Origin of the sequence: Streptomyces sp. NPDC000151, assembly GCF_040301705.1 — a bacterium.
Classification (GTDB): Bacteria; Actinomycetota; Actinomycetes; order Streptomycetales; family Streptomycetaceae; genus Streptomyces.
Map to the genome: position 1 here is coordinate 1 of NZ_JBEPFC010000047.1, position 44,971 is coordinate 44,971.

Sequence of the window (44,971 nt, forward strand, 5' to 3'; positions counted from 1 at the left end):
CGCTTCCCTTCGGTCTTGCGTTTCCGACTCTATCAGATCCTTGCGGGCCCGATTTTCGCCGGTGCGTTTCGGCCTTTCGGCTTCTTCGCGGTTCCGATCTTACCAGATCCTTTTCAGTGATCCGGCCCCCTGTCGGAGCGGGGTTGCTTTCCGGTCCGGCCCTTTCGGGCTTTCCCTTCCGGCGAGTCCGACTCTATCAGATCCTCATTCTTTCCGTGCTTCTCGAAAGTCGCAGTCGGTCCGAATTCGTTTCCGATCCCCGTCGGCGGGGTTTTTCGCGCCTTCCGGCGTGTCCACTACTTTAGCGGTTTTCGCTGCCGGTTCATAATCGAGCCGGTCGGTCGAATTTCGGCATGCCGAAATTGTTCCCGAAGGAAGGCCGTGCAGTAATGGGTTGCCGCCGGTGCGGCGCGAGTGGCTGCCAGGAGTCGGTGACCCCGTGGCAACTCGGAGGACACTACACGAGGCCCTGGGTTCGTTCAAACCCGCTCCTGGAGGCGGTCCGGGGCGTAGCGTAGGGGCCATGCATACGCGTGCGCTCGTACAGCAGTGGTGGCCCGCCTGACGGCGGCCGACCACAGCGCATGCATGATCACGGCCGCCGCCTCCGGCGGCCGTTCGCGTTTCTCCCTCCCGCAGCCGGCCGGTCGGTTCGGTGCGGCGGTCTCCATAGAAGCGAGCGACTGACAGGTCGCGAGCGACCGAGCAGGTAAGGGGACCGGAAATGACGCGGATCTTCAGTGGTGTGCAGCCGACGGGGCACCTGACGCTGGGCAATTACCTCGGCGCGATGCGGCGCTGGGCGGCGGAGGACCAGTACCGGGCGGACGCGCTGTTCTGCGTGGTCGACCTGCACGCGCTGACCGTCGACCACGATCCGGCACGGGTGCGGCGGCTCAGCCGGCAGGCGGCGACGTTGCTGCTGGCCACCGGGCTGGATCCGGAGCGGTGCACGGTGTTCGTGCAGAGCCAGGTCGATGAGCACACGCGGCTGGCGTACCTGATGGAGTGCACGGCCACGGACGGCGAGATGCGGCGCATGATCCAGTACAAGGAGAAGGCGGCACGGGAGCGTGAGCGGGGCGGGAGCGTGCGGCTGTCGCTGCTGACGTACCCGACGCTGATGGCCGCGGACATCCTGGCGTACGGGACGGATGAGGTGCCTGTGGGTGAGGACCAGGCACAGCACGTGGAGCTCACGCGGGATCTGGCAGTCCGGTTCAACCAGCGGTACGGGCAGACGTTCGTGGTGCCGAGGACGACGCTGCCGGCGGTGGCGGCGCGGGTGATGGATCTGCAGGAGCCGACGAAGAAGATGGGGAAGTCGCAGGCCCGTACGGCGGGGATCGTCTATCTGCTCGATGAGCCGGAGGCGGTGCGCAAGAAGGTGATGCGGGCCGTCACGGACGCGGGCAGCGATGTCGTGTACGACCGGGAGGAGCGGCCCGGGGTCGCGAATCTGCTGGATGTGCTGGCGGCGTGTACGGGTGGGGAGCCGCGGCGGCTGGCGGAGGAGTACGACTCGTACGGGGCGTTGAAGAAGGACACCGCGGAGGCGGTGGTGGAGACGCTGCGGCCGGTGCGGGAGCGGCATGCGGAGCTGGCGGCGGATGCGTCTTATGTGGACGGGGTGCTGCGGGACGGGGCCGAGCGGGCGCGGGGGATGGCTCGGCCTCGCGTCGATGCCGCGTATCGGGCGGTGGGGTTGCTGGCGTAGCCGTGGGGCGGCACCCCGCCGTGGGGTGCCGCCGGATGCTCAGCCGTTGCCCGAGGCCAGTTCGCGGCTGCGGTCTCGGGCCGCTTCGAGGGCGGCGATGAGGGCGGCGCGTACGCCGTGGTTCTCCAGCTCGCGGATGGCGTTGATGGTGGTGCCGGCCGGCGAGGTGACGTTCTCGCGCAGCTTGACCGGGTGCTCGCCGCTGTCGCGGAGCATCACGGCGGCGCCGATGGCGGCCTGCACGATCAGGTCGTGCGCCTTGTCGCGCGGCAGGCCGAGGAGGATGCCGGCGTCGGTCATGGCCTCGACGAGGAAGTAGAAGTAGGCCGGGCCCGAGCCGGAGAGGGCGGTGGCCGCGTCCTGCTGGGACTCGGGGACGCGGAGCGTCTTGCCGACGCCGCCGAAGATCTCCTCGGCGTGCACGAGGTGCTCGTCGGTGGCGTGCGTACCGGCGGAGATGACGGACATGGCCTCGTCGACGAGGGCGGGGGTGTTCGTCATGACCCGGACCACCGGCGTGTTCGCGGCCAGCCGCTCCTCGAAGAAGGAGGTCGGGATGCCGGCGGCGCCGCTGATGACCAGGCGGTCGGCGGGGACGTGCGGGGCGAGCTCGTCCAGGAGCGTGCCCATGTCCTGCGGCTTGACCGTGAGGATGAGCGTGTCGGCGCCCTTGGCGGCCTCGGCGTTGCTGACGGCCTCGACCCCGTACTTCTCGCGGAGCTGGGCGGCGCGCTCGGGGCGTCGGGCGGTGACCAGGAGGTCGGACGGGGACCAGCCACCGCGGATCATGCCGCTGAGGAGGGCTTCGCCGATCTTTCCTGTACCGAGTACTGCGACCTTCTGGGTCATGGTGCGGTTCACCTCTACGCTGCGCCGGGCCTGGGCCTTGTCCGTACGGTCATCGTCGCATCGGGCGGGGCGGGCGTGCGGGGGTGTTCCACGTTGTGGGCGAGTGGCCGGCCGGCGAAGGAGCCGTGGTTACGGGGAGCGGGCCTCGGTGATGCGGAAGAGCTGGTTCTTTTTGGGGGCGCAGGGGGTGAGTACGGCTTCGGCGTCCGGCGCGGCTTCGGCGTCCGGCGCGGCTTCCGCGGCTCCGGGCGCGGCGGGGACATTGGCGGTGGGGACGTTGATGGTCAGGCAGCGGTGGGTGGCCTCCGCGCGGAAGCGGACGGCGTGGGTGGTGCTGTCCTGGGGCGGGGCGGGCTCGATGTGGAGGCGGGTGGCCGCGGCGCAGTCGTTCTGGGGTTCGAGCAGGCCGGCGGCGAGGCCTTCGGAGCGCGCTGCGAGGCAGCCCTTGCCCTGTTCGGGGCGGAACCATTCGATCCGGTACAGCCCGTCGCCCGCCGGGATCAGCCTGGTCCGCTGCGCTGCCGCCTTGTCGCACGTTCGCTGCACGGCCACGAGGGAGTCGTACCGGCCGTCCGGGACGTGCCCGTCGGTCAGGCACAGGTCCGGTGCGCTCAGTGGGTGGACGCGTACGGGGCCGGTGGGGAGGGGCGGGGCGGCGTGCGGGGAGCGCTCGGCCGAGGGCGAGGCCGACAACCAGACGGCGGCGGCGATGGCGGCGGTCAGCAGGGCCGCGAGAGTCAGGAGGGCGGGGGTTCTTCGTGCTCCGCGCCACGCGGTGAGGCGACGGGGTCTCGGGGACGGTGGCTCCGGTGGGGACGGCGGTTCCGGTGGGCGTGGCGAGCCGGTCCGGGAGCGCTCGGCGAGCAGGGCTCGGGCCCGGGTCCACTCCGCGGCCCGGTCGCCTTCCCCGCAGGCCCGGACGAAGGCGGCCAGCAGTTCGGGGCGCGGCAGGGAACGGCCGGTCAGCGCGTTGGCCAGGGTGCTGCGCGGCAGCAGTTCGCCCTGGCCCGCGGCCTTCTCCTCCAGCTGGCGGTAGGTCAGGCCGGACCGTTCCTTCAGGCGCCGCATCGCCTCGATGAACTCGGCCGCGTCCTGCGCCTCGTACGGCGCTGAGCCCTCCCCATTCCCCATGGCGTCATAGTGCCCGGCAGATGACGACTGGCCAATGGTTACGTCTGGTCCCTCTTGTTCCGTCGGCCTCTCCGGGTCGCTCCGTCGCTGATCCTGCCGGGGCCGGTCCCGGCGCGTACGCGGGTCCCCGGCCCACTGGGGGGGGAGGTGGGCCGGGGATCAGCGCGTCCGGCGGCGGAGGGTGGCGGCGCCCAGGGAGAGCACCAGGAGGGCGCAGCCGGTGACGATCGCGGCGTCGCGGAAGAAGGCGGTGGTGGCGTCGGAATGGCGGAGTACTTCATTCATGGCGTCGACCGCGTACGACATCGGGAGAGCGTCGGAAAGGCCGGAGAGCACCGGCTGCATTTCGTCTCGTGGGGTGAAGAGGCCGCACAGCAGGATTTGCGGCATCAACACCGCCGGCATGAATTGGACGGCCTGGAATTCGGAGGCGGCGAAGGCCGAGACGAAGAGGCCGAGGGCGGTACCGAGGAGGGCGTCCAGGACGGCCACCAGGAGCAGGAGCCAGGGGGAGCCGGTGACGTCCAGGTCCAGCAGCCATACGGACAGGGCAGTGGCGAGCGCCGACTGGACGACGGCGAGCAGGCCGAAGGCGAGGGCGTAACCGGCGATCAGGTCGGTCTTGCCGAGCGGCATGGCGAGGAGGCGTTCGAGCGTGCCCGAGGTGCGTTCGCGCAGGGTGGCGATGGAGGTCACCAGAAACATCGTGATCATCGGGAAGATGCCGAGGAGCGAGGCGCCGGTGGCGTCGAACGTGCGGGGGCTGCCGTCGAAGACGTAGCGGAGCAGGGTGATCATCGCGCACGGGACGACGAGCATGAGGGCGATGGTGCGGGGGTCGTGGCGGAGCTGGCGGAGGACGCGGGTGGTGGTGGGCGTTGGCGCGGGGCGGGGGCGGTGTGCTGCGCGGTCGGGGTGCGCTGCGGGGGCGGGGCGTGCTGCGCCGTCGGGGTGCGGGTGGGTGGGGTCGGCGTCCCGCCGTGGGGGTGCCGCTGTGCCCACCCGTGCCGCCCTGGCGGCACGATTGCCCACAGCTGGGTGGGTGGGAGAGGCGGAGGTGGCGCGATTGCCCACAGCTGGGTGGGTGGGAAAGGCGGAGGCGGCACGGTTGCCCACAGCGGGGGCAGGGTGGGTGGGAGCGTCGCTGCCCACAGCTAGGGCTGAGTCGACCAGGTGCAGGAACGCCGCCTCGACTGTTGGGGTCTGGGTGCGGGTGGTCAGTTCGTCCGGAGTGCCATCCGCCAGGATGTGGCCCTCGCGCATGAGGAGGAGGCGGTCGCAGCGTTCGGCCTCGTCCATGACGTGGGACGAGACGAGGAGCGTCACGCCGCGGTCGGCGGCGAGCGTGTGGAAGAGGCGCCACAGGTCGCGGCGGAGCACGGGGTCGAGGCCGACGGTCGGCTCGTCCAGTACCAGCAGTTCCGGGTCGCCGAGGAGCGCGACCGCGAGGGAGACGCGGCTGCGCTGACCGCCGGAGAGGTTCCCGGCGAGTACGTCGGCGTGTGAGGCCAGCGCCACGTCGTCGATGGCGCGGTCGACGGCCGCCCGGCGCGCCGCGCGGGCGGTCCGCCCGGGGTGCAGGATCTCGGCGAAGTACGCGAGGTTCTGCCGGACGGTGAGGTCGTCGTACACGGACGGGGACTGGGTCACGTAACCGATCCGGGGCCGCAGCGACGCCTCGCCCGCGGGCCGGCCGAGGACGTCGAGCGCGCCGGTGACGTGTGCCTGGGTGCCGGCGATGGCGCGCATGAGCGTGGACTTGCCGCAGCCGGAGGGGCCCAGGAGGCCGGTGACCTGGCCGCGCGGGACATCGAAGGCGAGCGCGTCCAGGACCGTCCGGCCGCCGCGGACCACCGAGAGTCCGCGGGCGCGTACAGCGGGGGGAGCCGGGACGCCGGTCTCCCCGGCCTCGGCGGCCTCCCTCGCCTTACCGGTCTCACCGGACGCGTAATTCATCATGTGTTGAATATGCGTCCGGCCGGAACTAGGCGTCAAGCCCCCATCCGAAGGGAACCTGCCGTGCGAGGTGGGCGTTCGATAAAGGTGCACGTTGTGTCACGAGGCGGTGCCGCCGGGTGTCCGGAGGGCCCGGCGTGTGGCGGTTCGGGGCGTGCTCCCGGCGGTCGCCGGAGCGAACGGAGGAGATCGTTCCCCTCCGATAACTCGGCGTTAACCTGACGGTTACACGCCGACTTGCCCCGGGGCAGCCGCCTTTGGACACAATGGAATCGACTGTCCACGGGCGCCGGAGGAGGCGACGATGGGGAAGCCGGGTACCGCGATACGCCCTGCCCTGGCGATACTCATTGCCGCACTGCTGGCCCTGCTGACCACGGCCGGCTTCGCGTTCGCCGAGCCCGCCCAGAGCGGCGGGACGCACGCGGCCTCGCCCGCGAACGGCGGCTCCCTGCCCGCCGCGCCCCCCACCCCCGCCGCCGAGCCCGAGCACACCGCCATGAAGGGCGGCGGCGAGGGCGAGATAGGTCCCGAGACCGCTCACCTCCGGCGGGCCGTCCGCATCTCTGCCGGACCGCCCACTCCCCCCGATCCGCGTGCCCTGTGCGTGTGCTGCCGCACGGCCCCGGTGGACGATCACGAGCCGACCGTTCCGCTCACCCGCGCGCACGCCAAATCACTGCAGAGAACCGGTCAAATACCCCTCACTCTCTGCGTTTTCCGCTGCTGAGAGATGTCCACGGGCTTTCCCCCTGCCCGCGCACCGCACCACACGGGCGTACGTCGCCACGCAACGGCCGACCGGAACCGACTGCTGTCCGAAACCGACTGCTGACCGGAACCGGCTGCTGACCGCTACCGGTACCGGCCGCTGACCGGCGTACGCACGCCCGCTCGTACGGATCCAGCCATCCATCCGCAACAGCTCCCGCCGGCAGTACGCGCTGCCGCCGGGTACCAGCTGGAGGCATCCTCATGCGCAGTTTCGTCGAACGGATCTTCAACTCCCGTCTCGGTCCCCCGGGCGCCGCCGCGCCGCCGGGCTCCCCCGAGGCCCCGCGCCGCACCTTCCGCGCGGACTTCACCGCCTCGATCGTCGTCTTCCTCGTCGCCGTACCGCTCTGCGTCGGCGTCGCCGTGGCCTCCGGTGTACCCGCCGAACTCGGCCTGGTCACCGGCATCGTGGGCGGTCTGCTCACCGGCTTCCTGCCCGGCAGCAGCCTCCAGGTCAGCGGCCCGGCCGCAGGCCTGACCGTGCTCGTCTACGAGGCGGTGAAGGAGTACGGCGTCGGCGCGCTCGGCATCCTCGTCCTCGTCGCCGGCCTGCTCCAACTGGCCATGGGCGCGCTCAAGCTCGGCCGGTGGTTCCGCGCGATCTCCGTCGCGGTGGTGCAGGGCATGCTCGCCGGCATCGGCCTGGTGCTGATCGCGGGTCAGGTGTACGCCCTCGCGGACGCGAAGGCACCCGGCAGCGGCCTCGCCAACCTGGGCGGACTGCCCGACCTGTTCATCGACACGGTCGGCTCGAACTCGGCCCTGGCCGCGCTGGCAATCGGCGTCGGCACGATCGCCATCCTCGTCCTGTGGCCCCGCTGGAAGAAGGGCGCGAAGATTCTGCCCGCGCCGCTCGCCGCGGTCGCCCTCGCCACGCTCGCGGTCTTCGCGTTCGACCTGCCGGTCGCCCGCGTCGAGGTACAGGGGCTGCTGGACGCCATCCAGCCGCCGGGCGCCGACGACTTCGCGCGCGTCGCGGAGTTCGGCGTCATCGGTACGGTGCTCGCCTTCACGCTCATCGCGTCCGCCGAGTCGCTGTTCAGCGCGGCGGCCGTGGACCGGCTGCACGACGGGCCGAAGACGGACTACGACAAGGAGCTGATGGCCCAGGGCGCGGGCAACGCGGTCTGCGGTGTGCTCGGCGCGCTGCCGATGACCGCGGTCATCGTGCGCAGCTCCGCCAATGTGTCGGCCGGCGCGAAGACCAAGCTCTCCCGCATCCTGCACGGCGTCTGGCTGCTGGTGTTCGCGGCGGCCTTCCCGGCCGCGCTGGGCGTCATCCCGGTGGCGGCGCTGGCCGGTGTCCTGGTGCACGCGGGCTGGAAGCTGATGCCGCTGAAGGAGATCCGCCCGCTGTGGCGCGAACACCGTGGCGAGGCCGTCGTGCTCGCGACGACCGCCATCGCCATCGTGGTCACCAACATGTTCGAAGGCGTCCTGATCGGTCTCCTCATGGCGGTCGCGAAGACCGCCTGGGAAACCTCGCATGTGCACCTGGAGGTGTCCGGCGACGGCGTCGACGAGGGTCCCGGCAGCCAGACCCACAGCCTCGTGGTGGCCAAGTCGGTGCAGGGCGGCAGTTCCGTCGCCGCCCCGGTACTCGACGAAGCGGAGCCCGCGACCGCCACCGCGGCGGGACCGGTCCGCGTACGCGCCGTCGGCAACGCCACCTTCCTGCGGCTGCCGCGCCTCCTCGACCAGTTGGAGGCGCTGCCCGCCGACCGCGAGATCCAGCTCGACCTCTCGGGTCTGCGCCACCTCGACCACGCCTGCGAGGCGGCGCTCCTCGGCTGGGCCGAGCAGCGTCGCCGTGAGCTCACCGAACCGGCCGGTGTGAGCATCGACCATATGCCGGTGCGCGGGGCCGTCTCCTGACCCGCCACCGCTGAAGCAGGGCCCTCGACGGCCCTCGTCCTGGGCACATCCCCCTGGTGGCGGAACAGCTTCCCGTCCCCAGGGGGATACAGGAATCCGTATGACCCCATAAGGTCAGCGCGATCTCTCCTGTCCCCCACACCCCCCAGGACTCCCCGTGAAACGCCGGCCCCTGCGCGCCTGTGGCGCGACCGCCGCACTGTCCGTGGCCCTTCTGCTGTCCGCCTGCACCCACGACCTCGCGGCCGGCCCGGCGGGCACCTCGGCCGTGGACGGCCGGGACACCCTCGGCGACCCGCTCTTCCCCGCCCTCGGCAACGGCGGCTACGACGTACGCCATTACGCGCTCGGCCTGGACTACGACGTCCGGCAGGGCAGCCTCGACGCCACGGCTCGCCTCACCGCGACGGCACGGCAGCGGCTGGCCTCCTTCTCCCTCGACCTGCACGGCCTGAAGGTGAAGAGCGTTCAAGTCAACGGCAAGCGGGCGAAGTTCTCCCGCCGTGGCGACAAGCTGCGGGTCCGGCCGGCGAGCGCGCTGCCGAAGGGACGTACCTTCCGCACGGCGATCGCGTACGAGGGGCACCCGACGGACTTCGCCGACCCCGACGGGTCGAAGGAGGGCTGGGTGCGCACGGCGGACGGGGCGTTCGTCGTGGGCGAGCCGGCCGGGTCGCAGACCTGGTTCCCCGGCAATCACCACCCGAGCGACAAGGCCACGTACGACATCGCGGTCACCGTCCCCAAGGGCTACACCGCCGTCGCCAACGGCGAGTTGAAGGACAGCGAGGAGACGGAGGACGGGGCGAGGACCTTCCGCTGGCACAGCGGGGAGCCGATGGCGTCCTACCTCGCGACCGCCACCGTCGGGAAGTTCCGCGTGCAGACCGGCCGTACGAAGCAGGGCGTGCCGCTGTACGTGGCGGTGGACCCGAAGGAGGCGAAGAAGAGCGCCGGGCCGCTCGCACGCCTGCCGGAGATCGTGACCTGGGAGAGCAAGGTCTTCGGGCCCTACCCCTTCTCCTCCGTCGGGGCCATCGTCGACCACCCGCCCCGGAGCATCGACTACGCCCTGGAGACGCAGACCAAGCCGATCTACTCCGGCGCCCCCGACGAGGCGACCGTGGTGCACGAGACGGCGCACCAGTGGTTCGGCGACTCGGTGACGCCGAAGACCTGGCAGGACATCTGGCTCAACGAGGGCTTCGCGACCTACGCGGAGTGGCTGTGGGCCGAGCGGACCGGCGGCAGGACGCCGCAGGAGCAGTTCGACGCGCACTACCGGCTGCCCGCGGGCGATCCGCTGTGGGACTTCCCGCCCGGCCGCCCGGGCAAGGCCGCGAACGTGATGGACACGCCGGTGTACGAGCGCGGCGCGATGGTCCTCCAGCAGCTGCGGAACGCGGTGGGCGACCGGACGTTCTTCCGCATCCTGAAGGGGTGGCCCGCCGCGCACCGGCACGGCAACGCCGGCTCGAAGGACTTCATCGCCTTCTGCGAGCAGCACGCGCACAAGGATCTGACGGGACTGTTCGACGCCTGGCTGTACGGGGAGGGGAAGCCGGGCCGGACGTACTGACGCCGGCCGGTCAGCGGCGCTTCTTCCCCTTGCCGCCGGCCTTGGTCCCGCCCTTCGCGCCGCCCTTGCGGGCCGCGGGGTTGCCCGTACGGGCGGTGCGCCGGCGGGCGTGCCGCTCGCGGGCCGCCTCGTACTCCGCGCGGTGCAGCTTCTCGCCGGGCGCCTCGACGAGCGCGCGGCAGAAGTACGCCAGCAGCGAGCCGATGAAACCGATCAGCATCAGGCTCTGCGCGGACTTCTCGGCGCCCGAAATGTCACGGCCGGCCGCCCGGTCGGCGGCCGGTTCGCGGCGCCGGACGAACCCCTCCCACGTGCGGCGGAAGGCGAGCACGCTGCACACCGCGAAGCAGACCACGATCAGGACGTTCACCAGCGAGCCGACCTCGGCGACGGCCAGGCCCTCGAACGCGAAGCGCAGGACGAAGGCGCCGAGCGCGGCGAGCACGAGCGCGCCGAGGGCCACGCCCGCGCGGCGCAGCGCGTAGCCGCCGTCGTGGTGGACCCAGGTCGTGCCGAAGAACCGGATGGCGACCGGCTCGGGACCGGCCGGCTCGACGGCCGCGCGCGTGTGCTCCTCGCTCATGCCGTCGATTATCCCCGGCAGCCCCTCGGGCGGGCCCGCGCCCCGTCCGGCGGTCAGCTCGCGCAGCGCTGTGCGACGAAGCCGTCGCTCCCGGTCTTCACGTACGCGTCCGAGACGTACTCGCCGCTGCCGATGCAGTCCCAGATGTCGCTGCTGCCGTACGGGCCGCTGACCTGCTCGCCGTGGCGCTGGCAGCGGATGGGGACCGAGGAGTCGGCCGGGAGGGTGCGGACGACCGCGGCGTTGGTGCTCGGGCCGCTGCGGACGTTGAGGCGGTAGCCCGGCGCGACGGGATAGCTGCGGTAGGCCGCGACGGTGCCGGCCGCTTCGGCCGCGCTGTCGGCGGTGTTCTCCTGTGTGCTCATGGCGCACTCCCCCGTGGAATGTCGTGTGAATGTCCGCGGCCGGCGGCCGGGGCCGATTTCCGGCCTTCCGCGCCGCACCGCGCGACGGCTCGAACGAGGTTCAGGCTAGCAAGCCGCGCCGGGCCGTAACCGGCGTCCGCCGGGCATCCACTAGGCTCCGAGCATCGCATCTGCGGCCGATTGCGCGGCCGAATACACGGGGGTGGGGAGATGCCGCCGCTGCGGAGTTCCGGCGCCGGACCGGAAGCGGAACATCCGGAATACGCGGGGAACTACCGGCTGGAAATGCCGCTCGGTGCCGGCGGTATGGGCGTGGTGCACCTGGCGCGTTCGGCGTCCGGGCTGCGGCTCGCGGTGAAGGTCGTGCACGCGGAATTCGCCCAGGACCCGGAGTTCCGGGGCCGGTTCCGGCAGGAGGTGGCGGCCGCGCGGCGGGTCAGCGGGGCTTTCACGGCGCCGGTCGTGGACGCCGATCCCGACAGTGAGCGGCCCTGGATGGCGACGCTCTACATTCCCGGCCCCACGCTTTCCGCGCATGTGAAGCGGAAGGGCCCGCTGCCCCTGGACGAGGTACGGAAACTGGGCGCCGGACTGGCGGAAGCACTGCGCGACATCCACCGCGCCGGCGTGGTGCACCGCGATCTGAAGCCGAGCAATGTCCTGCTGGCGGCGGACGGCCCGAAAGTCATCGATTTCGGTATTTCGCGACCGTCCGACAGCGAAATGCGGACGGAAACCGGCAAATTGATCGGGACGCCGCCTTTCATGGCGCCCGAACAGTTCCAGCGGCCCCGGGAAGTCGGCCCGGCGGCGGATGTCTTCGCGCTGGGTTCGGTACTGGTGCACGCGGCGACCGGGAGCGGCCCTTTCGATTCGGAGAGCCCGTACCTCGTCGCGTACCAGGTCGTCCACGACGAGGCGGACCTCGCGGGCGTGCCGGAGGAGCTGGCGCCGCTGCTGCGCAGCTGCCTCGCGAAGGACCCGGCGGACCGCCCGACGCCGAGCCAGCTGATGGCCCGGCTCCGCGTCGACCTCCCGACGGAGCTGTACCTGGAGCCGCTGTACGAGCCGATGGCGGCCGCGCGCGCGGCGCCCGCCACCGAGGCCGGACCTGGCGCCGGGCCCGCCACGGACCCGTCCTTCGGGCCGGACTCGCTCCTGGAGCCGGACTCGACCCTCGACGCGCCGGAGTCGCGGGTGTCCCCGGCCCCGTCGTCTGCCGCGTCCCCCGCCCTGCCCGCGCCGTACATACCGCTCCAGCGCGGGCCCGCCGAGGCCGTGCCCACCCACGTCCGGGTCCACGTACCGGCCGGGCCGTCGGCGCCCGCGGGCCCGGCGAAGGCTCCCGCGCCCCGCCGCGCGCGCCGTTGGGCGGTCTGGGCGGCGGTCGCGGCGGTCCTCGTCGCCGGGGGCGGCTTCCTGGGCGTACGGGCGCTGCTCCCGGAGGACGGTCCGGTGCGGCACTCCGGCGGTACGGAGGCGGCGGAGCCCTTCCACCCCTGGCGCACCGCCCTGCTCGAACGTTCCGCCGACCACCCGGCCGAGATGCCGTTCTGCTCCTTCGCGCCGCGCACCGCGCCGTCGGCCGCGGCCCCCGCGCCCGCCCTCTTCTGTGCCCAGCGCGGCGTGCGGGCCGCGCGCGTGGACCCCGAGCACGGCGCCGTGCAGTGGCGGCTGCCCGCCGGGCCCGCGACCGGCGCCGACCTGCCACCGGCCGCGCCCGTGTTCTCCGGCGGCCTGCTGTACGCGCTGTCCGCCGACGGCCGGCGGCTGGACGCCTTCGACCCGGCGGCGGACGGCAAGGGCGCCCGGCGCTGGAGCCGGGACGTCTCCGCGTACCACGGGCAGGTCGCCGTCGTGGGCGACGCCGTGCTGCTCACGGCGGCGGACGGCACGGTCACCGCGCTGGACAGCCGGACGCACGAGCAGCGGTGGCGCCGCGCGTTCCCGGGACACGCGCTGCCCCGCTTCCAGGCGTACGGGACGGGCGGCGGCACCGCGTACGCGGCCACCGTGCAGGACGGCGGTCGCACCCTCGTCACGGCGATCGGCCTCGCGCACGGCACCGTGCGGTGGGAGCGGCGGCTGCCCGGGACGCTCACCCCGGTGGGCCTGGGCAGCGGCGGCGCGCTCTTCCTGACCTCGGCCGCGCAGGACTCCCGTACGAAGGCGGTGGTGCGGTACGCCCCCGGCAGCGGCGCGGTGCGTACGTACCGGCTGGCGGCGCCGCTGGACGACGCGCTCGCGGCGGTCCGGGGCGACACGGTCTACCTGCTCGCCTATGGGGGCACGCTGCAGGCCGTCGGCGCGCGGACGTGGCAGGTCGAGACGTCGGTCAGCCGCGGCTCGCAGCCGGTGGTGGCCGGCGACCGGCTGTACTTCAGCGCGGCCGACGGGCGGCTGCTGGCCGTGGACACCCGGCACGGGGCGATGCTGGGGCAGACGAAGCCGCGGCTGGCCACGGGGCGCGGCGGCTTCCTGGAAACGCTGCCGACGCCGGCGGTGGACCCGGCCGGGCGGCGGGTCTTCGCCGCGGCGCCGGACGGCACGGTCTTCGGAGTGGACGCGGAGGACCCCGGCCGCTGGTAGCGGGCCGGGGTCCTCGTCGTCGCTGTGAGAGCGGTGGTCAGCCGCTGCGGGAGCGGTGTCAGCCGAGCTTGCTGATGTCGCGGACCGCGCCCTTGTCGGCGCTGGTGGCCATCGCCGCGTAGGCGCGCAGCGCCTGCGAGACCTTGCGCTCGCGGTTCTTCGGCGCGTACACGCCGCCCAGCGCCTCGCGGCGGGCGGCCAGCTCCTCGTCACCGACCAGCAGCTCGATCGAGCGGCCCGGGATGTCGATGCGGATCCGGTCGCCGTTCTCGACCAGCGCGATCGTGCCGCCGCCGGCCGCCTCGGGCGAGGCGTGGCCGATGGAGAGACCGGACGTACCGCCGGAGAAGCGGCCGTCGGTGATCAGCGCGCAGGTCTTCCCCAGGCCCCGGCCCTTGAGGTACGAGGTCGGGTAGAGCATCTCCTGCATGCCGGGGCCGCCCTTGGGGCCCTCGTAGCGGATGACGACCACGTCGCCGTCCGTGATCTCCTTCATCAGGATCTTCTGGACGGCCTCTTCCTGGGACTCGCAGACCACGGCCGGGCCCTCGAACTTCCAGATGGACTCGTCCACGCCCGCGGTCTTCACGACACAGCCGTCGACCGCCAGATTGCCCTTGAGGACCGCGAGCCCGCCGTCCTTGGAGTACGCGTGCTCGGCCGAGCGGATGCAGCCGCCCTCGGCGTCCTCGTCCAGCGCCGCCCAGCGCTCGGACTGGGAGAACGCCTCGGCGGAGCGGACGCAGCCGGGGGCCGCGTGCCACAGCTCGATGGCCTCCGGGGAGGGCGAACCGCCGCGCACGTCCCAGGTCTTGAGCCAGTCGGCGAGCGACGGGCTGTGCACGGAGTGCACGCCCTCGTTGAGCAGACCGGCGCGGTGCAGCTCGCCGAGGAGGGCCGGGATGCCGCCTGCGCGGTGCACGTCCTCCATGTAGTACGTGCGGTCCTTCGCGACGTTCGGCGCGACCTTGGCCAGGCACGGGACGCGGCGCGAGACGGCGTCGATCGCCTCCAGGCCGAAGGGGACGTCCCCCTCCTGGGCGGCGGCCAGCAGGTGCAGGATGGTGTTCGTCGAGCCGCCCATGGCGATGTCGAGGGCCATGGCGTTCTCGAAGGCGTCGAACGTGGCGATGTTGCGCGGCAGGACCGACTCGTCGCCGCCCTCGTAGTACCGCTTGGCGATCTCCACGACCGTACGGCCGGCGTTCTCGTACAGCGCCTTGCGGGCGGTGTGCGTGGCCAGCACCGAGCCGTTGCCGGGCAGCGAGAGGCCGATGGCCTCGGTCAGGCAGTTCATCGAGTTGGCGGTGAACATGCCGGAGCAGGAGCCGCAGGTCGGGCAGGCGTTCTCCTCGATACGGAGCATGTCCGCGTCGGAGATCTTCTCGTTGACGGCGTCCGACATCGCGTCGACCAGGTCGAGGGTGCGGACCGTGCCGTCGACGAGGGTCGCGCGGCCGGACTCCATCGGGCCGCCGGAGACGAAGACGGTCGGGATGTTGAGCCGCAGGGCGGCGTTCAGCATGCCCGGGGTGATCTTGTCGCAGTTGGAGATGCAGATCAGGGCGTCGGCGCAGTGGGCCTCGACCATGTACTCCACGGAGTCCGCGATCAGGTCGCGGGACGGGAGGGAGTACAGCATGCCGCCGTGGCCCATCGCGATGCCGTCGTCGACCGCGATGGTGTTGAACTCGCGCGGGACCGCCCCCGCCGCCTTGATGGCCTCGCTCACGATCCGGCCGACCGGCTGGAGGTGGGTGTGGCCCGGCACGAACTCGGTGAAGGAGTTGGCGACCGCGATGATCGGCTTGCCGATGTCCTCGCTCGCTACGCCCGACGCCCGCATAAGGGCACGGGCGCCCGCCATGTTGCGGCCGTGGGTAACGGTGCGGGACCTCAGCTCAGGCACGATGGTCACTCCCTTGGGATCGTCTGCGGCACGCGGCTGCGGACGCATTCCGCGCCACGTATCACCTGATCCCGAGATTACGCTGTCGATCCAAGATCCGGACAGCGCCTCCAGATTATGAGACATCTGCCCGCACTACGGACGCACGCGCTCACGCCTCCGCGAGGTACCGCTGGAGCGTCGGCGCGACCATCCGGACGATGTCCTCGGGATCGGCCGAGGCCAGCGGCTCGACCTGGACGACGTACCGCAGCATCGCGATGCCGACCAGATGGGAGGCGGCCAGCTCGGCCCGGAAGCGCGGCTCCGGCACCGCCAGCTCCGCCGCCACCCGCTCCAGCATCCGCCGCAGCACGAAGCCGCGCAGCACCTTCGCGGCGGTCTCGTGGGTCATCGCCGAGCGGATGACGGCGAGCAGCGGGGCGCGGGTGGCGGGGTTCTCCCAGATGCCGAGGAAGTACCGCGCGAACCGCTCGCCGATGCCGTCGGCGCCCGGCGCGAGCAGATCGGGCAGGTGCAGCGCGGGCTGCTCCATGGTGATCTCGATGGCCGCGCCGAAGACCTGCTCCTTCGTACCGAAGTAGTGGTGCACCAGCGCCGGGTCCACCTGCGCCGCCTTGGCGATGCCGCGGATGGACGTCTTGTCGTAGCCGCGTTCGGCGAATTCCGTACGGGCCGCGGCGAGAATCCGCTCCCGCGCGCCGGGTCCCGCGGTGCCCTCCGTACGGGCGGGGCGGCCACGCCGCCTCGGAGCAGCCCCGGAACCTTCCGTCCCGGGCGCGCTCACGACCCGTACACCCGGTTCGGCGAGGCGAGGTGCAGGCGCGTGAAGGCGAGGGCCTCGGCGAGGTCGGCCTCGCGTTCGGCGGCGGACATCGCCCGGCGGGTGTTGACCTCGATGACGATGTGCCCGTCGTAGCCGGTGGCGGCCAGCCGCTCCAGCAGCTCGGCGCACGGCTGCTTGCCGCGCCCCGGGACCAGGTGCTCGTCCTTGTTGGAGCCGTTGCCGTCGGCGAGGTGGATGTGGGCGAGCCGGTCGCCCATCCGGTCCACCATGTGCAGGGCGTCGCTCCGGGCGGTCGAGGTGTGCGACAGGTCGACCGTGAAGTGCCGGTAGTCGTCCTTGGTGGGGTCCCAGTCCGGCGCGTACGCCAGCATCTCGCGGTCGCGGTACCGCCAGGGGTACATGTTCTCGACGGCGAACTTCACGTCCGTCTCGCCCTCCATGCGCCAGATTCCGCGCACGAAGTCCCGGGCGTAGTTGCGCTGCCATCGGAACGGCGGATGCACCACGACCGTGGAGGCGCCGAGCTTCTCGGCGGCGTTGCGGGCGCGCTGGAGCTTGGTCCACGGGTCGGTGGACCACACGCGCTGCGTGATCAGCAGACACGGCGCGTGGATGGCCAGCACCGGCACGCCGTGGTAGTCGGACAGCCGGCGCAGCGCCTCGATGTCCTGGCTGACCGGATCGGTCCAGACCATGACTTCGATTCCGTCGTACCCCAGGCGCGCGGCGATCTCGAAGGCCGTCGCGGTCGACTCCGGATACACCGATGCCGTGGACAGGGCGACCTTCGCATCCGGGATGCGCACCACTGGCTCCGTCACGAGGGACAGGGTACGGGGCCGCGCGGGGCGCGGGGGAGCGGGCCGCCATTGGGGGTGCCCCTGTCGCAGCGTGGGCGGCCGCGGCGCCGTCCTGGTTGCTCGCGCAGTTCCCCGCGCCCCTGACGGGATCGCCCTTCGGGCTCACCCTCAGGCCGCGTCGCCCCCCGACTCACCGTTCGGCAAATGGTCCAGCCGTCGCAGGATGACGCCCTCGCGCAGCGCCCACGGGCAGATCTCCAGCTCGTCCACGCCGAAGAGGTCCATCGCCGCCTCCGCGACCAGGGCACCGGCCAGCAGCTGGCGGGACCGGCCCTCGGAGACCCCGGGCAGCTCGGCGCGCTTCTCCGCCGTCATCGTGGCCAGCTGCGGCACCCACTCCTCCAGCGCCTTCCGGCTCAGCCCGCGCTGCACGTACAGGCCCTCCGCCGAGCGGGCCGCGCCCGCCAGCCTGGCCAGCTGCTTGAACGTCTTGGACGAGGCCACCACGTGGTCCGGCGTACCGAAGCGTGTGAAGTCGCTCACCACGCGCCCGATGTCGGCCCGTACGCGGCGGCGCAGCGCCCGTACGTCCTCCGGGTCCGGCGGGTCGCCGGGCAGGTCGGTGTTGGTCAGCCGGCCGGCGCCGAGCGGCAGCGAGACCGCCGCGTCCGGGTCCTCGTCCAGGCCGTACGCGATCTCCAGCGAGCCGCCGCCGATGTCCAGGAGCAGCAGCCGCCCGGCGGACCAGCCGAACCAGCGGCGGGCCGCGAGGAAGGTGAGCCGCGCCTCGTCCTCGCCGGAGAGGACCCGCAGCGTGACGCCGGTCTCCTCGGCGACGCGGGCCAGCACGTCCTCGCCGTTGGGTGCCTCACGTATGGCCGAGGTCGCGAACGGCAGCACGTCCTCGACGCCCTTGTCCTCCGCGACCCGCACCGCCTCACGGACCGTCGCGACGAGCCGGTCGACGCCCGGACCTGCGACGTTCCCGTCCTCGTCGAGGAGTTCGGCCAGCCGCAGTTCCGCCTTGTGGGAGTAGGCGGGCAGCGGGCGCGCGCCGGGGTGCGCGTCCACCACCAGTAGGTGGACCGTATTCGAACCCACATCGAGGACACCGAGTCTCATACTCAGAAAGCTACTGCGGCCACGCCGCGCCTTTACGCTGGGGAGGTGGCGAAGACGAAAAAGGCGAAGCAGGAAAAGGCCCGCAAAAAGATGGAAAAGCAACAAGCGCGCGGGGCGGCGTCCGACGAGGTGACCGACGAGGTCGGCCTCGACTTCGCCCGCGCCTGGGTCACGTTCCCCGACCCGGCCGACGACGAGCAGATCTTCCGGTGCGACCTGACCTGGCTCACCTCCCGCTGGAACTGTGTGTTCGGCGGCGGCTGCCAGGGCATCGAGGCGGGCCGCGCCGACGACGGCTGCTGCACGCTCGGCGCGCACTTCTCCGACGAGGAGGACGAGCAGCGGGTCGCCGAGCACGTGGCGCGGCTCACGCCGGACATCTGGCAGTTCCACGACGTGGGCACGACGACCGGCTGGGTCGAGGAGGACGAGGACGACGGCGAGCGCCAGACGCGCCGCTGGAAGGGCTCCTGCATCTTCCAGAACCGCCCCGGCTTCGCCGGCGGCGCCGGCTGCTCCCTGCACATCCTGGCCCTCCAGGACGGCCGCGAGCCCCTCGAAACCAAGCCGGACGTCTGCTGGCAGCTGCCGGTCCGCCGCACGTACGACTGGATCGACCGCCCCGACGACACCCGCGTGCTCCAGATCACCATCGGCGAGTACGACCGCCGCGGCTGGGGCCCCGGCGGCCACGACCTGAACTGGTGGTGCACATCGGCGACGTCCGCGCATGGCGCGTCCCGCGCCGTGTATCAGTCGTACGCGCCGGAGCTCATCGAGCTGATGGGCAAGGAGGGGTACGACCGCCTCGCAGAACTCTGCGAGGAACGCCTGGCAACGGAGACCCCGATGGCCCCGCACCCGGCGGACCCGGTACTGCTGCCGATGCCGGTGGTACGCGACAGCTCCAGCCAGTCCTGAGGCCCCACCCCAGCCCGTCCTGAGCCCCACCCAGCCCGTCCGGCGTTTGAGGACCGGGGGTCCGGGGGCAGCGCCCCCGGCACTCAGCCTGTCGGGGTACCCGATTCCGAGGGGGTCGGGGTCTCCGACGGCGGCTCGCTCGGCGACGGTTCGGACGCCGTAGGCGTAGGCGTCGGGGACGGCGGCGGGTCACTCGGCGAAGGGTCGGAGGGCGACGGCGTAGGCGTAGGTGTCGGGGAGCTCGGCGGAGCCGTAGGCGCGCCCCGGCCCTCGATCGTGATCACCGCGCCCGCCGGCTCCACGGCGACCCGCGCCCGCCAGTACCCGGCCGGCTCCCGGTCGTGGTCGACGTACACCCTGATCGTCGTCGTCCCGCCCGGCTGCAGCACCCCGGCGGTCGTACTGAACTGCAGCCACGGCGCCCCGGTGTGCGCCGCCCAGTGCACCGCCGTCCCGCCGGACGCGGCCAGCGTGATGACCGTGAGGTCGCCGCTCGGCTGCGCCGCGACGGTCAGCCGCCCCGGCCCGGAGCGGGACCGCGAAGGGCTCGGCGCGGCCTCCCGCAGCCGCTCCCCCCGCGCCCCGATCACCTCCACCGACACGTCCGGCGTGTGCGTGCCCTGCCGCAACTGCGGTCCGGGCGTCGTCTGCGCGCTGCCGGCCTTCTCGTACGGGCGGCCGCCGATCCGGTCCCCCGCGCTGTCGCCCGCGGTGACGGCCGTGCCGTCGGTCTCGCCGGTCAGCGGCGCACCCCGGTACGCCGCCCAGAGCGCGAGCACGGGCGCCGCGAGGACGGTGGCCACCACGGTCGTGGTGAGCGCGCGGCTGCGCAGCCGCGCGTTGCGGGCCGCCCGGTCCTTGGGCCCGAGCGGGAACCCGCTGCGGTCGTAGCGGGGTGCAGAACCGTTTACGCCGACCGCTCGTTTCGTGCGCCCCTGCGCCCCCTTCTCCGGCTGCTCCACCGCCCGCCCCGTACGCGACCGCAGCGCCGCCCGCATCGCCACACGGGCCGCCGCACGGGGCGCGGTGACCAGCGGGAGCGGCCCCCGTGCCACCGGCTCCGTGCCGGGCCAGGGCCCGTCCGCCGTCGCCCGCTCGGCCGTCCGGCGGCACTCGTCGCAGGCGTCGACGTGCCGCACCAGCTCCCGGAGCAGGGCCGTGCTCAGCAGCATCCGGCCGTCCCCGGCCGGGCGCGCCACCTCGGGGCAGCGGCCGGTCTCGGCCACGGCGAGCGCCGCGCGGGTGCGCTCCACCTCGCAGGCGGCGGTGGACAGCAGCGCGCGGGCCGCGACCGGCTCCATGCCCAGTACGGCGGCCAGCTCCCGGGAGCCCAGCCCGTGCCGGACGGACAGCTCCAGGGCCTCGCGCTGCTCGGGCGTGGCGCCGGCGGCCTCCGGCCAGGCCAGCGCGGACAGTTCGCGCCGCCGGTCGGACTCCTCGGCGACCGCGGGCCCCTGGGGCGCGCCGGGGTCCGCGAGCCTGCGCAGACAGGCCCAGCGGGCCAGCGCGTACAGCCAGGGGCGGTACAGGCCGGGGTCGGACGGGCGGCGCCCGTGCTGCCGCTCGGCGAGCGCGAGCACCTCGCCGAGCACCTCGGTCGCCGCGTCGTGCTCGCACAGCACGGAGAGGCAGTACGTGAACAGCCCGTCGATGTAGGGCTCGTAGCGCTCGGGGGACGGGTCGTGGCGGTCGGGCCCGGCGGTCCGGCCGGCCCGGCCCGCCCGCTGTGACCGCTCCGCCCGGCCGACGGGGGGCGGTGCGGTGGTGGTGTGCGTGGGGTGTCCGGGCCTGCTGCTCATCACCCGGCGACGGTAGACACATGCCGCGGACCGGTCAGGGGCGCTCGGCCGGTTTTAATTCTTTCGGGTGACGATCTCCCTCAAAAGGGGACAGGAGTCCGAGCCGCCCCTCCCCCACACGCGTACCTGCCGTCCCGGGCGCCCGTGTCCCGTCTCCCGTCCCGCGCCCCAGGGATGCCTCCCCCGTCCGCCGCCCGGCCGCGTTGTCGTACCCCACGGCTACGGTGGCTTCCATGGCAACCCGTAAATCCCCGGCGAAGGACCGCCCGTCGTACCGCTGCACGGAGTGCGGCTGGACCACCGCGAAGTGGCTCGGCCGCTGCCCCGAGTGCCAGGCGTGGGGCACGGTCGAGGAGGCCGGCGGCAGCCCGGCCGTGCGGACGACCGCGCCGGGCCGGGTCACGACCGCTGCGCTGCCGATCGGCCAGGTCGACGGCCGGCAGGCGACGGCCCGCTCCACGGGCGTGGCCGAGCTGGACCGCGTGCTGGGCGGCGGCCTCGTCCCCGGCGCCGTCGTGCTGCTCGCCGGCGAGCCCGGCGTCGGCAAGTCCACGCTGCTGCTGGACGTCGCGGCGAAGGCCGCGAGCGAGGACCACCGCACGCTGTACGTCACGGGCGAGGAGTCCGCGAGCCAGGTGCGGCTGCGCGCCGACCGCATCGGCGCCCTCCACGACGATCTGTACCTCGCCGCCGAGACCGACCTCTCCGCCGTCCTCGGCCACCTGGACACGGTCAAGCCCTCCCTGCTGATCCTGGACTCCGTGCAGACCGTCGCCTCGCCGGAGATCGACGGCGCGCCCGGCGGCATGGCCCAGGTCCGTGAGGTCGCCGGGGCACTCATCCGCGCCTCCAAGGAGCGCGGCATGTCCACCCTCCTGGTCGGCCACGTCACCAAGGACGGGAACATCGCGGGTCCCCGCCTCCTGGAGCACCTCGTCGACGTCGTGCTCAGCTTCGAGGGCGACCGGCACGCCCGCCTCCGCCTGGTACGCGGCGTCAAGAACCGCTACGGCGCGACGGACGAGGTCGGCTGCTTCGAGCTGCACGACGAGGGGATCACGGGCCTGGCCGACCCCTCGGGCCTCTTCCTGACCCGCCGCGACGAGCCCGTGCCGGGCACCTGCCTGACCGTCACCCTGGAGGGCCGCCGCCCGCTGGTCGCCGAGGTCCAGGCGCTCACGGTGGAGTCCCAGATCCCCTCCCCGCGGCGGACGACCTCCGGCCTGGAGACCTCCCGGGTCTCGATGATGCTGGCCGTACTGGAGCAGCGCGGCCGGATCGCCGCCCTCGGCAAGCGGGACATCTACAGCGCGACGGTCGGCGGCGTGAAGCTCTCCGAGCCGGCCGCCGACCTCGCCATAGCGCTCGCCCTCGCCAGCGCCGCCTCCGACACGCCCCTGCCGAAGAACCTCGTCGCCATCGGCGAGGTCGGGCTCGCCGGCGAGGTCCGCCGCGTCACGGGCGTGCAGCGCCGGCTCTCCGAAGCGGCGCGGCTGGGCTTCACGCACGCGCTGGTGCCGACCGATCCGGGCAGGATTCCGGCCGGAATGCGGGTCCTGGAGGTGGCGGACGTCGGCGAGGCGCTGCGCGTGCTCCCCCGCCGCCCGCGCCGCGAGTCGCCGCGGAAGGAGGCCGCCGCCGAAGAGACATCCGGGTCCCCGCTGAGCGGCCGCTGAGCCCCGGAGGCTGCCTCCGGTGTGCCGCCCCGCGCCGTCCGTGCAGGACTCCCCTAGGTAAACGGCGCGTCGCCGGTAGACTTTGCCCTGGTCTCGCCCGTCAACGCAGTCCAGCCGCAGATCGCGTCCGCGACGTATGTACGCGGCCAAGGCAACTCCGGGCGGGCTGCGGCACCGACAGACCTTGCGACGGAGGAGTGCAGTGGCAGCCAACGACCGGGCGTCGTCCCCCGGAAGGTCCGGCGGTAGCTCCGGCGGTGACGGTCTGATGCGCGCCTCGCTCAGCGCGGTCGCGCCGGGCACGGCACTGCGCGACGGACTCGAACGCATCCTCCGCGGCAACACCGGCGGTCTCATCGTCCTCGGCTTCGACAAGACCGTGGAATCGATGTGCACCGGCGGCTTCGTCCTCGACGTCGAGTTCAGCGCCACCCGCCTGCGTGAGCTGTGCAAGCTCGACGGCGCGCTGGTCCTCGACAAGGACATCACCAAGATCATGCGGGCGGGCGTCCAGCTCGTCCCGGACGCCTCGATCCCCACCGAGGAGACCGGCACCCGCCACCGCACGGCGCAGCGGGTGTCCATCCAGGCCGGTTTCCCGGTCGTCTCGGTCAGCCAGTCGATGCGGCTGATCGCCCTGTACGTGGACGGCGAGCGCCGCGTCCTGGAGGAGTCCGCCGCGATCCTCTCCCGCGCCAATCAGGCGCTCGCCACCCTGGAGCGGTACAAGCTCCGCCTGGACGAGGTCGCCGGCACGCTCTCCGCGCTGGAGATCGAGGACCTGGTGACGGTCCGCGACGTCTCCGCCGTGGCCCAGCGGCTGGAGATGGTCCGCCGGATCGCCACCGAGATCGCCGAGTACGTCGTCGAGCTCGGCACGGACGGCCGGCTGCTCTCCCTGCAGCTGGACGAGCTGATCGCGGGCGTCGAGCCGGAGCGCGAGCTGGTTGCCCGGGACTACGTCCCCGAGCCGACGGCCAAGCGCTCCCGTACGGTCTCCGAGGCGCTCTCCGAGCTGGACGCGCTCTCCCACACCGAGCTGCTGGAACTCCCGATCGTGGCGCGCGCCCTCGGCTACAGCGGCTCCCCCGAGACCCTGGACTCGGCGGTCTCCCCGCGCGGCTTCCGCCTGCTGGCCAAGGTGCCCCGCCTCCCCGGCGCCGTCATCGACCGCCTCGTCGACCACTTCGGCGGCCTGCAGAAGCTCCTGGCGGCCAGTGTCGACGACCTCCAGACGGTCGACGGCGTCGGCGAGGCCCGGGCCCGCTCCGTCCGCGAGGGCCTCAGCCGCCTCGCGGAGTCCTCCATCCTGGAACGCTACGTCTGACCGTTCCGGTCGCCGCCCCGCCCCTCAGTCCTTCGCGAGGACGAAGGACGTGCTGTCCGGCTTCAGGCCCGGGACCGTGGCCTCGGCGAGGTAGGTGCCGGGCTTGGCGGACTTGGCGGCGGGGGTGGCGCACTCGGCGGCCGTGGGCTTGCGGTCCCATTCGACGGTGCGGGTGACAGCGGACTGGGCGGGGACCTTCACCAGGGCGCTGCCGGTGTTCGGCGGGCAGTCGTCGGAGGCGTACACATGGGCGTCGCTGTCGGTGTGACTGATCGTCAGTACCGCGGCCTTGCGGCCGAGGTCCACCTTGCAGTCCGCGTCCGAGGTGTTCTTGACGGTCAGCTCGAAGCGCGGCTTCGCGTCCGGGCCGTAGGAGTTCTTGACGCTGCGCAGGGTCAGCCGCGTCCCGGAGCCGGTGCAGTCGGCGAGCGCCGATCCGCCCGGTACGAGCACGCCGCCGGCGCTGCCCGCCCCCGCGCCGGAGCCCGTACCGCCTTCGCCGATCGGCGTGCCGGAGCCGGAGCCGCCCGAGCCGCCGCTGCCCGCGCCGCCGGAGCCCGCGTCGGCGCCACCGGCACCGCCGCCGTCGCCCGACTCGTCGCGGCCGCCCGGCTTCTGGCTGATGCCGGAGTCGGTGGCGTTGGGTCCCGGGGTGATGGACGTGGCGGGACCGCCGGCCGAGCCCTTGCTGTTCGAGCTGCCGTCACCGCTGGTCCCGCCCATGGTGACGGTCCATACGACCAGCAGCACGAGGAGCGCGAGGATCGCGAGCGCGACCGCCCTCCGTCGCCAGTAGATGGAGGAGGGAAGCGGCCCGATCGGATTGCGCAGAGATCCCACGCGGAAACTGTACGAGAGATCAGCCCGGATGCCAGCCAGTACCCGCCGACGGGCCACCGGCTTTTCCCATCATCTGCCCGGTTCTTCCTGGTCAGGAAGGAGAATTGGCCCGGATGAGCGACCCCCGTGCGTCAACCGCCCATCAGTTCCCGCCACTTCACGCGGTCCACTCCTCCTTGTGGCCGAAGCCGCGGGCGTTGTCGATCAGGCGGAGCCACGTGGGGCGGAGTTCCCAGAAGGCCGTGTGGTCCATGGCGGCGCGGAGCTTGGGGCTGAGCGCCACGTAGGGGAAGCGGTCGGCGTACGCGCGCCAGGCGCGTCTGCGCTCACCGCCGTCCAGCCGGCGGCACACGCCGCGCCCCTGTACGCCCGTCAGGCCGCTCCAGTCCTGGCCGTCACGCTGGGCAGTGAACGCGACCGGGGCCGCCGGCCGCGCGGCGGACAGGGCACTGCCGTGGCGGGTGGACTCGGAGGTGACGAAGAGGAGGGCGGGGGCCGGGTCCTCGGTCAGGGCGTACAGGACGGCGCACGCCTGGGGTCCGTCGCCGTCCGTATAGGCGAGCGTCATGGTGGTGTGGTCGGCGAGGGCCCGCAGGATGCCGGGCGGGGGCGTGCTGTCGGTCATGACAGCATCCTCGCGCGCCCACCGGACGCGCGGAGCGCCGCCCCGCGCACGCCCCGTTGCAGCAGTGCGGGTACCACGTGCAGGTGCACAACGGGCGGCTCGGGCCCGGCGCGTTTCACCGTCGCGGGGCCCCGTGTCAGGATCGGCGGTGCCATGACTTCCACTCCTGCCACCGCCCAGTCCGCCGGCGACGCCGCCGTGGAGCCCGGCACCGGACGCCCCGCCGGGACCCCGGCGCCGCGCCCCGCCGACTCCGCCGCCGCCTCCGCCCCTGCTGCCGCATCCGTCACCGGCAACGCCACGGCCGCCACCGACGCCGTCGACGTGGCCGGCCGGCGGCTGCACGCCCCGGTCAACGACTGGTTCGACGAGCACGCCCGCGATCTGCCGTGGCGCCGCCCCGAGGCGGGTGCCTGGGGCGTGATGGTCAGCGAGTTCATGCTGCAGCAGACGCCCGTCAACCGTGTACTGCCGGTCTACGAGCAGTGGCTGGCCCGCTGGCCCCGCCCGGCCGACCTGGCCGCCGAGCCGTCCGGCGAGGCGGTGCGCGCCTGGGGCCGGCTCGGCTACCCGCGGCGCGCCCTGCGGCTGCACGCCGCCGCCTCCGCGATAAGGGAGCGGCACGGCGGCGACGTGCCGCGCGAGCACGCCCAGCTGCTGGCGCTGCCCGGCGTCGGCGAGTACACCGCCGCCGCCGTGGCCTCCTTCGCGTACGGCCAACGGCACGCGGTCCTCGACACGAACGTCCGCCGGGTCTTCGCCCGCGCGGTCACCGGCCGCCAGTACCCGCCGAACGCCACCACCGCCGCCGAGCGCAAGCTCGCCCGCGCGCTGCTGCCCGAGGACGAGGGGACGGCCTCGAAGTGGGCCGCCGCCACGATGGAGCTGGGCGCGCTGGTGTGCACGGCGCGCAGCCCGGAGTGCGTGCGCTGCCCGATCGCCGCGCAGTGCGCCTGGCGGCTGGCCGGTTCCCCCGAGCACGAGGGCCCGCCGCGGCGCGTCCAGACGTACGCGGGCACCGACCGCCAGGTGCGCGGCAAGCTGCTGGCCGTGCTGCGCGAGGCCGTCGCGCCGGTGCCGCAGGCGAAGCTGGACGCGGTGTGGCACGAGCCCGTCCAGCGGGCCAGGGCCCTGGACGGCCTGGTCGCCGACGGTCTGGTGGAGCCGCTGGCGGACGGCCTGTACCGGCTCCCGCTGACCTGACCGGCTTCCCGCCGGCCCGATCCCCGGCGGGCCCCCCGTACGGAGGGCCCGTCCTCCCCCTGGAGGAGGACCCCGCCGCCGCTCCCGTCCCCCGCGAGGAGGAGCGCCGCGCCGCTGTTACACAACCGACGGATTTCCGTGCATCCGCTGTGCGGCGGCCGCGCATGACGCCGCAACACCCCCTCCGTAGCTTCGTCTTCGTGCTGGAGACGGACCGTGCGCCGACACCCTCGGCGAGGTCCCACGACCACCGGCACGGACAACGTGGGGAACGCAGGCGGAGATCGGAGGCGTCGGTATGGCGACCAGCGGCGGCAAGGTACTGGACTTCGAGGAATACGTGCGCACCCGGCAGGACGCCCTGCTGCGGAGCGCCCGGCGTCTGGTGCCCGACCCGGTCGACGCGCAGGACCTGCTGCAGACGGCCCTGGTCCGCACGTACGGGCGCTGGGACGGCATCGCCGACAAGTCGCTCGCCGACGCCTACCTGCGCCGCGTCATGATCAACACGCGGACCGAGTGGTGGCGGGCGCGCAAGCTCGAGGAGGTGCCGACCGAGCAGCTCCCGGACGCGAGCGTGGACGACGGCGCCGAGCAGCGCGCCGACCGCGCCCTGCTGATGGACATCCTCTCGGTACTGGCTCCCAAGCAGCGCAGCGTCGTCGTCCTGCGACACTGGGAGCAGATGAGTACGGAGGAGACCGCGGCGGCGCTGGGCATGTCCACGGGGACGGTCAAGAGCACGCTGCACCGGGCGCTGGCCCGGCTGCGCCAGGAGCTGGTGAACCGCGAGGTCGACGCGCGCGTACTGGAGCGTGACGACCAGGAGCGGGAGCGGTGCGCGGCCTGACCGGCCGCGGAGCCGCCGGTCCACGGGCCGGCGACGGGTGACAGGCATGGTGAGCAGGAGCGGTGTGACCAGAGGCGGCGGAGCCGACGGCGGACCGGCCGGGGGGCGGCCGGGCGCCTTCTCGCGCCTGCCCGGGGGCTGGTGGCGCGCGGCCGGTACGGCCCTCGCGGGGACCGCGGCGGTGGCGCTGCTGATGGCCGGGTGCGACACGACCGGTGACGGGGTCCGGTCGGAGGGCTCGGCGAGCGGCACCCCCGTGCCCTCCCGCGCCCGCAGCGCGACGCCGACGCCGTCCCCCTCGTCCTCCGTGGCGTACAAGAAGGTCGACGCGCGGGCGCTGCTGCGCAAGGACCCCAAGGTCGGCGCCGAGGTGAAGAAGACCCTGGCCAAGCCGTGCACGGCCGACGAGTACCCGATAGACGTCACGTACGCCTCGCTGACCGGCGGCAGGACGGCCGACGTCATCATCAACGTGATGACGTGCGCGGACTCCGTCGGGATCGGCTCGTATGTGTACCGCAAGGACGCCAAGGGCTATGAGAACGTCTTCAGCAACGAGCAGCCGCCGGTCTACGCCGGGGTGAGCAAGGGCGAGCTGGAGATCACCAAGCAGACGTACGACACCGGTGACGCGGTGTGCTGCCCCACCGGCGAGGATGTGATGACGTACCGCTGGTCGAAGCGGCACTTCAGCGAGTACTCCCGCTATCACACCGACTACAGCAAGACCGTGGACGGCGCCGAATCCAGCGCGACACCTTCGGAGGACTGAGAACCGGCATGGCCGAGACCCATGTGCTCTTCGTCGAGGACGACGACGTCATCCGGGAAGCCACCCAGCTCGCGCTGGAGCGCGACGGCTTCCGGGTGACGGCGATGCCCGACGGGCTGTCGGGCCTGGAAGCCTTCCGCGCGACCCGGCCCGACATCGCGCTGCTGGACGTGATGGTGCCGGGCCTGGACGGCGTCAGCCTGTGCCGGCGCATCCGGGACGAGTCGACGGTTCCGGTGATCATGCTGTCCGCGCGGGCCGACTCCATCGACGTGGTGCTCGGCCTGGAGGCGGGCGCCGACGACTACGTCACCAAGCCGTTCGACGGCGCGGTGCTGGTGGCGCGCATACGGGCGGTGCTGCGCCGCTTCGGGCACGCGAGCGGCCCGGACAGCCGCGGTGGCGCGGGCAAGGAGGCCGCGGCGCCGGTGGCCGACGGGCCGCTGCGCTTCGGTGACCTGGAGGTCGACACCGAGGGCATGGAGGTCCGCAAGGGCGGCGAGCCGGTGGCGCTGACGCCGACCGAGATGCGGCTGCTGCTGGAGTTCTCCGACGCGCCCGGCACGGTGCTCTCCCGCGACCGGCTGCTGGAGCGGGTGTGGGACTACGGCTGGGGCGGCGACACCCGGGTCGTGGACGTCCACGTGCAGCGGCTGCGCGGCAAGATCGGCCAGGACCGGATCGAGACGGTCCGCGGCTTCGGCTACAAGCTGAGAGGCTGACCCGCCGGTGGTCGGCCTCGCCCTGCGTACGGGACTGCGCTGGAAGCTCAGCGCGGCGATCGCGCTCGTCGGCGCGCTGGTCGCGATCGCGCTGAGTCTCGTCGTGCACAACGCCGCCCGCGTCTCCATGCTCGACAACAGCCGCGACGTGCAGATCGAGCGGCTGAACTTCACCCAGCGGATCTACGAGACCACCAGCCGGCTCCAGTTCGGCGCCCGCATCGACGACCCGAAGCTGCCCGCGGCGCTGCGCGCCGAGGTCTCCGAGGGCCGGCGCGCCACCTACCTGGAGGACAACGGGGAGGACGTGCCGGAGGTGTGGGCCGCCGCGCCGCTGGACGACGGCCGGGTGCTCTCCCTCCACAACGACTACCCGGACCGCTTCACCGTCCTGGACGACCTGGACCAGGCACTGTTCATCGGGTCCATCGCGGTCGTCGCGGCGGGCTGCGCGCTGGGCGTACTGGTCGGCGGGCGGCTCTCGCAGCGGCTGCGGAAGGCGGCCGGGGCGGCCCGCAAGCTCGCCGAGGGCGACACGTCCGTACGGGTACGGGACGAGATCGGCGGCCGGGTGCGCGACGAGACCGATGAGCTGGCGCGGGCCGTGGACGCCATGTCGGACGCGCTGCAGACCCGTATCGAGGCCGAGCGGCGGGTCACCGCCGACATCGCGCACGAGCTGCGCACGCCGGTCACCGGGCTGCTCACGGCGGCCGAGCTGCTGCCCCCGGGCCGCCCGACCGAGCTCGTACGGGACCGGGCGCAGGCCATGCGGACGCTGGTGGAGGACGTACTGGAGGTGGCCCGGCTGGACGGCTACGCCGAGCGGGCCGAGCTGCAGGACGTGGACCTCGGGGAGTTCGTCCGGCGGCGGGTGCGCGCGCTGGGGCCCGACATCACGGTCGAGATCGTGCGGGACGCGGAGGTCAGCACCGACCCGCGCCGCCTGGAGCGCATCCTCGGCAACCTCATCGCCAACGCCTCCCGGCACGGCAGGCCGCCGGTCGAGGTCACGGTCGAGGGCCGGGTGATCCGGGTCCGCGACCACGGCCCCGGCTTCCCCGAGGCGCTGCTGCGCGAGGGCCCGAGCCGCTTCCGCACCGGCAGCAGCGACCGGGCGGGGCGTGGCCACGGCCTGGGCCTGACCATCGCGGCGGGCCAGGCGCGGGTGCTGGGCGCGCGGCTGACCTTCCGCAACGCGGAGCCCGCCGTCGACGGCACGACCGGCGCCGTCGCCGTCCTCTGGCTCCCGGAGAACGCCCCGACGGCGACGGGCAGCTTCCCGGTGATCCAGCTGCCGGGCCCGCCGGACTGACCGGCGGGCCCGGCGGGGGCGTCAGACGCCCTGCGGGAGCTTCTCCACGGCGTCCGGCGCGGAGTCCTGCGGCGCGTCCGCCGGCTTCGCCGGGCCGCCGCGCAGCGGGACCTCCTTGAGGAACCAGGCAGCGGCGAAACCGATGACGCTGATGGCCGCGCCGCACAGGAAGACCAGGTGGGTGCCGTCGGCGACCGCGTGCAGGTACGCGTCCTTGATCGGGGCCGGGAGCTGCGCCAGGCCCTTGGGGTCGAGCTGCGCACCGCCCGCGATGGCCTTGCCGGCGGCCGCGCCGCCCCGCTCGGTCATGGTGTTCTGCATCTGGTGACTGAAGAGCGCGCCGAAGATCGCCACACCGAAGGAGCCGCCGATCGTGCGGAAGAGCGTGGCGGAGGACGAGCCGACGCCCATGTCCTTCATCTCGACGCTGTTCTGCGCGATGAGCATGGTCGTCTGCATCAGGAAGCCCATGCCGGCGCCGAGGACGGCCATGTACGCGCCCGAGGTGAAGCGGGTGGTGCCGGTGTCCATCAGGGACAGCAGGAAGAGGCCCGCGGTGATCAGCGCGCCGCCGCCCACCACGAACATCTTGTACCGGCCGCTCGTCGTGGTGACCCGGCCCGCGACCAGCGAGACCGCCATCATCGCCAGCAGCATGGGCAGGAGCAGCAGCCCGGAGTTGGTGGCCGAGGCGCCCTGGACGCTCTGCTGGAAGAGCGGCAGGAAGGTCATCGACCCGAACATCACGAAGCCGACCAGGAACCCGATCAGGGTGACGAGCGAGAAGTTCCCGTTGCGGAAGATGTGCAGCGGCACGACCGGCTCGCTGACCTTGCGCTCCACGAGGACGAAGGCGGCGAGGGAGACCACGCCGAGCGCGCCGAGACCGATGATCTGGGCCGAGTCCCAGTCGTACTCCGTACCGCCCCAGGTGGTGATCAGGACGAGCGCGGTGATGCCGATGGTGAGCAGCGCGGCGCCCACGTAGTCGATGCGCGCCTGAGTGCGCTTCTTCGGCAGGTGCAGCACGGCGGTGACCATGGCCAGGGCTATCGCGCCGAGCGGCAGGTTGATGTAGAAGCTCCAGCGCCAGCCGAGGTGGTCGGTGATGGTGCCGCCGACCAGCGGGCCGCCGATCATGGCGACGGCCATGACGCCGGCCATCATGCCCTGGTACTTGCCGCGCTCACGGGGCGGTATCAGGTCGCCGATGATCGCCATGACGCCGACCATCAGGCCACCGGCGCCCAGGCCCTGCACCGCGCGGAAGGCGATGAGCTGGCCCATGTCCTGGGCCATGCCGGAGAGCGCCGAGCCGATCAGGAACAGCACGATGGACGCCAGGAAGACGCCCTTGCGGCCGTACATGTCGCCGAGCTTGCCCCAGATCGGGGTGGAGGCGGCGGTGGCGAGGGTGTAGGCGGTGACCACCCAGGAGAGGTGGTCGAGGCCGCCGAGCTCGCCGACGATCGTCGGCATCGCGGTGCCCACGATCATGTTGTCGAGCATCGCGAGCAGCATCGCGATCATCAAGGCGAAGAGCACCACACGCACGCTCGCGGGCTGTTTCCCGCCGCGCTCCGTCGGTGCGGTGGCCTGGGTGGCGGCCATCGTTCCCCCGTTTCCTGTACTTACTTGCCGCCCGGCAAGTTTGGATTACAGTGAGGACGGTAAGCGGTAACTAGCCGGTCGTCAAGTAAGTTAAGGTCCGGGCCGCCTGACCAGGGATAGCCTGCGAGAGCGCCAGTACCGACGAAGTAGGAGAGCACCATGGGCACAGCACACGCGCGCAGGGGCAACACCCGGCAGCGCATTCAGGACGTGGCCCTGGACCTCTTCGCGCAGCAGGGGTACGAGAAGACGTCGCTGCGGGAGATCGCCGAGCACCTGGACGTGACGAAGGCGGCGCTGTACTACCACTTCAAGACCAAGGAAGACATCGTCATCAGCCTCTTCGAGGACCTGGCCAGGCCCTGCGACGAGCTGATCGCGTGGGCCGCCGACCGGCCGCGCACGCTGGACACGAAGACCGAGGTCGTCCGCCGCTACAGCGAGGCGCTGCGCGACGCCGCACCGCTCTTCCGCTTCATGCAGGAGAACCAGGCCGCCGTCCGCGACCTGAGCATCGGCGAGTCGTTCAAGGAGCGGATGCTCACGATGGTCGGGCTCCTCAAGGAGCCGGACGCCGAGCTGACGGACCAGGCCCGCTGCGTCACCGCGCTGGTGTCGCTGCACGCGGGGATGTTCGCCATGGGAAACATCGAAGGCGACCCCGAGGACAAGCGCAGGGCCATCCTCGAAGTCGCCTTGGAATTGGTCACCGCGGCGAATACGCCGGGCGAACCTCAACAGTGATTCACCGCACTCGGGCAGAAGTGATTCACCGCACTTCGGCTCACACGTGCAGGTGCTCGCCGCGCAGGAACTTCACCGGCTCGATACCGGTGCCGTAGTCCGGGCCGGTACGGACCTCGAAGTGCAGGTGCGGGCCGGTGGAATTACCGGTGCTGCCGGAAAGCGCGATCTGCTGACCCGCGGACACCTTCTGGCCCACCTGGACCTCGATCTTCGAAAGGTGCGCGTACTGGGTGTACGTGTGGCCGCCGTGCTTGATCACAATGGCATTGCCGTACGCGGGGCCGTCACCGCCGCCGTTCGGACCCGCCTTCACGACGGTGCCCTCGTGCGCGGCCTTCACGTGCGTACCGGTGGGCACCACGAAGTCCTGGCCACTGTGGCGATGCGACCAGTGGCTGCCGGCCAGGCCGAACTTCTCGCCGAGGCCGTACTTGTCCACCGGCTTCTCCCAGCCGTCGGTCTTGGCCAGCTGCCGCTCGGCACGCTCGTGCCGGTCGGCGGCGGCCTTGGCGCGGTCGGCCGCGGCCTTCTTCTCCGCGTCGATCGACTTCTTCTGCGCGTCGGCCTGCGCGCTCACCGTGCTGCCCACGTCCGTGGAAAGGCCCTGGAGCGATACCGCGCCGCCGTCCATCGCCGAAGCAGCACCGGCACCCAGCGCGAGGGAGGCGCCCATTCCGGCCACCAGAACAGTGGCGCGGGTACGCAGGGCGGGCTTCTTCGAATACCGGGTGAGGGAGAACTTCGACATACGGGGATTACCTCCGAAAGAATTGGCTCCCGGCCGGGACCAACCGGGATCGCTATTCATTGGTAACCGCCGCTCGCGGGCCTGCCAAGAAGCCTTTCTACTATCGCACCCCGTATTGAAAGCCACGGGAATCAGCCCCTTGCGCTACCCGGCTCCGCCGCTCCAAAACATCCCGGTCCGACCGGAACGAAAGCCGATCTCTCGGCCGCGATTACGCTCCCACCAGCCATTCCCTTGATCCGCGACTTCTCGGGCGCAGGTCCCTCCCACCCCCCTGCCGAAAGTCCCGGCCCACCGGGGAAACGGGTCCCGCGGCACCGTCCGGCGCCTTTCCTATGGCCTTTAGTAGGCACGAAATGCGCTGTGCGGCATGTCACCGAACCCCCCGATCCGCCCGCTTTGCGCGAGGCCCTTGGTATGTCCGTTTCGGGACCAAGGGCCTGTGATCCCGGTAACCTGACAGGCCGCATCCGGCCCGCAGGAAAGAAGGGGGAGGGCCCGGTATGGACCCCTCGGCACTCGGCGCGCGGCTCGCCTCGTCCGTCGTCGCGCCGCTCGTGAAACGGCTCTTCGTGAAGGAGGGGCCCGGCGCGGGCCTGGCGGAGAAGCCGGTACGGGTCTCGGCGCTGGTGTCGTTCACGGGCGAGAAACGCACGCTCACCGAGGGCGACCTGCGGAAGATCGCCGAGGAGCTGGTCACGCGCGCGGTGCGCGCGGCCGGGCCCGGCGAGCGGCCCGTCCCCGCCGGTGAGGAGACCGCCGTCGCCGACGCGCTCGCGCACACCCTGTACGGCCTGGGCGAGCTGGCCATGGACGACGTACAGGCCGTCCAGCTCGGCGCCCCGGCGCTCGCGGAGCGGCTGCGGCGGGCCAACGGGGCACGGCTCGACGCGCTCTCCCGGGACGCCGCGCTGCTGCACGACGCTTTGCTCGACCTGGCCTGCCTGCACATCGTGCACTTCTTCACCCAGCGCTCGACCTTTGTCGCGCGCACCCTCGTCCAGCAGAGCCGGAGCCTGGACCGGCTCGTCACGCTGACCGACGAGCTGATCGCCCGGAATCCCACGCCGCGGGCCGCGGACACCGCCTTCGAACGCGACTACCTCGCGTACCTCGGCAAGAAGCACGGCCGGCTGACGATCTACGGCATCGACCTGGCGCATTCTCCGGACCGGTGGCCACTGGACGCGGCGTACATGAGCCTGGAGGCGACGTACGCGGACCGGGCGGCCCCGGGCGCCGAGGACGCGTTCGACGGCCTGGGGGACGCCCCGACCCCGCCCGCTTCGCCGGTCCCCGCCGATCACGCGCTCGCCGGGCACAGCCGGGTCCTGCTGCGCGGCGTGGCGGGCTCGGGCAAGAGCACGCTGGTGCAGTGGCTCGCGGTCTCCTGCACCCCGGCGGGCGACGCGGTCGCCATGCCGCACCTGTACGGGCGCATCCCCTTCGTCCTGCCCCTGCGAACGCTCCAACGCGCCGCCGCGGACCTCCCCACGCCCGACCGTTTCCTCGCGGCCGTCGGCTGCCCGGTGTCCGGCGCGCAGCCGGACGGGTGGGCGCACCGGGTGCTGACGAGCGGGCGCGGGCTGGTCCTCGTGGACGGGCTGGACGAGATACCGGAACGGGAGCGCGACCGGACCCGGCGCTGGCTGCGCGACCTCCTCGACGCGTTCCCGCACAACCTGTGGCTGGTGACCTCGCGCCCCTCCGCCGTGCGCGAGGACTGGCTCGCGGCCGACGGCTTCACGGAGCTGACGCTCGCGCCGATGGGCCGGGACGACGTGGCCTTGTTCATCGGGCGCTGGCACGCGGCGGCCAGCGCGGAAGCGCCGGCGGACGAGGAGCGGCTGGCCGCGTACGAGCAGTCGCTGCTGCACGCCGTACGCACCAAACAGGACCTGGCGCGGCTGGCCACCAACCCCCTGATGTGCGGGCTGATCTGCGCGCTGCACCGGGACCGGCGCGGCTATCTGCCGCACGGGCGCAAGGAGCTGTACGACGCGGCGCTGACGATGCTGCTCTCGCGCCGCGACCGCGAGCGCGACATGAACGGCCCGGACGGCATCGAGCTGAGCGACGAGCCGCAGATCCAGCTCCTGCAACGGCTCGCGTACTGGCTGATCCGCAACGGCCGGACCGAGCTGGACCGCGCGCACGCGGAGCGGATCATCGCCGACGCGCTGCCGGCCGTCCCCGCGGCGGCCGCGCAGGGCGACGCGCCCGCCGTCTTCCGCCACCTCCTGCTCCGCAGCGGCCTCCTCCGCGAACCGGCCCCGGGCGCCGTCCACTTCGCACACCGCACCTTCCAGGACTACCTGGGCGCGCGGGCCGCGGTCGAGGAGTGGGACATCGGGCTGCTGATCGCCCACGCGCACGACTCCCAGTGGGAGGACGTGATCCGGATGGCGGTCGCGCACGGCCGGCCGCGCGAACGGGCCGAGATCCTGCGGGAATTGCTGACCCGCGCCGACGCGGCGAGCGGCGAGGACGAGCGCGCGGTACGCATCCGTATCCAGCTCCTCGCCCTGGCCTGCCTGGACCACGCCTCCGAACTGGACCCGGCGGTCCGCACGGCGGTGGAGGAACGGACGGCGGAACTGCTGCCGCCCCGCTCCGCGGAGGAGGCACGGGAGTTGGCGGGGGCGGGGGCGCTGGTACTGGAATTCCTGCCGGGCCCGGAGGGGCTGAGCGAGGACGAGGCGGTCGCGGTCACGGTCGCCGCGTCGAATGTGGAGTCGGAGCGCGCACTGCCCGTACTGGCCCGATTCCGGGAGCATCCGGCGCTGCGGGTCCGCTCGCAGCTGGTGTGGGCGTGGCACCGGTTCGACGCGGAACGGTACGCGGAGGAGGTGGTCCGGCATCTCGATCCGGACGGGCTGCGGTTCAGCGTCCACAACGACGAACAGCTGCGCATTCTGCGCGGGCTCGGCGGCCGTGAGCGGATCGACGTACGGGCCGGGGTGTCGCAGGAGGCCCTCGCCGCGTACGCCCGGGAGGTCGGGGCCGGGCACCTGCGCATCTGGGCCGGGAACACCCGCACCGATCTCACCTTCCTGCGGGACACCCCGGGACTCACCGACCTGACGTTGTCCGCGACGGACACCGATCTGTCCCCGCTCTCCGGCCTCCCCCTGGAGTCCCTGGCGCTCTTCGACCTCACCGGTGTCCGGGACCTGCGCCCGCTCGCCTCGCTGACCGGCCTCCGCGAGCTGACGGTCCACCTGCCGGACGTCTCCTGGCACCCCGACGACCTGCCGAAGCACCTTCCGCTGCATTTCCTGCGGCTGGGCGACAGCGCTTCACGGGACTGGTCAGGGCCGTTCGGCGTACGGGCGTGGCCGGGCCTCCGGGAGCTCCTGCTCGACCCCCGTGCCTGCCCGCGGGACGCCGCCGGCTGGGCGGAGATCGCCACGCTGGAGTCCTTGAGGTGGCTCAGCGTGGACGCCGACTGCCTGGCCGACTGTCCACCCGGGTTCACACTCCCCGGGCTCGCCGACCTCAGGCTCTACTCGCCCACGGGAGAACAACAGCCCGACCTGGAAGCCGTGGCCCGCCACTTTCCCGGTCTACGGACTCTCTACACCGCCGGGCCGGGCAAGCCCCTCACAGCCATCGGCTTCACTCCCCTACCCTGATTCCCCAACAGCGTTGACCGCGCCCACCAGTTACCGGGGGACACCGCCGTATGGATCCCACGACCGCCGCCGCCCGTCTCACCCCTGAAACCGTCGGGCCGCTTGTCAGAGGGCTGTTCCGCGGGGAGGAGTCGGCGGCGCTCGCGGGGCGGCTGGTGGCGCTCACCGGCACCGACGAGGCGGTGGCGGGCCCCGTGGCCGGCGCGCTGGCGCGTACGCTCGGCGCGCTCGACGCGAGCGGGCCGGCCGACTGGCAGGCCGTACAGCTGCCGCCCGCCGACTTCGCGTACCGGCTGCGCGCCGCCGCGCCGGACGCGGAGCGCGGGCTGACCGCCGACGGCCGCGCGCTGTTCAGGACCGTGCTCGACGTCGTAGCCGTACACATGAGCGCGACGCCCACCGACGACGCCGCCTTCGAGGAGCGGTTCGCGCGGGACACCGCCGTGCTCCACAACCACCTCACGATCTTCGGCATCGACCTCGCGCACTCGCCGGACAGCTGGCCGCTGGACGCGGCCTACCTGGGGCTCCAGTGCGAGCGCGGGCCGCAGGCCCCGCCCGTGCCCGCCGAGCAGGCGCTGGCCGGGCTGGACAAGGTGCTCGTACGGGGCGTGGCCGGGTCCGGCAAGACGACGCTGCTGCAGTGGCTGGCGGTGGCCACGGCGCGCGGAGAGCCGCCGGCGGTACTGGCCGGGGAGCTGCGCGGCCGGGTGCCGTTCCTGCTGCCCGTACGCCGCTTCGCGTCCCGCTCCGGCATCCCGTCGCCGGACGGCTTCCTGGCGGCCATGGGGTACCCCGCCGCGGACGCCCAGCCGGCCGGCTGGGTGGAGCGGGTGCTGCGGGCCGGCCGCGGGCTGCTGCTCGTCGACGGCGTGGACGAGGCGCCGGAGGACGACCGCGAGCGGCTCCTGCTGCGGCTGCGCGACTGGGCGGACCGGTATCCGGGCAACGTCTGGGTCGTGACCTCCCGGCCGTCCGCCGTGCCGGAGGACTGGCTGGCCGCCGACGGGTTCACCGAGCTGCGGCTGGCGCCGATGGGCCGCGAGGACGTCGCGGCGTTCATCCAGCGCTGGCACCGCGCCGCCGCCCAGCAGTCGCCCGCCGACCTGGACCGGCTCGGGCACTACGAGCGGACGCTGCTGAACGCCGTACGCATCACCCGGGACCTGGGGCGGCTGGCGACCAACCCGCTGATGTGCGGGCTGCTGTGCGCGCTCCACCGGGACCGGCGCGGCTACCTGCCCAGCGGGCGCAAGGAGCTGTACGACGCGGGCCTGTCGATGCTGCTGGAGCGGCGCGACCGGGAACGGGCGATGGTGCCCACCGACGCCATCGACCTGCCGCGGCAGCCGAAGATACAGCTGCTCCAGAAGCTGGCGCGCTGGATGCTGGTCAACGGCCGGTCCGAGATGGACCGCGACGTCGCCGTGGACACCCTGGCCCGGCATCTGCCCGCCATTCCCGACGCGGCCCGGCAGGGCGACGCCGAGGACGTCTACCGGCACCTGCTGAACCGCACCGGACTGCTGCGCGAGACGACGCCCGGCACCGTGGACTTCGTCCACCGCACGTTCCAGGACTATCTGGCCGCGCGGGCCACCGTGCAGCAGCACGACTTCGCGCTGCTGCTGGACCACGCGCACCACACGGAGTGGGAGGACGTCATCCGGATGGCCGTCGCCCTCGCCCGGCCCGACGAGTGCGCGACGCTGCTGAACGGGCTGCTGGCCCCGCACGCGGGCGTGCGCGCCGCGGATGCCCGGCACCGCAAGCTGCTGGCCGCCGCGTGCCTGGAGCACGCCACGGAGCTGGACCCGGAGGTCCGGGGGCGCGTGCAGCGCTTCACGCGCGACATGATGCGGCCGACCACCGCGTCCGGGGCCCGCGCGCTGGGCTGGATCGGGCCGATCGTCCTGGAGATGCTGCCGGACCCGGCCACGGCCACCAACGCCGAGGCGTACCTCCTCGCCCTCACCGCCACCTCCATCGGCGACGACATGGCCATCGACTACCTCACCGGGCTGCGGGAACGGCCGCACCTGGACGTACGGGCGCAGCTGGCGAGCGCCTGGCGGCGGTACGACACCGAGCGGTACGCGCGGGAGATCATCGCCCACCTCGACGACGCGGAGCTGTACTTCCCGGTGTCCGACCTGGAGGAGCTGCACGCGCTGCGCCGGCTCGGCGGCCGGCCGCATCTCCAGATCGCCGGGCGCTTCACGCCCGACCAGCTCATCGAGGGCATCGTCGCCGAACGGCTGACCCGGCTGTGGCTCTCCTACGACCTCGGCGTCCCGATGGACTGGCTGACCGCCTTCCCGCGCCTGGACACGCTCCTGGTGGGCAGCCGCCTGCCGCGCCCGACGGGCATACCGGAGGACATCGAGGTCGTGGAGCTGTAGGCGTACGGGACGGAGAAACGCCGCTGCCCCGGAACCACGCGGTGGTTCCGGGGCAGCGGCGGTGAACCGCGGTGACGCTTACGCGTCCTTGCTCAGGTTCGGGCCCGAGCCGGCGGACTCGATCGGCGGGGCGTCGGGCAGCGCCGACTTCTCCTCGCCGCGGAAGGTGAACTTGGTGTTCTCCCCCTCGCCCTCGACGTCGACGACCACGATGTGGCCCGGACGCAGCTCGCTGAAGAGGATCTTCTCCGAGAGGGCGTCCTCGATCTCGCGCTGGATCGTCCGGCGCAGCGGGCGGGCGCCCAGCACCGGGTCGTAACCACGCTTGGCGAGCAGCGACTTGGCCTCGGAGCTGAGCTCGATGCCCATGTCGCGGTCCTTGAGGCGCTCGTCCACCTTGGCGATCATCAGGTCGACGATCTGGATGATGTCTTCCTCGGTGAGCTGGTGGAAGACGACCGTGTCGTCGACACGGTTGAGGAACTCCGGCCGGAAGTGCTGCTTGAGCTCTTCGTTGACCTTGTTCTTCATCCGCTCGTAGCCCGACTTCACATCGCCCTGGGCGGCGAAGCCCAGGTTGAAGCCCTTGGAGATGTCCCGGGTGCCGAGGTTCGTCGTCATGATGATGACGGTGTTCTTGAAGTCCACGACCCGGCCCTGGGAGTCGGTCAGGCGACCGTCCTCCAGGATCTGCAGCAGGGAGTTGAAGATGTCCGGGTGGGCCTTCTCGACCTCGTCGAAGAGGACCACGGAGAACGGCTTGCGGCGGACCTTCTCGGTCAGCTGGCCGCCCTCTTCGTAGCCGACGTAGCCGGGAGGCGAGCCGAAGAGCCGGGAGACCGTGTGCTTCTCGCTGAACTCCGACATGTCGAGGGAGATCAGCGCGTCCTCGTCGCCGAAGAGGAACTCGGCGAGCGTCTTGGACAGCTCGGTCTTACCGACACCGGACGGGCCCGCGAAGATGAACGAACCGCCGGGGCGCTTCGGGTCCTTCAGGCCGGCACGCGTGCGCCGGATGGCCTGCGAGAGCGCCTTGATGGCGTCCTTCTGGCCGATGACGCGCTTGTGCAGCTCGTCCTCCATGCGGAGGAGACGGGAAGACTCCTCCTCGGTGAGCTTGAAGACCGGGATGCCCGTGGCCGTGGCCAGGACCTCGGCGATCAGCTCGCCGTCGACCTCGGCGACGACGTCCATGTCGCCGGCCTTCCACTCCTTCTCCCGCTTCGCCTTCGCGGCCAGGAGCTGCTTCTCCTTGTCACGCAGGCCCGCAGCCATCTCGAAGTCCTGCGAGTCGATCGCGGACTCCTTCTCCCGGCGCACGTCGGCGATCTTCTCGTCGAACTCGCGGAGGTCCGGCGGCGCGGTCATCCGGCGGATGCGCATCCGGGAACCGGCCTCGTCGATCAGGTCGATCGCCTTGTCCGGCAGGAAGCGGTCGGAGATGTACCGGTCGGCCAGCTGAGCGGCCTGGACCAGCGCCTCGTCCGTGATCGAGACGCGGTGGTGCGCCTCGTAGCGGTCGCGCAGGCCCTTGAGGATCTCGATCGTGTGCGGCAGCGACGGCTCCGCGACCTGGATCGGCTGGAAACGGCGCTCGAGGGCCGCGTCCTTCTCCAGGTGCTTGCGGTACTCGTCGAGCGTGGTCGCACCGATGGTCTGCAGCTCACCGCGGGCCAGCATCGGCTTCAGGATGCTGGCGGCGTCGATCGCGCCCTCGGCGGCACCCGCACCCACCAGGGTGTGGAGCTCGTCGATGAACAGGATGATGTCGCCGCGGGTGCGGATCTCCTTGAGCACCTTCTTCAGGCGCTCCTCGAAGTCACCGCGGTACCGGGAGCCGGCGACCAGGGCACCGAGGTCGAGGGTGTAGAGGTGCTTGTCCTTGAGGGTCTCGGGCACCTCGCCCTTGACGATGGCCTGCGCCAGGCCCTCGACGACCGCCGTCTTGCCGACGCCGGGCTCGCCGATGAGGACCGGGTTGTTCTTCGTACGCCGGGACAGCACCTGCATGACCCGCTCGATCTCCTTCTCGCGCCCGATGACCGGGTCGAGCTTGGTTTCACGAGCGGCCTGCGTGAGATTGCGGCCGAACTGGTCCAGGACGAGGGAGGTCGAGGGCGTGCCCTCGGCGGGGCCGCCGGCGGCGGCCGTCTCCTTGCCCTGGTAACCGGAGAGCAGCTGGATGACCTGCTGCCGCACCCGGTTCAGATCGGCGCCCAGCTTCACGAGGACCTGGGCGGCGACACCCTCGCCCTCGCGGATCAGGCCGAGCAGGATGTGCTCGGTACCGATGTAGTTGTGGCCGAGCTGGAGGGCCTCGCGGAGCGACAGCTCCAGGACCTTCTTGGCACGGGGGGTGAAGGGAATGTGGCCGGAAGGGGCCTGCTGGCCCTGGCCAATGATCTCCTCCACCTGCTGGCGGACCGCCTCGAGCGAAATCCCGAGGCTCTCCAGGGCCTTAGCGGCGACACCCTCACCCTCGTGGATCAGGCCCAGGAGAATGTGCTCGGTGCCGATGTAGTTGTGGTTGAGCATCCGGGCTTCTTCCTGAGCCAGGACGACAACCCGCCGCGCGCGGTCGGTGAACCTCTCGAACATCGTTAATCGCTCCTCAGAGCGGTCAGGCAGTTAGGGGTCGGTCCCCTCCCTGTCCTTCCGCATGCTAGTCCCGCGGGGCGGGACAGCTCATTCCAACTGCCGACACCCGTCCTTGGCCTCCTGCCCCGAACAGCCGACATCTGCTCCAACCCGATGGTGCGAGACGATGTTCCCGCAGGCCAGGCATATACGCCCCATGCCAGTACGCCCATGGCGAACGCGGCCTTGCCCGACACGCCCGCGCTTCTCGCGCGGCCGTCGCGTACATCCCGTTCAGAGCGCCGATTCATCGTCCCTCCCCTCGGAAAAGTCTTACCCGCTGCCTCTGACAGTCCATCCGCGCGGCCCGCCTCCCTCCGCTACGGGCGAACACCCTTGCGCCGTTTTACGCGCCCGCACGCCCGTCCTATACCCACCGGGCGAGCACGGTACGTATCCACACCTCAACCCAGCGTAACTTCTGAGCATTTCGGGAGTTGCACCGGTCATGGCCCTCGCGCTCCCGCGCCCCCGCGATCCGCTGCTCGCCGCAGGCCCTGCCGCGCGGCAGTGGTACGAGCGGGCGCTGGGCTGGCCGACGGCCGCCGGGGAGCCGCTCCGGCTGCGCACGGGAATCCGCTTCGACGTCCTGGAGATGCCCGCTGACGCCGGATTCGCCACGCTGCGCCGTGCCGGGCGCACGGGCCCGGTCGCGCTCGGCAGGAGCCGGGGACGCCCGTACGGCTCCCTGGAGCCCGGAGAACCGGTCCTGCGCCTTCTGGTGGCCACAGGCGCGGCGGAGGAGCTCCCAGGGGTGCTGGAGTGGCTGGAGTGGGGCTCGGTGGGCCTGGAGCTGACCGCTCTCGGCTCCGGTGACCTGATGCCCGCGCCACCGCCGGTGACGCCCTGCGCGCCGGCCACGCGAGGCGGTGTCACGGCGCCGGCCCTGGCAGCGGGGCCTGGGCTGCCTGCGGGATTCGGTCCGCGGGGGGCCGCGTGGGTACGGCCTCCGGAGCCGGGCTGCGATGTCGAGGCGACGCTGCCCTCCACGGGGAGCGGGGCAGGTCTCGGGGGCGGTGGTGGGGTTCCCCTTACGTCACGTATGGGGCGCGCCCCCGACCTCGTACGGCTCGTGAGCGTGGCGGCCACGGAATGCCACCGGGCCCGGTTGCTGCGCGTAAGAAAAGGTCGAACGGATCGCTTCCGCGGTGATCAGCCGTTGGCCTTCTCGTACGCCTCGCGGACGGTCGCGGGGACGCGGCCGCGGTCATTGACCTCGTAGCCGTTCTCCTTGGCCCACTTACGGATCTCAGCGGTGTCCTTGTTGCCGGACGAGGCGGCACGCGCCTTGCCACGGCCGCTCGCGGCACGACCGGTGCGACGGCCGGCCTTCACGAACGTCTCAAGGGCGTCGCGCAGCTTCTCCGCGTTGCCGTTGCTGAGGTCGATCTCATAGGACTTACCGTCGAGCGCGAACGTCACGGTCTCGTCCGCCTCGCCACCGTCGAGGTCGTCGACAAGAAGAACCTGAACCTTCTGTGCCACCGGTTTCCCTTTCATCGAATGTGGATTACGACGGAAAGCAAACCGCTTTTCCGGGAAAAACACAAACCCCCGGGTCGGGTTCAGATGCGACGGCTCCGGGGAACACCGGCTTCGACAGTCATGAGATAGGGGCGCGATTCGGACATAGAACGCTGATCACAGGTGCAGAAGCATGCGGCTGTTGCCTAGGGTGTTGGGCTTCACTCGTTCGAGACCGAGGAACTCGGCGACGCCCTCGTCATAGGAACGCAGCAGCTCGCTGTAGACATCGCCGTCGACCGGAGTCTCGCCGATCTCCACGAAGCCGTGCTTGGCGAAGAAGTCGACTTCGAAGGTCAGACAGAAAATACGGCGCACTCCCAGCCAGCTTGCCGTACGGAGCAGCTTGTCCAGCACCTGATGACCCACGCCCGCGCCCTTGAGCTGCGGGGCGACGGCGAGGGTACGGACCTCGGCGAGGTCTTCCCACATGACGTGCAGCGCGCCGCAGCCCACCACCTCGGCGTCCTCGTCGCGCTCGGCCACCCAGAACTCCTGGATGTCCTCGTAAAGCGTGACGGTGGCTTTGTCCAGCAGGATCCCGTCACGCGAGTAGGAGTCGATGAGGCGGCGCACGGCGGGCACATCACTGGTCCGGGCCCGGCGGACGGTGACGCCATTCGATAGCGGTGGCATGCAAGGACGCTATCGTTCCGACTCCGCCGGTCCGGAGCCGGGTTCCTCGACTTCCTCCGGCGTCCCCGCTTGGACGACGCGCATGGCATCGCGGAGGGCCTGACGCTGTTCCTGCGACATCATCCCGAAGAAGGCGACGAGGGCGGCCGCCGGGTTGTCGCTCACGGACCACGCTTCGTTCATCAGTGCGGCCGAGTAGGCGGCGCGAGTGGAGACCGCCTCATATCTATAGGCCCGGCCTTCCGCTTCTCGCCGTACCCAGCCCTTCTGGTGAAGGTTGTCCAATACGGTCATCACCGTGGTGTACGCGATGGACCGTTCCTTCTGCAGATCTTCGAGTACTTCCCGAACGGTTACCGGCCGGTTCCACTGCCAGACCCGCGTCATGACGGCATCTTCCAGTTCACCCAAACGTCTCGGCACACGAGAATAATAGTGGGAGATGTCCAGAATGCCGCGTGTTCTCGGCGGCGAGCGACCGATTCATCGCAGAAAAAGACGTACGGCCCGGGATGTGCAATCCCGGGCCGTACGTCACATTCGCGAAGCTCGAAGACCGGAGCGGATCACGCCGCTCCGGGAACGCCGCTCAGGCGCCGTGCGCCTTCGGCTCCTGGCGGGCGGACTCGGCGCGCTGGAGCACGGCGTCCACGGCCGCGTCCTCCTTGGCCTTGTTCGCGCCGCCCTGGCTCTTGACCATCGTCACGATGACCGCGGTGAAGGCGATGGCCATCACTACGGGGGGCAGCAGCGCCGATACGTAATCCATGCCGAGGGCCTCCTTGTGCGACGAGGGTTCCAGAGTACGCGCCGTGCTCAGGCCGTCCGGGCCGCGGGGGGCGGGGAGGGCCTGCGGCGGGGCGGGAAGACCTCGCCGGGGGTGGGGGGGGGAGGGGGCCTCGTGCTCATCGACACATACGGGCGAGTAGCCACCGACCTGCGGGT

The 44,971-nt window shown here is 72.1% G+C and carries 36 protein-coding genes and 1 pseudogene; 17 read left to right on the forward strand and 20 right to left on the reverse strand.

Going from position 1 to position 44,971, the window contains the following annotated elements; all coding sequences use genetic code 11:
- Nucleotides 1-724: 724 nt before the first annotated feature.
- Entirely contained in the window at nucleotides 725-1,717 is a 993-nt protein-coding gene (trpS, locus tag ABT381_RS15895; protein WP_351593638.1) for a tryptophan--tRNA ligase, read from the forward strand.
- A gap of 39 nt (nucleotides 1,718-1,756) precedes the next feature.
- On the opposite strand, the gene proC is transcribed toward trpS, so the two are convergent.
- The 4 genes and pseudogenes from proC to ABT381_RS15915 form a co-directional block, all read right to left on the reverse strand.
- A complete protein-coding gene (proC, locus tag ABT381_RS15900) occupies nucleotides 1,757-2,566 on the reverse strand; it encodes a pyrroline-5-carboxylate reductase (RefSeq protein WP_351593640.1) in 810 nt (269 codons plus the stop codon).
- A 129-nt stretch (nucleotides 2,567-2,695) separates the two neighbouring features.
- Nucleotides 2,696-3,697, reverse strand: a complete 1,002-nt coding sequence (locus tag ABT381_RS15905; RefSeq protein ID WP_351593643.1) for a helix-turn-helix domain-containing protein — start codon at nucleotides 3,695-3,697, stop codon at nucleotides 2,696-2,698.
- Between the two features lie 159 nt (nucleotides 3,698-3,856).
- The gene (locus ABT381_RS15910) at nucleotides 3,857-4,699 is read right to left on the reverse strand and encodes an ABC transporter permease (RefSeq protein ID WP_467754751.1); all 843 of its coding nucleotides are present in this window, start codon (nucleotides 4,697-4,699) and stop codon (nucleotides 3,857-3,859) included.
- A 153-nt stretch (nucleotides 4,700-4,852) separates the two neighbouring features.
- A pseudogene (locus tag ABT381_RS15915) lies at nucleotides 4,853-5,656 on the reverse strand (ABC transporter ATP-binding protein); the annotation flags it as partial.
- Between the two features lie 301 nt (nucleotides 5,657-5,957).
- Between ABT381_RS15915 and ABT381_RS15920 the strand changes: the two are divergent.
- The 3 genes from ABT381_RS15920 (at nucleotide 5,958) to ABT381_RS15930 (ending at nucleotide 9,881) form a co-directional block, all read left to right on the forward strand.
- Nucleotides 5,958-6,383 carry a hypothetical protein gene (locus tag ABT381_RS15920; RefSeq protein ID WP_351593645.1) on the forward strand — a complete coding sequence of 142 codons (426 nt, stop codon included), beginning with the start codon at nucleotides 5,958-5,960 and terminating at the stop codon, nucleotides 6,381-6,383.
- A gap of 245 nt (nucleotides 6,384-6,628) precedes the next feature.
- Complete coding sequence (locus ABT381_RS15925) at nucleotides 6,629-8,302, forward strand: SulP family inorganic anion transporter (RefSeq protein WP_351593648.1); 1,674 nt, start codon at nucleotides 6,629-6,631, stop codon at nucleotides 8,300-8,302.
- Nucleotides 8,303-8,459: 157 nt separating this feature from the next.
- Nucleotides 8,460-9,881 (forward strand): M1 family metallopeptidase, encoded by a 1,422-nt coding sequence (locus ABT381_RS15930; RefSeq protein ID WP_351593651.1) that lies wholly within the window; start codon nucleotides 8,460-8,462, stop codon nucleotides 9,879-9,881.
- A 10-nt stretch (nucleotides 9,882-9,891) separates the two neighbouring features.
- Here the strand turns inward: ABT381_RS15930 and ABT381_RS15935 are convergent, their stop codons facing one another.
- Nucleotides 9,892-10,464, reverse strand: a complete 573-nt coding sequence (locus tag ABT381_RS15935) for a hypothetical protein (protein ID WP_351593654.1) — start codon at nucleotides 10,462-10,464, stop codon at nucleotides 9,892-9,894.
- A 53-nt stretch (nucleotides 10,465-10,517) separates the two neighbouring features.
- Nucleotides 10,518-10,829 carry a hypothetical protein gene (locus ABT381_RS15940; protein ID WP_351593657.1) on the reverse strand — a complete coding sequence of 104 codons (312 nt, stop codon included), beginning with the start codon at nucleotides 10,827-10,829 and terminating at the stop codon, nucleotides 10,518-10,520.
- A 210-nt stretch (nucleotides 10,830-11,039) separates the two neighbouring features.
- Between ABT381_RS15940 and ABT381_RS15945 the strand changes: the two genes are divergently transcribed.
- The gene (locus ABT381_RS15945; RefSeq protein WP_467754742.1) at nucleotides 11,040-13,418 is read left to right on the forward strand and encodes a serine/threonine-protein kinase; all 2,379 of its coding nucleotides are present in this window, start codon (nucleotides 11,040-11,042) and stop codon (nucleotides 13,416-13,418) included.
- Nucleotides 13,419-13,476: 58 nt separating this feature from the next.
- On the opposite strand, the gene ilvD is transcribed toward ABT381_RS15945, so the two are convergent.
- From ilvD to ABT381_RS15965, 4 genes are all read right to left on the reverse strand, one after another.
- Complete coding sequence (gene ilvD / locus ABT381_RS15950; protein WP_351593662.1) at nucleotides 13,477-15,327, reverse strand: dihydroxy-acid dehydratase; 1,851 nt, start codon at nucleotides 15,325-15,327, stop codon at nucleotides 13,477-13,479.
- A 151-nt stretch (nucleotides 15,328-15,478) separates the two neighbouring features.
- Entirely contained in the window at nucleotides 15,479-16,114 is a 636-nt protein-coding gene (locus ABT381_RS15955; protein ID WP_351593664.1) for a TetR/AcrR family transcriptional regulator, read from the reverse strand.
- The gene (locus ABT381_RS15960; RefSeq protein ID WP_211266484.1) at nucleotides 16,111-16,935 is read right to left on the reverse strand and encodes a sugar phosphate isomerase/epimerase family protein; all 825 of its coding nucleotides are present in this window, start codon (nucleotides 16,933-16,935) and stop codon (nucleotides 16,111-16,113) included. The genes ABT381_RS15955 and ABT381_RS15960 overlap by 4 nt, the downstream gene beginning before the upstream one ends.
- 147 nt (nucleotides 16,936-17,082) lie before the next feature.
- A complete protein-coding gene (locus tag ABT381_RS15965) occupies nucleotides 17,083-18,036 on the reverse strand; it encodes a Ppx/GppA family phosphatase (protein ID WP_351593666.1) in 954 nt (317 codons plus the stop codon).
- A 45-nt stretch (nucleotides 18,037-18,081) separates the two neighbouring features.
- On the opposite strand from ABT381_RS15965, the gene ABT381_RS15970 reads away from it, so the two are divergent.
- Nucleotides 18,082-18,957 carry a DUF3109 family protein gene (locus ABT381_RS15970; RefSeq protein WP_351593668.1) on the forward strand — a complete coding sequence of 292 codons (876 nt, stop codon included), beginning with the start codon at nucleotides 18,082-18,084 and terminating at the stop codon, nucleotides 18,955-18,957.
- An 83-nt stretch (nucleotides 18,958-19,040) separates the two neighbouring features.
- Here the strand turns inward: ABT381_RS15970 and ABT381_RS15975 are convergent, their stop codons facing one another.
- Nucleotides 19,041-20,756 (reverse strand): RNA polymerase sigma factor, encoded by a 1,716-nt coding sequence (locus ABT381_RS15975; RefSeq protein ID WP_351593670.1) that lies wholly within the window; start codon nucleotides 20,754-20,756, stop codon nucleotides 19,041-19,043.
- A gap of 233 nt (nucleotides 20,757-20,989) precedes the next feature.
- Between ABT381_RS15975 and radA the strand changes: the two genes are divergently transcribed.
- Both radA and disA read left to right on the forward strand, forming a co-directional pair.
- Nucleotides 20,990-22,432 carry a DNA repair protein RadA gene (gene radA / locus ABT381_RS15980; protein ID WP_351593672.1) on the forward strand — a complete coding sequence of 481 codons (1,443 nt, stop codon included), beginning with the start codon at nucleotides 20,990-20,992 and terminating at the stop codon, nucleotides 22,430-22,432.
- A gap of 202 nt (nucleotides 22,433-22,634) precedes the next feature.
- Complete coding sequence (gene disA / locus ABT381_RS15985; protein ID WP_351593675.1) at nucleotides 22,635-23,759, forward strand: DNA integrity scanning diadenylate cyclase DisA; 1,125 nt, start codon at nucleotides 22,635-22,637, stop codon at nucleotides 23,757-23,759.
- A gap of 24 nt (nucleotides 23,760-23,783) precedes the next feature.
- Here the strand turns inward: disA and ABT381_RS15990 are convergent, their stop codons facing one another.
- The gene (locus ABT381_RS15990) at nucleotides 23,784-24,599 is read right to left on the reverse strand and encodes a hypothetical protein (RefSeq protein WP_351593678.1); all 816 of its coding nucleotides are present in this window, start codon (nucleotides 24,597-24,599) and stop codon (nucleotides 23,784-23,786) included.
- A gap of 157 nt (nucleotides 24,600-24,756) precedes the next feature.
- Nucleotides 24,757-25,224, reverse strand: a complete 468-nt coding sequence (locus ABT381_RS15995; RefSeq protein ID WP_351593681.1) for a pyridoxamine 5'-phosphate oxidase family protein — start codon at nucleotides 25,222-25,224, stop codon at nucleotides 24,757-24,759.
- 153 nt (nucleotides 25,225-25,377) lie between these two features.
- Between ABT381_RS15995 and ABT381_RS16000 the strand changes: the two genes are divergently transcribed.
- The 5 genes from ABT381_RS16000 to cseC all read left to right on the forward strand — a co-directional run bounded on the left by ABT381_RS16000 (nucleotide 25,378) and on the right by cseC (nucleotide 30,086).
- Nucleotides 25,378-26,427, forward strand: coding sequence for an iron-sulfur binding domain-containing protein (locus ABT381_RS16000; protein WP_351593684.1), 1,050 nt, complete (start codon nucleotides 25,378-25,380; stop codon nucleotides 26,425-26,427).
- A 298-nt stretch (nucleotides 26,428-26,725) separates the two neighbouring features.
- Complete coding sequence (locus ABT381_RS16005; protein ID WP_351593687.1) at nucleotides 26,726-27,277, forward strand: SigE family RNA polymerase sigma factor; 552 nt, start codon at nucleotides 26,726-26,728, stop codon at nucleotides 27,275-27,277.
- Between the two features lie 193 nt (nucleotides 27,278-27,470).
- Nucleotides 27,471-28,049: a hypothetical protein gene (locus ABT381_RS16010; RefSeq protein WP_351593724.1), complete on the forward strand. Its 579-nt coding sequence runs from the start codon at nucleotides 27,471-27,473 to the stop codon at nucleotides 28,047-28,049.
- Nucleotides 28,050-28,057: 8 nt separating this feature from the next.
- The gene (cseB, locus tag ABT381_RS16015; RefSeq protein ID WP_351593690.1) at nucleotides 28,058-28,771 is read left to right on the forward strand and encodes a two-component system response regulator CseB; all 714 of its coding nucleotides are present in this window, start codon (nucleotides 28,058-28,060) and stop codon (nucleotides 28,769-28,771) included.
- Nucleotides 28,772-28,778: 7 nt separating this feature from the next.
- The gene (gene cseC / locus ABT381_RS16020; protein ID WP_351593693.1) at nucleotides 28,779-30,086 is read left to right on the forward strand and encodes a two-component system sensor histidine kinase CseC; all 1,308 of its coding nucleotides are present in this window, start codon (nucleotides 28,779-28,781) and stop codon (nucleotides 30,084-30,086) included.
- A 21-nt stretch (nucleotides 30,087-30,107) separates the two neighbouring features.
- Here the strand turns inward: cseC and ABT381_RS16025 are convergent, their stop codons facing one another.
- On the reverse strand, nucleotides 30,108-31,697 hold the full coding sequence (locus tag ABT381_RS16025; RefSeq protein WP_351593696.1) for an MDR family MFS transporter: 1,590 nt from the start codon (nucleotides 31,695-31,697) through the stop codon (nucleotides 30,108-30,110).
- 159 nt (nucleotides 31,698-31,856) lie between these two features.
- Here ABT381_RS16025 and ABT381_RS16030 point away from each other — a divergent pair, with 159 nt between their 5' ends.
- Entirely contained in the window at nucleotides 31,857-32,441 is a 585-nt protein-coding gene (locus ABT381_RS16030; RefSeq protein ID WP_351593699.1) for a TetR/AcrR family transcriptional regulator, read from the forward strand.
- A 40-nt stretch (nucleotides 32,442-32,481) separates the two neighbouring features.
- On the opposite strand, the gene ABT381_RS16035 is transcribed toward ABT381_RS16030, so the two are convergent.
- On the reverse strand, nucleotides 32,482-33,192 hold the full coding sequence (locus tag ABT381_RS16035) for a M23 family metallopeptidase (RefSeq protein WP_351593702.1): 711 nt from the start codon (nucleotides 33,190-33,192) through the stop codon (nucleotides 32,482-32,484).
- A 503-nt stretch (nucleotides 33,193-33,695) separates the two neighbouring features.
- On the opposite strand from ABT381_RS16035, the gene ABT381_RS16040 reads away from it, so the two are divergent.
- Nucleotides 33,696-36,827, forward strand: coding sequence for an NACHT domain-containing protein (locus ABT381_RS16040; protein ID WP_351593704.1), 3,132 nt, complete (start codon nucleotides 33,696-33,698; stop codon nucleotides 36,825-36,827).
- A gap of 50 nt (nucleotides 36,828-36,877) precedes the next feature.
- Nucleotides 36,878-39,229, forward strand: coding sequence for an NACHT domain-containing protein (locus ABT381_RS16045; RefSeq protein ID WP_351593707.1), 2,352 nt, complete (start codon nucleotides 36,878-36,880; stop codon nucleotides 39,227-39,229).
- Nucleotides 39,230-39,307: 78 nt separating this feature from the next.
- Here the strand turns inward: ABT381_RS16045 and ABT381_RS16050 are convergent, their stop codons facing one another.
- Complete coding sequence (locus tag ABT381_RS16050; protein WP_351593710.1) at nucleotides 39,308-41,827, reverse strand: ATP-dependent Clp protease ATP-binding subunit; 2,520 nt, start codon at nucleotides 41,825-41,827, stop codon at nucleotides 39,308-39,310.
- Nucleotides 41,828-42,314: 487 nt separating this feature from the next.
- On the opposite strand from ABT381_RS16050, the gene ABT381_RS16055 reads away from it, so the two are divergent.
- Entirely contained in the window at nucleotides 42,315-43,088 is a 774-nt protein-coding gene (locus ABT381_RS16055; RefSeq protein ID WP_351593713.1) for an SCO3374 family protein, read from the forward strand.
- Here ABT381_RS16055 and ABT381_RS16060 read toward each other — a convergent pair.
- From ABT381_RS16060 to ABT381_RS16075, 4 genes are all read right to left on the reverse strand, one after another.
- Nucleotides 43,019-43,351 carry a histone-like nucleoid-structuring protein Lsr2 gene (locus ABT381_RS16060; protein WP_030260437.1) on the reverse strand — a complete coding sequence of 111 codons (333 nt, stop codon included), beginning with the start codon at nucleotides 43,349-43,351 and terminating at the stop codon, nucleotides 43,019-43,021. The genes ABT381_RS16055 and ABT381_RS16060 overlap by 70 nt on opposite strands.
- A 156-nt stretch (nucleotides 43,352-43,507) precedes the next feature.
- A complete protein-coding gene (locus ABT381_RS16065; protein WP_351593716.1) occupies nucleotides 43,508-44,026 on the reverse strand; it encodes an amino-acid N-acetyltransferase in 519 nt (172 codons plus the stop codon).
- 9 nt (nucleotides 44,027-44,035) lie between these two features.
- A complete protein-coding gene (locus tag ABT381_RS16070) occupies nucleotides 44,036-44,449 on the reverse strand; it encodes a BlaI/MecI/CopY family transcriptional regulator (RefSeq protein WP_351593719.1) in 414 nt (137 codons plus the stop codon).
- 166 nt (nucleotides 44,450-44,615) lie between these two features.
- Nucleotides 44,616-44,795: a hypothetical protein gene (locus ABT381_RS16075; RefSeq protein ID WP_351593722.1), complete on the reverse strand. Its 180-nt coding sequence runs from the start codon at nucleotides 44,793-44,795 to the stop codon at nucleotides 44,616-44,618.
- Nucleotides 44,796-44,971: the final 176 nt, after the last annotated feature.

Bases quoted from the DNA above. Each gene is read 5' to 3' on its own strand.
- trpS (WP_351593638.1), top strand. From the start codon at position 725: ATGACGCGGATCTTCAGTGGTGTGCAGCCGACGGGGCACCTGACGCTG.
- proC (WP_351593640.1), bottom strand. From the start codon at position 2,566: ATGACCCAGAAGGTCGCAGTACTCGGTACAGGAAAGATCGGCGAAGCC.
- ABT381_RS15905 (WP_351593643.1), bottom strand. From the start codon at position 3,697: ATGGGGAATGGGGAGGGCTCAGCGCCGTACGAGGCGCAGGACGCGGCC.
- ABT381_RS15920 (WP_351593645.1), top strand. From the start codon at position 5,958: ATGGGGAAGCCGGGTACCGCGATACGCCCTGCCCTGGCGATACTCATT.
- ABT381_RS15925 (WP_351593648.1), top strand. From the start codon at position 6,629: ATGCGCAGTTTCGTCGAACGGATCTTCAACTCCCGTCTCGGTCCCCCG.
- ABT381_RS15935 (WP_351593654.1), bottom strand. From the start codon at position 10,464: ATGAGCGAGGAGCACACGCGCGCGGCCGTCGAGCCGGCCGGTCCCGAG.
- ABT381_RS15940 (WP_351593657.1), bottom strand. From the start codon at position 10,829: ATGAGCACACAGGAGAACACCGCCGACAGCGCGGCCGAAGCGGCCGGC.
- ABT381_RS15945 (WP_467754742.1), top strand. From the start codon at position 11,040: ATGCCGCCGCTGCGGAGTTCCGGCGCCGGACCGGAAGCGGAACATCCG.
- ABT381_RS15965 (WP_351593666.1), bottom strand. From the start codon at position 18,036: ATGAGACTCGGTGTCCTCGATGTGGGTTCGAATACGGTCCACCTACTG.
- ABT381_RS15975 (WP_351593670.1), bottom strand. From the start codon at position 20,756: ATGAGCAGCAGGCCCGGACACCCCACGCACACCACCACCGCACCGCCC.
- radA (WP_351593672.1), top strand. From the start codon at position 20,990: ATGGCAACCCGTAAATCCCCGGCGAAGGACCGCCCGTCGTACCGCTGC.
- ABT381_RS15995 (WP_351593681.1), bottom strand. From the start codon at position 25,224: ATGACCGACAGCACGCCCCCGCCCGGCATCCTGCGGGCCCTCGCCGAC.
- ABT381_RS16000 (WP_351593684.1), top strand. From the start codon at position 25,378: ATGACTTCCACTCCTGCCACCGCCCAGTCCGCCGGCGACGCCGCCGTG.
- ABT381_RS16005 (WP_351593687.1), top strand. From the start codon at position 26,726: ATGGCGACCAGCGGCGGCAAGGTACTGGACTTCGAGGAATACGTGCGC.
- ABT381_RS16010 (WP_351593724.1), top strand. From the start codon at position 27,471: ATGGCCGGGTGCGACACGACCGGTGACGGGGTCCGGTCGGAGGGCTCG.
- cseB (WP_351593690.1), top strand. From the start codon at position 28,058: ATGGCCGAGACCCATGTGCTCTTCGTCGAGGACGACGACGTCATCCGG.
- ABT381_RS16025 (WP_351593696.1), bottom strand. From the start codon at position 31,697: ATGGCCGCCACCCAGGCCACCGCACCGACGGAGCGCGGCGGGAAACAG.
- ABT381_RS16030 (WP_351593699.1), top strand. From the start codon at position 31,857: ATGGGCACAGCACACGCGCGCAGGGGCAACACCCGGCAGCGCATTCAG.
- ABT381_RS16035 (WP_351593702.1), bottom strand. From the start codon at position 33,192: ATGTCGAAGTTCTCCCTCACCCGGTATTCGAAGAAGCCCGCCCTGCGT.
- ABT381_RS16040 (WP_351593704.1), top strand. From the start codon at position 33,696: ATGGACCCCTCGGCACTCGGCGCGCGGCTCGCCTCGTCCGTCGTCGCG.
- ABT381_RS16045 (WP_351593707.1), top strand. From the start codon at position 36,878: ATGGATCCCACGACCGCCGCCGCCCGTCTCACCCCTGAAACCGTCGGG.
- ABT381_RS16050 (WP_351593710.1), bottom strand. From the start codon at position 41,827: ATGTTCGAGAGGTTCACCGACCGCGCGCGGCGGGTTGTCGTCCTGGCT.
- ABT381_RS16055 (WP_351593713.1), top strand. From the start codon at position 42,315: ATGGCCCTCGCGCTCCCGCGCCCCCGCGATCCGCTGCTCGCCGCAGGC.
- ABT381_RS16065 (WP_351593716.1), bottom strand. From the start codon at position 44,026: ATGCCACCGCTATCGAATGGCGTCACCGTCCGCCGGGCCCGGACCAGT.
- ABT381_RS16075 (WP_351593722.1), bottom strand. From the start codon at position 44,795: ATGGATTACGTATCGGCGCTGCTGCCCCCCGTAGTGATGGCCATCGCC.